This window comes from Mariniflexile sp. HMF6888, from assembly GCF_044335535.1.
GTDB lineage: Bacteria > Bacteroidota > Bacteroidia > Flavobacteriales > Flavobacteriaceae > Mariniflexile.
Genome location: NZ_JBIQVZ010000014.1, coordinates 1 through 52,881, shown reverse-complemented (window position 1 = coordinate 52,881; position 52,881 = coordinate 1). Strand labels below are relative to the sequence as shown.

General features: G+C 32.6%; 35 protein-coding genes and 2 pseudogenes. 6 read left to right on the top strand and 31 right to left on the bottom strand.

Annotated elements, in window-relative coordinates; all coding sequences use genetic code 11:
* Positions 1-238: 238 nt before the first annotated feature.
* The 13 genes and pseudogenes from ACGLWY_RS18115 to ACGLWY_RS18055 all read right to left on the bottom strand — a co-directional run bounded on the left by ACGLWY_RS18115 (position 239) and on the right by ACGLWY_RS18055 (position 16,581).
* On the bottom strand, positions 239-562 hold the full coding sequence (locus ACGLWY_RS18115; protein WP_396621090.1) for a hypothetical protein: 324 nt from the start codon (positions 560-562) through the stop codon (positions 239-241).
* Between the two features lie 208 nt (positions 563-770).
* On the bottom strand, positions 771-1,922 hold the full coding sequence (gene lepB / locus ACGLWY_RS18110) for a signal peptidase I (RefSeq protein ID WP_396621089.1): 1,152 nt from the start codon (positions 1,920-1,922) through the stop codon (positions 771-773).
* Positions 1,923-1,926: 4 nt separating this feature from the next.
* Positions 1,927-3,429: a TolC family protein gene (locus tag ACGLWY_RS18105; protein ID WP_396621088.1), complete on the bottom strand. Its 1,503-nt coding sequence runs from the start codon at positions 3,427-3,429 to the stop codon at positions 1,927-1,929.
* 4 nt (positions 3,430-3,433) lie between these two features.
* A complete protein-coding gene (locus ACGLWY_RS18100) occupies positions 3,434-6,505 on the bottom strand; it encodes an efflux RND transporter permease subunit (RefSeq protein ID WP_396621087.1) in 3,072 nt (1,023 codons plus the stop codon).
* A gap of 6 nt (positions 6,506-6,511) precedes the next feature.
* Complete coding sequence (locus tag ACGLWY_RS18095; protein ID WP_396621086.1) at positions 6,512-9,706, bottom strand: efflux RND transporter permease subunit; 3,195 nt, start codon at positions 9,704-9,706, stop codon at positions 6,512-6,514.
* Positions 9,707-9,714: 8 nt separating this feature from the next.
* The gene (locus tag ACGLWY_RS18090; RefSeq protein ID WP_396621085.1) at positions 9,715-10,779 is read right to left on the bottom strand and encodes an efflux RND transporter periplasmic adaptor subunit; all 1,065 of its coding nucleotides are present in this window, start codon (positions 10,777-10,779) and stop codon (positions 9,715-9,717) included.
* 22 nt (positions 10,780-10,801) lie between these two features.
* Positions 10,802-11,305, bottom strand: a complete 504-nt coding sequence (locus tag ACGLWY_RS18085) for a DUF192 domain-containing protein (protein ID WP_396621084.1) — start codon at positions 11,303-11,305, stop codon at positions 10,802-10,804.
* Positions 11,306-11,434: 129 nt separating this feature from the next.
* Positions 11,435-12,709: a 6-bladed beta-propeller gene (locus ACGLWY_RS18080; protein ID WP_396621083.1), complete on the bottom strand. Its 1,275-nt coding sequence runs from the start codon at positions 12,707-12,709 to the stop codon at positions 11,435-11,437.
* Positions 12,694-13,582: pseudogene (locus tag ACGLWY_RS18075) on the bottom strand (IS1595 family transposase). The gene ACGLWY_RS18080 and the pseudogene ACGLWY_RS18075 overlap by 16 nt, the downstream one beginning before the upstream one ends.
* A gap of 98 nt (positions 13,583-13,680) precedes the next feature.
* Positions 13,681-13,944 (bottom strand): hypothetical protein, encoded by a 264-nt coding sequence (locus ACGLWY_RS18070; RefSeq protein WP_396621082.1) that lies wholly within the window; start codon positions 13,942-13,944, stop codon positions 13,681-13,683.
* Positions 13,945-14,138: 194 nt separating this feature from the next.
* Entirely contained in the window at positions 14,139-16,025 is a 1,887-nt protein-coding gene (locus ACGLWY_RS18065; RefSeq protein WP_396621081.1) for an O-antigen ligase family protein, read from the bottom strand.
* A 191-nt stretch (positions 16,026-16,216) separates the two neighbouring features.
* Complete coding sequence (locus ACGLWY_RS18060) at positions 16,217-16,357, bottom strand: hypothetical protein (RefSeq protein WP_396621080.1); 141 nt, start codon at positions 16,355-16,357, stop codon at positions 16,217-16,219.
* Positions 16,354-16,581 (bottom strand): hypothetical protein, encoded by a 228-nt coding sequence (locus ACGLWY_RS18055; RefSeq protein WP_396621079.1) that lies wholly within the window; start codon positions 16,579-16,581, stop codon positions 16,354-16,356. Before ACGLWY_RS18055 ends, ACGLWY_RS18060 begins: the two co-directional genes overlap by 4 nt.
* Positions 16,582-16,643: 62 nt before the next feature.
* On the opposite strand from ACGLWY_RS18055, the pseudogene ACGLWY_RS18050 reads away from it, so the two are divergent.
* Positions 16,644-17,511 (top strand): annotated as a pseudogene (locus tag ACGLWY_RS18050) (IS1595 family transposase).
* A 171-nt stretch (positions 17,512-17,682) separates the two neighbouring features.
* Here ACGLWY_RS18050 and ACGLWY_RS18045 read toward each other — a convergent pair.
* The 5 genes from ACGLWY_RS18045 to ACGLWY_RS18025 all read right to left on the bottom strand — a co-directional run bounded on the left by ACGLWY_RS18045 (position 17,683) and on the right by ACGLWY_RS18025 (position 26,572).
* Entirely contained in the window at positions 17,683-18,906 is a 1,224-nt protein-coding gene (locus ACGLWY_RS18045; RefSeq protein ID WP_396621078.1) for an ATP-binding cassette domain-containing protein, read from the bottom strand.
* Between the two features lie 151 nt (positions 18,907-19,057).
* The gene (locus ACGLWY_RS18040; protein WP_396621077.1) at positions 19,058-19,918 is read right to left on the bottom strand and encodes a BadF/BadG/BcrA/BcrD ATPase family protein; all 861 of its coding nucleotides are present in this window, start codon (positions 19,916-19,918) and stop codon (positions 19,058-19,060) included.
* An 88-nt stretch (positions 19,919-20,006) separates the two neighbouring features.
* Complete coding sequence (gap, locus tag ACGLWY_RS18035; RefSeq protein ID WP_117178097.1) at positions 20,007-21,008, bottom strand: type I glyceraldehyde-3-phosphate dehydrogenase; 1,002 nt, start codon at positions 21,006-21,008, stop codon at positions 20,007-20,009.
* A gap of 17 nt (positions 21,009-21,025) precedes the next feature.
* Positions 21,026-22,012, bottom strand: a complete 987-nt coding sequence (gene pfkA / locus ACGLWY_RS18030) for a 6-phosphofructokinase (protein WP_396621076.1) — start codon at positions 22,010-22,012, stop codon at positions 21,026-21,028.
* Positions 22,013-22,171: 159 nt separating this feature from the next.
* On the bottom strand, positions 22,172-26,572 hold the full coding sequence (locus ACGLWY_RS18025; RefSeq protein WP_396621075.1) for a translocation/assembly module TamB domain-containing protein: 4,401 nt from the start codon (positions 26,570-26,572) through the stop codon (positions 22,172-22,174).
* A 159-nt stretch (positions 26,573-26,731) separates the two neighbouring features.
* Here ACGLWY_RS18025 and tsaD point away from each other — a divergent pair, with 159 nt between their 5' ends.
* The 5 genes from tsaD (at position 26,732) to ACGLWY_RS18000 (ending at position 31,352) form a co-directional block, all read left to right on the top strand.
* On the top strand, positions 26,732-27,754 hold the full coding sequence (gene tsaD / locus ACGLWY_RS18020; RefSeq protein ID WP_396621074.1) for a tRNA (adenosine(37)-N6)-threonylcarbamoyltransferase complex transferase subunit TsaD: 1,023 nt from the start codon (positions 26,732-26,734) through the stop codon (positions 27,752-27,754).
* A 590-nt stretch (positions 27,755-28,344) separates the two neighbouring features.
* A complete protein-coding gene (locus tag ACGLWY_RS18015; protein WP_396621073.1) occupies positions 28,345-28,983 on the top strand; it encodes a peptidylprolyl isomerase in 639 nt (212 codons plus the stop codon).
* Entirely contained in the window at positions 28,983-29,690 is a 708-nt protein-coding gene (locus ACGLWY_RS18010) for a 16S rRNA (uracil(1498)-N(3))-methyltransferase (RefSeq protein WP_396621072.1), read from the top strand. The genes ACGLWY_RS18015 and ACGLWY_RS18010 overlap by 1 nt, the downstream gene beginning before the upstream one ends.
* A gap of 370 nt (positions 29,691-30,060) precedes the next feature.
* Positions 30,061-30,702, top strand: coding sequence for a DUF4159 domain-containing protein (locus ACGLWY_RS18005; protein ID WP_396621071.1), 642 nt, complete (start codon positions 30,061-30,063; stop codon positions 30,700-30,702).
* A 149-nt stretch (positions 30,703-30,851) separates the two neighbouring features.
* Positions 30,852-31,352 carry a TrmH family RNA methyltransferase gene (locus ACGLWY_RS18000; RefSeq protein WP_396621070.1) on the top strand — a complete coding sequence of 167 codons (501 nt, stop codon included), beginning with the start codon at positions 30,852-30,854 and terminating at the stop codon, positions 31,350-31,352.
* On the opposite strand, the gene ACGLWY_RS17995 is transcribed toward ACGLWY_RS18000, so the two are convergent.
* The 13 genes from ACGLWY_RS17995 to ACGLWY_RS17935 all read right to left on the bottom strand — a co-directional run bounded on the left by ACGLWY_RS17995 (position 31,345) and on the right by ACGLWY_RS17935 (position 52,815).
* The gene (locus tag ACGLWY_RS17995; RefSeq protein ID WP_396621069.1) at positions 31,345-32,772 is read right to left on the bottom strand and encodes a rubredoxin; all 1,428 of its coding nucleotides are present in this window, start codon (positions 32,770-32,772) and stop codon (positions 31,345-31,347) included. The genes ACGLWY_RS18000 and ACGLWY_RS17995 overlap by 8 nt on opposite strands.
* Positions 32,769-36,290 carry a molybdopterin-dependent oxidoreductase gene (locus ACGLWY_RS17990; protein ID WP_396621068.1) on the bottom strand — a complete coding sequence of 1,174 codons (3,522 nt, stop codon included), beginning with the start codon at positions 36,288-36,290 and terminating at the stop codon, positions 32,769-32,771. Before ACGLWY_RS17990 ends, ACGLWY_RS17995 begins: the two co-directional genes overlap by 4 nt.
* A gap of 119 nt (positions 36,291-36,409) precedes the next feature.
* The gene (locus ACGLWY_RS17985; protein WP_396621067.1) at positions 36,410-37,837 is read right to left on the bottom strand and encodes an MFS transporter; all 1,428 of its coding nucleotides are present in this window, start codon (positions 37,835-37,837) and stop codon (positions 36,410-36,412) included.
* Between the two features lie 366 nt (positions 37,838-38,203).
* Positions 38,204-38,866, bottom strand: a complete 663-nt coding sequence (locus tag ACGLWY_RS17980) for a response regulator (RefSeq protein WP_396621066.1) — start codon at positions 38,864-38,866, stop codon at positions 38,204-38,206.
* A 268-nt stretch (positions 38,867-39,134) separates the two neighbouring features.
* Complete coding sequence (locus ACGLWY_RS17975; RefSeq protein ID WP_396621065.1) at positions 39,135-40,952, bottom strand: type IV pili methyl-accepting chemotaxis transducer N-terminal domain-containing protein; 1,818 nt, start codon at positions 40,950-40,952, stop codon at positions 39,135-39,137.
* 15 nt (positions 40,953-40,967) lie between these two features.
* On the bottom strand, positions 40,968-41,552 hold the full coding sequence (locus tag ACGLWY_RS17970) for a DUF4202 domain-containing protein (protein ID WP_396621064.1): 585 nt from the start codon (positions 41,550-41,552) through the stop codon (positions 40,968-40,970).
* Between the two features lie 17 nt (positions 41,553-41,569).
* Positions 41,570-41,947, bottom strand: a complete 378-nt coding sequence (gene nirD / locus ACGLWY_RS17965) for a nitrite reductase small subunit NirD (RefSeq protein WP_396621063.1) — start codon at positions 41,945-41,947, stop codon at positions 41,570-41,572.
* Positions 41,948-42,045: 98 nt separating this feature from the next.
* Positions 42,046-44,562, bottom strand: a complete 2,517-nt coding sequence (gene nirB / locus ACGLWY_RS17960; RefSeq protein ID WP_396621062.1) for a nitrite reductase large subunit NirB — start codon at positions 44,560-44,562, stop codon at positions 42,046-42,048.
* A 311-nt stretch (positions 44,563-44,873) separates the two neighbouring features.
* Complete coding sequence (locus tag ACGLWY_RS17955) at positions 44,874-46,139, bottom strand: glycosyltransferase family 4 protein (protein ID WP_396621061.1); 1,266 nt, start codon at positions 46,137-46,139, stop codon at positions 44,874-44,876.
* A 14-nt stretch (positions 46,140-46,153) separates the two neighbouring features.
* Entirely contained in the window at positions 46,154-47,986 is a 1,833-nt protein-coding gene (locus ACGLWY_RS17950) for an ABC transporter ATP-binding protein (protein ID WP_396621060.1), read from the bottom strand.
* A 49-nt stretch (positions 47,987-48,035) separates the two neighbouring features.
* Positions 48,036-49,112: a glycosyltransferase family 4 protein gene (locus tag ACGLWY_RS17945; RefSeq protein ID WP_396621059.1), complete on the bottom strand. Its 1,077-nt coding sequence runs from the start codon at positions 49,110-49,112 to the stop codon at positions 48,036-48,038.
* A gap of 396 nt (positions 49,113-49,508) precedes the next feature.
* The gene (locus tag ACGLWY_RS17940) at positions 49,509-51,800 is read right to left on the bottom strand and encodes an FdhF/YdeP family oxidoreductase (protein ID WP_396621058.1); all 2,292 of its coding nucleotides are present in this window, start codon (positions 51,798-51,800) and stop codon (positions 49,509-49,511) included.
* 58 nt (positions 51,801-51,858) lie between these two features.
* Entirely contained in the window at positions 51,859-52,815 is a 957-nt protein-coding gene (locus ACGLWY_RS17935) for a YheT family hydrolase (protein ID WP_396621057.1), read from the bottom strand.
* Between the last annotated feature and the right edge of the window lie 66 nt (positions 52,816-52,881).

Sequence of the window (52,881 nt, the reverse complement as noted above, 5' to 3'; positions counted from 1 at the left end):
TTAGGTGAATTAAAAACGAAAAACAGGAAATCAAGGATAGGGTCCTGTCCCTATCGCTAAAAAATGGAGAAAGTGAAATCATAGAAAAGGATCGGTTAAAGCTTCTTGTTACGTATTGTGACGACAGGGCCAAGAAAGACAGGTACAACAGGAAAAAGGCATAAAGCGATTAGAAAAAAACTTAAAAACGGGCAAACTGATCAAGTCGGGCATAAACAACAGAGGGTACAATAAGTTTTTAGAAATGGATGCGAGGTTCAAGTAAAAATAAACCCGGTAAAAATAAAAGAGGATGAAAAATGGGATGGGTCAAAAGGTTCATCGAGTCCAAACACCATAAAAATGTATCTACAAATTCCAATTCTTTATCCCTGTCAAAAGGCAACATAGCCTGCCCACCGTGCGATGCAATTATCTTTTTGCCCTCGGCAACCAAAAAATCAATCTCGGCAGGGTCAGATGAACTGCCAATGCTTTGGAACAAAACATACTTTCCGGAAGATTTATCTACGATTTGAACACTCGTAGAGCCACTTTTATTCTTTTTAAGGCATACAAACATTACAACAAAAATAAAAAATCGGCCCAAAAATACAACGGGACACCCAAAACCGCAAACAAGACTTCAGTGTTTTCAAGGGCTTCAGGGGACAGCTATGAGTAACCACACAAAACAGGAAGATATAAAACAGACGTTAAATATATAACTCAAAATTTCTTTATTAATACTTTTATTTAATTATCCTTTTCTCTATTTATAATATTCCCTTTCAATGAACTACACTAGATATCTTTCCTATAATATTTTCTATTGGGATAAACCCATACATCCTAGAATCATAGGACTGTTTTCTATTATCCCCCATCATAAAGTAATAATCATTTTTAAAGATGTAATTTGAAACCTCTTCATTATTTAAATAAAACTTACCATTATTCTTTTTAAAATTAATTTTCTCATAAAGATTCAAAATATTTTCATAAATCGAATAATTAAAATTATTTAGTTCAATCTCCATATTTTTTTGGGGTATTTTAAAAGGCCCCATATTATCTAAGCTGAAATTTGGAGCATATTTTTTTCCTAATAACCAATCAGTTCTATTCTTATTTTCAATTTCTATTTTTATAGAATCGACTGAATTAAATTTTTTTATTATTGATATGTCAATGTAAGAACTGTTTAAAACAAACTTTCTATCAGAAGGTAATATATTCAATAGTTCAGCTCTCAAACTTAATGAGTCTAACTGATGTAAAAAAAAATCTTTATTATTAACCCAAACAAGCCAATTGTTTTTCACTTCTTTAGGATTATTATACTGAATATTATTTGTATAAATCTCCCCATTTATAATCTCGATTTTATCCCCTGCAAGTCCCACACATCTTTTTACTAATGTTTCTTTAAATACAAAATCGTTTTTCTTCCATGAAAGAGTATTAAATACAACTATATCACCTTGTTTAATATTGGTAGTACCATGAAAGCGTATATTATTGCAATTAATGTTAGACATATCTTTGCTTTTTACCTCTTTAGGTGGAAACCACATATTTATCCATGGTATTTCTGATATTGAAGAAGGTAATCTTGGACCATAAGCTAACTTGTTTAATATTATAACATCTCCTTTTGATAAAGTATCTTTCATGGAGTCACTTGGGATTTTGTATAAATCTAACAGGAAAATTCTGAAGGTAATAGTAGAAGTGAAAATGGCAAATACAATCAAGATAAAACGAAATACTCTTTTAATAACTTCATTAGTAATAGAATTAATAATTCTAAAAAGTGAATAAAAAATTCCTACAAAAAATAAAACCAAAAGAAGTAACCAATATAATTTTAAAGTTACTACAAATATTACAACCCCAATAATCAAAATAAGCAAACCGCATTTTATATTATTTTTTTTCACTTCTCTATCTCAAATTGTTTAAATCTAATTTCTTATCCATTACTATACTCAATTTTTGATTAGTCTTTAAATCTATTAAAGTCAATTTTTGTAATGTATAATAATTATTCCAGTAATCATTTAGGCTATTTAAATAGTCATTTATAGCTCTGTCTTTTGCTGTTCTTGAGGCATTTAATTTAACAATATCAATATTTCCGTACTTAAATCGCTCTAATACTAGCTCATGAGCTTTTATTGCAATATCTTTTGACCTTAATGCCTTTTCTACTAATTCACTTTGTAAATTAAATTCTGCTATTTGGGTCATTATTTTTTGTTTAAAATCCTGAATGGCCTGTTTATTTTCAGCAATTACAATTTTATTCCTATTGGCAACCACTTGAGTTCTTCTGTTTGCAGTACCCCAATCTATGATAGGAATTGTCACCCTTAAACTAAATTGTTTTTGAGTTAAAGGGTTTAGATATGAGTCACTATAATTTTCAGCATTTTTATTCAACCCTATGATTCCTGAGAATGTAGGATTAAATCTCCCTTGCCTTTTAATTCTATCAAATTCTTTTAAAGAATTAAGCTCTTTGAGTTTCATATCCAACATTTCTGAATTATTCTCTTGGGCTTGTTTAAGTGCTAAGGAAAAATCCATTTCGGTTTTTAATATCATTTCAGGTATTACTAATTTATAATCTAGATGCACTTCATTACCTAAAAAAGTATTAAAAGAAAATTGACTGTCCTTTAAGGAATTTATTGCTCTTTTTTGAGCTACTTCAGCATTTAATAAATTAAGTTCTAAATTCAATAATTCTTCTTGATTTATTGTAGCTATTTTAAAGCGTTCTTTTCCAATCTCATACAATTGGTACGCATTTTCATAATTATTATCACTTATTTCATAGTTTAATTGAGCTGATGCTAAATCAAAAAAGAAATTAACCGCTTTGATGTGTATTGATTCCCTAGCTTCAATAAATTCTATTTTTGCTTTTTCATAAACCAAAGGAGCCGTCTTTTTATTCCACTTTAAAGAATTATAGCTAAATAGAGATTGATTAAAACCCAATTGAATAATATTGTTGTTATATGCAATATTTGATATTGCTCCAGAATTCTGTAAACGGTTAATATTGGATCTTAAAAAAACATTTCCACCTGTAGCCGTAATATTTTGGGAAACGGACAATCCTAAATAAGAGTTTAATGTCTCCACAGTACGAAAAACATCTCGGTTAAGATTAGCATCATATCTTTCGACAATAGAACTATTATAAACCAAAGGATTTAAGTCCATATTAAGAATTGGTAAGTTTTCAACTTGAAAGTTTTTAAATTCCAAAATACTCGATTGATATAGATGTTTAGCTTTAAAAGCATCTAGTGAGTTCTTCTCAGACATAGTAATGACATTATTTAAGTCTATCTCGAATTGATCCTTAATTTGACCAAACACCATATAAGAAGTCCCAAAAAGAACTAAAAAAATAAGGGTTTTTAAATTTTTCATAAATTTAACTAGGATTTACATTTTGAATTGGTTCTTTTTTAGAATAGAGATAATAATAACAAAGGGGAATAAAATATAAGCTCACCAAAGTTCCTAAAACCATACCACCTATTACCGTTAAAGCAAATGGTTTTTGTAATTCGCTTCCCAAATCTGAATAAAACAAGAAAGGCACCAACGCAAGTATTGTAGTTAAACTTGTCATTAGTATTGGTTTCAATCTTTGTTTCCCCGCAAGTTTTATAGCATCTATAAGATTATAACCATTTTTCCGTAACTGATTTATTGTCGCTATTTTCAAAATAGAATCATTAATAATTATACCACTCATAACCACAATTCCAATCATAGACATCAAGTTTAACGATTCTCCAAAAACATAAAGTAATATTAAAGCACCTGCAATATCAATTGGTATTTCAAGTAAAACTATAATGGGTTGTGTTAATGATTCAAATTGTGCTGCCAAAATAAAGTATAATAGTAAAATTGAAATGAATAGAACAAATACCAATTCTTTAATTAGCTTACCTCCAGAAAATATGTTACCATCAAATACTACATCTAAGTTTGGTTCTTCATGAACAATTTTTTCTAATTCATTTAGAATATGTTCATTACTAATATTTTTGTCTATACCTAAGTCAATTTCTAACGGGACAAATTGACCATTTTTTCCAGAAAACAATGTTTTATAACCTTGTTCGTTATTTATTGATACTAATGCTTTTACTGGAATATCAAATCCGTTTTTATTTTGAATGGTTAATTCATTTAAAATATCATCTACAGTATTAAACCTATCACTAATTACTATGGGTATATATCGTTGGCTTGATTCTAACAAATCAACTTGCAACACATTAAACTGTGATTTTAATGTGCTAAAAATAGCAGACCTTGTAACATCATACAATAACAATTTTTCAGAATCAAGGCTTATCACAATATGACTTTGCGTTACTATTTTATTGCTGTTTAAATTCAAGGAACTAGAAATAATATTACGTTGAACTTTTTCTATTTTTTTAATTTTGGGAATCTTCTCATCTGTTTTAGAAGTTATTTTAGCAATAATATCAGGTTGATCATCGGAAAAAAGACGATCAAATAGTGTCTTGTAATTGGTTAAAGAAAAACGTGCGTTATTAAAACGCTCCTTAAAAAACAACATGCTTCTTTTTTTTAATATACTAAGATCATTTGATTCATGAACTTTTACGTAAATCCTAGACTCAGAGTGACCCAATCTTTTTTCTCGACTTAATAAAAACTGCTGTTCTCCTATATAAGTATTCGTAGTTTCTACTTGGTCATTAATATATTTCAAAAATTCAAGTACTCTTTTTTTGTTCTCTTTTATAGTAACACTTTCATTCCAATCGATATTGACTATAATTTCCTTTTGCTCAACTTGAGGTAATTTTTCTTTTGTTATTAAGAAAAAAAACAAATAAGAAATTAATATCATGCTAAAAAAAAGAGGGAAAGCATACTTTCTATGTTTAAACACAAAAACGAACCCTTTCTCATAGGTGTTTTCTGTATTTAAAACTTTGATAGGTTTTATCAAACGGGATAGCTTCCCTATTCTATTTTCATTTTTCTTATGAAAAAGTTTATAAAGAACAGGCAATAATGTTATTGCTACTAATAATGAAACCGTAAGACCTATAGTCACAGCAATAGCTTGGTCATAAAATAAAGCACCTGATATTCCACTTAAAAATAGCAATGGAATAAAAACAGCGCACGTGGTAAGTACCGATGATATTAGAGGCCTTATAACCTCATTTGTTCCTTTTATACATGCATTTGCTATGGTTTCTTTTCTATCAACGTATTGAATAATATTATCAATAACAATAATTGAATTGTCTATCATCATACCAATACCCAATATCAAACCCGATAAAGAAATTATATTAATAGATAATCCAACAAGCTTAAAGAATAATAAACTTATAATTAGAGATGTAGGAATGCTAAATCCAATAAGAAAAGGTGATATAATATCTTTTAAGAAAAAAAACATTATTATGAATGCTAGAAAAGCCCCTAAAACTAAACTTTGTTTTAAGTTTGATATTGTATAGTCTAGTATACTGGTTTGGTCTTGTGAAAGTGTTAATTCTATCTCTGGATATTTATTCTTAAAAGACTCAATTAATTTGTTTACCTCAAACTTAAGATCTTCAATACGAGCTTCACTTTGCTTTATTACTGCTAAATTTATAGCTTCCTTGGCATTGCTCAAATATTTCCCTTTTACTTGTCGCGGTCTTAAGCCTATTTCCGCAATATCTTTTAATTGAAATATTTTTTCATTGGATTTCATATAAATATTTTGAACATCCTCAACTGATTTCAACGATGAAGAAAAACGAATATTATAACGATAATTCCCTTCCTGAACCATAATATTGCCATAAGAGACGTTATTACTTTTTAATACTTCTTGAATTTGCTCCTGTGAAATACCTAAACTTTTTATTAAGTCTGAGTCTGGTAATATGTATAATTCTGAATATATCAGTCCAGTAACATCAACCAATGCTACTTCTGGCAACTGCTCTATGCGCCTTTTTAAAACAGCTTCACACAATTCGCCAACTTCTATAAACTTATTAGCATCTCCATTTTCTTTTAGACTAACGTTTATATTAAATACAGGGATATCTGATGCGCTAGCTTTAATAACTCTCGGACGCTCTACCTCTTTGGGTAAATCTCTCATTGCAACATCTATTTTTTCGTTTGCATCTATAAACGAAATGGTATTATCTGTACCATATTTAAATTTTAAATGGATAGTACTACTTCCATCTCTAGTCTCACTATATATATCTTCTAAATTCGAAATTTGCATGAGCTGTCGACGCAACGGTGTAATAATAGTATTCTCCATTTCACGAACAGATGTGTTGGCATGACTTACTTGAACAGTAATTTCAGGAATATCAATATCTGGCATCAACGAAACAGGCAATTTATATGATGCTATAAGACCAAGAACCACGATTGCTATAAAGCTCATGATAACTGCTATTGGTCTCTCAATTAAAAACTTTACCATTCTATGCTAAGAAATTTCAGGATTAAGGGTTGTGTTTTGGATTGATTCATTGATAGAATTCAAGTTAATATCTTTCTTTTTAGATTGCATTCTCCAAAACATAAATATGGGCAAATAAACGATTAACATGGGAATTGAAAATATCAATCCTCCTATAGTACCTGCTGATAATGCAAACCAAAAAGGTTCTTCATGTGATGAAAACAAAAACGGGATTAAACCTAATATGGTGGAAAGTATGGTTAACGAAATAGGACTAATTTTAGTATTATATGCTTTTATATAATTTTCAATTTTTTGTGTTTTATTTTTCCTTTTATTCAAATTGTTATAGTCATTTATAATATAGAGGGATGCATTTACCACTAAGCCACATAATAATAGTAATGAAGCATAACCCCCTTGGTCAAAACGCAATTCAAAAATTGAAAACGTTAAAAACACACCTATAAAAGATAAGGGAATCATTAAAATAACAACCAAGGGTTGCCATAAAGATTCAAGAACAATAGCGCATACAAAATAGATAATTAAAATAACAAGAAATACTAACTCATACTGAGATTTCGTTTTTGGATTCCAAGGCCTTATGTTTTTTTCTGCAGCGTTAAAACCCATTGGTAAGTTTGAATTAAGAGTATCTATAGTTCTTGTTAATATGCTTTCTCCTAACATATAACTACCAATAAAATCATATTCTATGGCAACCTTAAACTCTTGATTAAATTTTTCGACGGCACCTTTAGACGGCTCTTTTCTAAGTCTTCCCAATTCTTTTAATTTGGAAGATTTGGTTAATTCATTATTCACACCCCATATATCTATTTCTATAGATTGTGATGATTTTAGCTTTACAGGAGTATACTCATTATTGTAGAGAATAGAAGTGATATTTTTATCATCAAAGGTTAGTTTACTTAAATTATTAATAGTTTGATGTATGGATGTATTTTGTTTTACTAAGAGTTCATTATTTAAATCCATAACGTACTCATTTCTAACCTTATCACGATACCGTTTACGTCCTGTATTGATAACCACTGTTTGGATTCTTGGATTTACCAACAAATTTTCTTTAGCTTCTTCTGCATACCTTAATATAGTTTCATAATTATATCCTGTAATTTCAAGTATACTGCTACGCATAGCATCATTTGTTTTGTTGCTAAACCCAACCCCAACTCCACTTATAGACATATCACAACCTCCTATATTAGACGAAAAAGCAACCAAGTCATCTTTTAAAAATTCAGGAAAACCTGAATGGTCATAATCAGGCTTAAATAAAATTTCAATTCTTGCATTTTCAATATCATATATATAGGTAAAGTAATTCTCTATTTCATTAAATTGAGACAAATAGTTTTCTATTTTTTTTGCAACTGTATTTGTTTGTGCTATGACGGCCCCATCTGGCATATAAATTCTTACATAAAGACATGATCTTCCTTTATCTTCATCATTAGTTTGTGAAAAATTAACTTCTGTAAACAAACGCATGGTTCCCCCTAATGTTTTATTTATATATGGACGCATGGTTTCATAAGTATCACTTCCAAAAAGGTTATTATACCAACCAATGTAACTTGCATCCCCTTCAATAGAATGAGGTAACCAGAATACGGGTATTCCAAATGCTAGAATAGCTAAGAAAACAAATGCTTTTTTGAAACGTAACCCAAAGAGAATACTAGTTCTATAAACCCTAGAAATCTTACTAACTCTACGTTTTCTCTTAAATAAGAGTCGAAGCTCAATTCTTCCTAGTGGAAATTTATCTAAAAGTGCAGGTATAAAGAAGAAGGCTACAAGTAATGACGCAAACAAATTTATAACAATTACAATGGCAAAATCAACTAGATGGATTTTTAACTTATCATCTAAAAAGAAGATGACAGATAAAGCTCCTATAGTTGTCAATGTAGCTGCTAAAATGGCTAGAAATACTTTTTTATTTTTCTTATACCGTAAGTGATCAAGCATTAAAATACTATTGTCAACTAAAATCCCAAAAGATACTGTTATTCCTGCTAGCGCATAAACACTAATTTCTACATGAAATAAAAAATATAGAATAAAGGCGATACACAAATCAGCAATTAAACTGGCTACAATTATAAATAAATAGCGCCATTTTCGACTAATAATTAACACTAATGCAAGCACCAACCCGATAGATAAAACAATTCTTATGCTAATGGTTTTAATTTCCTTTACTAAATCTTCAGTATTATCTCTAACAAGCATTAAAGAAAATCCTTTAGGAAGCTTCTGTTCTAAAAGCTTAACTTTATCTTGAATAGATTTAACCAATTTTATTTGGTTAACATTTGGTTCTGCATATACAACCATATTGGTTGTGTTAAGCCCGTTAATTCGAGAATAACTCCTACTTTCCTGTTCCTTGTAACTAGCCGTTGTAATATCTCCCAAATAAACAATTCTTTCATTTACTTTTTTTACTGGAATGTTATGCCATTCTAAAGTGTCCTTTTTGTAACCTTTTAGTGTTAAATAAGTTTCATTCGTAACTCCTTTTTTGTCTATAGACAAGCCATATCCTAATTCTTTCTTAACTAAATAACTCCTAATGGCACTCTGTATATCATTTATTGTGATGTTGTTGTTTTCAAGCTTATTTTTATTATACAATAATTCCCATTCATAAGGTGTTCCTCCATATAAAGCAACACTCTCCACTCCCTCTAATGTTGATAATTGAGATTGAAAAAAATCTTCGCCAAACTTCTGTATGTAATACCCACTTCCATTACCTAAAATGGTATAATATAGTATGGGACTTTTTTGAGTATTACTGCCTCTAAAACCACGTTCTGTAACGATAGGCAAAGAAACATTTTCGGGTAAAGTTTTGTGTGATGAACGAATTAATGCATTCAACTCAAACTTAACTAATTTGGTATTTGTATTTTCATCAAGCTTTAAATAAATAACACCTTGACCTTTTGATGATTTAGAAGTAATAGTTTGGACACCTTTTAATGTTGAAGCTAGCCCTTCTATCTTTGACGTTACCTCCTTTTCTATCACCTCTGCCAAGGCGCCATCCCATTCATAAGATATGGTTAATGCATTTGTATTTTCAGATGGCATTAACTGAAAAGAAAGGAAAGGCACGAGACTAATACCTACTATAATAAGTAATACAAATACAATGTTTATAGAAAATGTATTTTTCATGAATACATTTATTCTATAACTTGTACTTTGGTTTGGTGGGCCAAATTTGAATTGCCAGATGTAATAACCATATCACCTGCTTTAATGCCTTCGTTTATTACGATATGGCTACTATTTTCTTGACCTATTTCTACGTAAACCCAATGTGCTTCATTATTTTTTACAACAAATACCACGTGCTTATCTTGGCGCAATAATACTGCCGATTTTGGCAACACTATTTTGTTGGGAATAACATTCTTTATTTTTATCTTAATATTCATGCCTTCAAAAAAAGAAGCTTTGGTATTATCTACCAATGCTTTTATCTTTACCATACCATCACTGTCAATGACAGGGTTTATTTCAATAATTTTGCCCGAATGCGATTGGTCTGGTTCTGAAAATTGGAATACTTCAATAACTTGCCCACGTTTTATTTTTGAAATTTCAGATTCTAGTACAGGAAATACAACTTCCATTTGGTTATCATCAATAAGAGTACAGAGTGTGTTTTTGTAATTGGACGTCAAATTATGTTCGGTAGCTATTAAATTAGCTATAACACCAGAAAATGGTGCTTGTATTTTTGTTTTGCTATAATCATAATTAGCTTCTTTTAAGTCTGCAACAGCTTTACTATAATTGCTTTGTATTTTTACATTGTTTAAAATTTTTTCTGGCACATTTGAAGTATCCTTTATTTTATACCCAAATCCTAATAAAATATCCTGTAGTTCAATAATCGATTTATTTAAACTTATTTTGGAATTTTCTAATTTTCTTAATGCGTTTATTTTATCTAATTCTGCTAGTAATTGTCCCTTCTTTACACGATCGCCATTTTTCACATAAACTTTTGTAAGGCGTTCTGTTACTTCAAATGGTATTTCAGCTTTATTTCTAGCTTGCAATTTCCCGTTACTTAATATTTCTAAATTAAAATCGGTGATTTTTACATCTATTACCTTAACCTCTATGGGGGCATCAGTAAAAGTATTTTTTAATGCTTCGTTAGAATCTGAAACAATGGGTTTATTGTCTTTACAAGCAAAAACCAAGCTTAAAACTAAAAACAGGATGCTTTTTTTCATTTATATTTTTATTGTTAAAAAACTAAATCCTTTTATAGGAAATGGAATCGCCGACTTTAATATTATGCATATAACAAAAACCTGCATTAACTTCCAAGACATACATGGTTTTTTCATATGATGGCAACCCTTTTTCTAAAAGGGGTTTTGTGTTTTTTTGAATTGACACAATATGAAATGTATCATCCACATAGATTATATCCAACGGTATATAAGTGTTTTTCATCCAAAAAAACGTTTTTAAATATCTGCTTAAATAAAAAAACATCCCATCATATTTATCCATTTTATGCCTATACATGAGTCCCAAACTTATTTCAGTTTTTGTTTCTGAAAGTTCTATGATAATCCTCTTTATTTTATGTAGATGACCTTTTGTATAAAAATCTAAACTTCCTTCTTTTTTAAAAGGAATATCGTAAGGAAATAAAACCTCTTGTTTATTTTTATAAAAAAAATAAAATGTCCCTGTTATAATTACCCCAAGTAGTAATACAAAAAACAGTAATGTTATTACTTTTCTCATTCTTGTATTTTAAATAATTTAACAAAAGCAATCAAAAATGAAACTATATATCAATAATTTAATCTTAGAATACAAAAAATAAGTTCATCATTATTAGTTGTCATAAGACATTTTTTGGAATATATTTTTTCAACTTTTTATTCTATTAAATATTAGAATAGGATTATCTCCTTCTTTTGTATTTTTAATAATATCTTGAACTGTAGTGTTAATGAATTTTTCAGAATTAAAATATTCACTGTTTAGGTACATCCTGGGAAAAGCGTAATTTACCAAGTAGTTTTTATAAACACATGCCTTGACACCAAGAAAACCAAAATTTGGAGCATTATAATTTTTTTCAATTAAATTGAGTCTATTAGTTTTCAAATTATATATATGGTCCTCATAACCACCTTCTCTTTTAACACGAAATATGAATTTATTTTCTATCAAAAAAAATCCTGAATTATTTTCGAAAAATTCATATACATTCTCCTCTATCTTTTCACGAAAATCATAGAAATTTATATTGTAGTCTGTTTTATCAGGTATTTCCTTTCCTTTAAATTCAAAGGTTAAAAAAGGCTCAATGTTTCCTTTTTTTACTTGATAAATAGTGTTTGTAAAAGGTTGATTATATAATATAATGGAATCGTTCCTGAATAAATTATATCTAGACCTATACCCTAAACTATTTTGTTCTTTAGATGTCTCTAAAAACTGAGAAGTTATATTACCTTCTTCATCTGATTTGGTAATAGAATACTGCTTAGAATTCAGACCATCAACATTCCGCTGGTTTTCTATATGAGTGTCAAATATGTACTCTTGGGAATCTTCATTACTAATAATAAAATTAAAAGCTTTAATATTAATATTTTTTGAAGCTTTAAATTTTCCATCTAGACCATAGCTCAATAATTTTTTATTAGGTCTATCATAAATGACTATTTCATTTTTTTTATGGTTAATACTAAATGACAATGGTAATATGTATTCTCCAGGTCCCTTACCTATATTTCCGAACTTTTTGATAAAATTACCATTAAAATCAAACTCAAATAATGACTTAGTAACTCCATCTAAAATAAAAACATGATTATTATAAACCTGAATTTTGCTAGGTCTACCAATTAAACATTCCTTACTTGTCTCTAGTTTTACTATAAATGTTGTATCGACTATATCTAAAAACTCTATAGCTCCTTTTTCAATGGTTTTAGAATCTGGAAAAATAACTTTCCTCTCTTTAATTGTATCAATATTATTAATTGATTTATTCTTATTGCAAGATAAAAAAAGCAATAAAAAAACTACAATAGCATATATATATTTCATTTTAACTAATTTTACAATTACTATATACTTATTAAAGTATATCATTTTTTTTATAAATTTTTGACTTATTAATTTAGTTTCCATATTATTTGTTTTTGAGTAATGGGTTTATGATTTGCCATTTTCATAATTGTATTGTGCCAAATCGTTTTCTTTATTAGCGATCTATTGATTCGATAAGCAAACTCATCAAAATATTTTTGAATATGATCTTTGCTCAAGTGGGTTGGGACTCTTCTTACGCAGGTCTTTACTTCGTGGATGATAATGTAAAGCTTCTTGACGTTTTTCTCTTTATCGCTTTTGATTTGTGTAATATCGTATGATTCTTTTAATGACTCATACCCACGCCATTTATCTGTAAACACTTTAGCCGAAATATCAATATGCTCCTCAAATATTGGCGTTAAAGATTTGCAAGCATAATCATCAATAGACTTTATATACACCCGCGTTTTACTTGATGTTTGTTTGTCAATTCTACTGCTATCACTGCTTTTTCCTTTTTGCTATCATAACTCCTTCCCTTTTTACCATCTACTGTAAATTCATCTACATAGACTAAATCCTCTAAAGGGTATTTTTTATTGCTTTCCATGGCTTTGCGTACTTTTTGCATAAAAAATCAAGTCGATGTTTGGCTTATTCCGTAACGTTCGGTCAATTGAACACTTGATAAACTTTTGCTTCTGGTTGTTATTTCAAAAACTATACAAAATGCTTTTGAAGCCCAAACTTAACCTTATGAAACAAAGGTGTTAGCTGTAGCACTTTCTACATGATGACAGTTATAACAATGGCATTTGTAATCCTTTTTATATATCCTTTTTTGCCTTGACATTTTGAACATCTAAAACCATCTTGTCATTCGTATTTGGACAAATAGGCTTTACAAGTATCATCATTTGGTAGTTCTTTTACAAAGTTCAGTATATTTTTGCCTTCAAATTGTTCAATATCTTAATCTTTTGAGTATTAAATTCGAATTTAAATTACTAAGTCAATAAATTTTATTGCAAGTGACGCAATAAAGTGCCACCTGCAATAAATTTAATTTAACAGTCTTCTAAAAAACAATATTCTTTTTCTTCACAAAGATTATATATTGGTGGTTCATCCCAACATGTTGTTTCTATAATACAAACCTCGACCTGACAAATATCTTCAGATAGTGCTTGAGCATTTTCTAAAGAGGCTAATGAAAATGAAATGTCTCCATTTTCACTGGATTCTAGGGATGTGTTAAAAAACAATGCGAAGGCTAATAGTGATCCAGCCACAATTCCTAAAATTTTTTTTGTACTTATGATTTTTTTCATTTTAAATATTATTTATTGAGAAATATCATCTCAGATTTTTAAATTTTTTTTTAGGTCATAAAGGAATACTACCTTTGGAGTATTTAAATTTGCATGCTTCATGCAAAGCAAAATCTAATAAACTAGATTTCCTCTTGGTTATGGTTTATTATGTCATAAGCTACATTTTTTAATTAAACATTTGCGTGATTTATTTAAAACCCAGAGGTTTTAAGTTCGTATTTGATAATTATTTTTTCCATTTCTGCTTTTATTTCATCAATAGCTTTTGATGGAATCTTTATTTCTTTTTTTAGAATTTTATTGGCTACATTCAGGGCTTTTTTGCTTTGACCACTTTCTTCATACAATTTTGCCAGCAAATAGTTAGGATAAAAAAGAGAAGGCATCATATAAGCGGATTTTTTGTAAGACAGTTCTGCTTGTCTATAATATCCTAATGATTTATAGCTATTGCCTAAGGCATTTAGCAATTCATTACTATTTGTGTATTTTTTCGCCTTTTCTAGTATTTGTATAGCTTTAACATGATTTTCATTTAAAGAAAGAGTACGACCATATTCTTCTAAAAATTTACCATTATTATTAAAAAGATGTAACACATTCCCGTATTCATCTACACTAATATTAAACAGTTTATTACTAAAAGAGTAACGTGCTTCTTTCCATATTTTAAAGCCTAATGTTAATTGGTCTGTTTTTGAATAGGTTTTATATATTAAAACAATTCCAGCTAGCAAAAAAATTCCCTTAAAAACAATATGGATATTCTTTTGTTTAAATAGAATTATGCTTTTTTTATCCCTATCAAAAGAAGCTATTAATCCGAAAGACACTACTAATATTAATTTTATAGGAAGTATTTGCGTAGGATAAGAAAAGAAAGCAAATACAGCTATAGCTAGAATAGACCCTTTTGCCAAATACCCTAAATAACTGTAATTATACTTTAGTTTTAAACTAAATATTAAATAGATAATAATTACCAAAAAGACAAGCCCTATAATGCCATTTTCAACTATTAATTGTATAAACTCATTAAAAGCATATACAGATTTTCCTGCTAAAGCTATTTCCTCAGGGTTTTTATTTGCTAAAAAATAATCAGCTTGGTAATTCATGTAATGTGCCTTGAAATTGTCAAAACCAACACCAAAAAGCGGATTATCAGCAACTATATTTTTGCTTATTTTCCAGATTAATAAACGTCCGTTAGCAGATTCTTGTTTTAATTGAAATCCACCAAAAAAAACAGCTATAAATAGTATCACTAATGAAAGTAGCAAAAAATGTTTTTTATATCTGGCAGTATTTTTTAAGAGCCTTGAATATCCTCGGTATTTTATCATTAATAAAAAACCTCCTGAAACTATCATCGCTAATATTGCAGATCTTGAACGTGTAGCAGGAATAACTAATGTGGTTGATATAATCCCCAATAATGATATAACCTCAAATAATCGTTTGTTTATTATACCAAAATATGTATTGAATTTATGAGTCATTACTCCTCTGAAAAGATACATGCCTAGTGACAAGCTCCAAATACATGCTAAGAATCCAGCATAAGGACCTGGGTTAAAAAAACTCCCGGTAATATTAAATTTAGAGTGATTTGAGGGAAAAAGACCAAGTAATTGTAAATTTCCATAAATAGCTTGGATAATTCCTGAAATGATAATAGCTAACAAGAATACATAATAATATTTAACAGGAATATTTCTTAAAATAATATAAGCAAAACTAAGACCTATTAATTCAAAATATCTAATAGAAAAGCCAGAGATATCTTGCACTAGATATCTATTTATTAGAATAAAGACAATAAAAAATACTAACGCATAGTCCAGCTTTGATATTTTGAAGGTTAACTTACTAGTAAACAATATGTGAATTAAGGAAAGAGCAGCTAAAACTATTAAGGAGTAAATAAATAAAATAAATTTACTGGTAATCGTTGAGTCAATAAATAGTTTAATATTTATTTGCGGAATTACTAACAATAGCATATTAAAAAACACAACTATTGAGACATTAGCTGTTAAGGTACATTTTGTTGATTTTGTTAGGCTAGCTATCATTTAGAAGTGTCATATAACAAATGTTTTAATAAAGCAGTTGTTGTATGGCTATTTAAGATTTTTATTTCGTCTAAAATAGGGGTAATTTACTTACCACACACAGACAAAAGCACACTATAAGTAAGCTAAAACCGACATTGTATAGTTTTCAAAAATATCCTTTAATTACTATAATACTGCACCAAATAGGTTTAAATAAAGTCTTTTTCTTTTGCAGCAAGTATTAATTCTCTATCACTATCCGTTTTTATATTAAAAACATCTCGAAGTATGCGTCTTCTTTTTTCAATCCCTGATTTTGTTAATGGTATTAACTCGACTAACTCTTTCATCTTGCCCCATTAGAAATTTCTTTTAATAGTTGAATATCTAATTCATCTAGAACCTTATTATCTATCATATGTCTAGATAATAAATCAAGAATCGTTTGACTGTAGTAAACTTCATTTTTAATAACTTTTTTTATTGCGTATATTATATCATTGAAATTTATATCACTTTTAATTAAAAAACCCTCAGGATTAATTGTTTTAAATATATTCTTTATTGAACTCAATTAAAGTTTTTGGTATAGGCGTTTAAGTCGCCCAATGAAATAAATAAAACTACCTGTGTCAAATGAGTGCAGGGGACAAATTTATAGGCGTGAATTCAATTACATTTAGCAAGCGATTTAAGGAAGATTTAAACTATTATGAATATCTTTCATCAATCAAATGGGAAAAAGAATATGTTTGTATAAAATGCAGTTATGACAAATATTACAATGGTAAAAACCTTTTTCAAGAAGATGTTTGAGGTGCAAATACGATGAAAGTCCAACTGCAAATACAATGTTTGAGAAACTAAAGTTTCCGATTTTAATTGCATTTCACATTGTGTTTAAAATAAGTACAAATAAGAAAGGGATTTCTTCAACGGAGTTAAGCAATGAATTTGAACTACAACAAAAACGTGTTGGGCATTTAAACAAAAGGTGCAGCAGGTAATGAAAAGTAGCCTTAAAAGCCCATTATCGGGATTGTTCACGCAGATGAGTTTGTTATAGGTGGGTCAGAAGAAGGTGAAAAAGGAAGGAGTAAAGGTGTTAAAAAGTTAATAGTTCTTGCTCTGGAAATAGTAGAAGATGGAGTTGGTAGAGCATATACTGAGGTTATTGAAAATTCATCAGCAAAGGAATTGGGTTCCTTTTTAATGAAATATGTTTCTAACGATGCTGAATTAATTACTGACAAATGGAAAGGATATGCACCTTTGAAAATGAATTTACTAAACTCAAACAAGTTGCCTCTGATGAAGGAAAGAATTTTAAAGAATTGCATATTCATATAATGAATATCAAAGTTTGGTTAAGAGGAATTATCATCATTGTAGCAAAGAACATATGCAAGATGACCTGAATGAATATCATTTTAGATACAATAGGAGGGCAAATATGGGGACAATCTTCGATGTGTTAATGAAAAAGATGGTATTTTTCGAATAAATATCAATAAAACCAATAGCTAACGTGGGAGGTCTAAACGCCTATACCTATAAAGCTATTAATTCATGATTGCTACAAACAACAGTACTTGTAGTGTTGTTACTTTCGGAAAACCTTCCCAACTAGCGCGATTACCAGCCTAGCATGGATAAATTTCTAAAAAAACCTAAGTTACTTAATTTGTTTTCCTATAGAACCCATTCCGCTAGGCATTAATTCAAAAATAAAATCGGGGTTTAAACCAACTTCTTTACGATGCGAGACGTACAAAATAGCGGTATCGGTTTCTCTTGCTATTTTATTTATAAGTTCGGTAAATAGTTTTGCATCAAAATCGTCGAGTCCATTTGTGGGCTCATCTAAAATAAGTAAAGGTGGGTGTTTTACCATGGCTCTGGCTATTAATACCAAGCGTTGATGTCCTCTTGATAATTCTAAAAAGTTTTGCTTTCTAATAGCATACATCTGCAAAACATGAAGCCATTGTTCTGTAATTTTCATCTGTTCATTAGTAGGTTCTTTATAAAGTCCAACCGAATCGAAAAAACCTGAAACTATCATGTTTGCTATAGAATCCAAACGTTTAAAACCACGCAACATTTCTGATGAAAAATAACCAATCTTTCTTTTTATATCCCAAACACTTTCACCACTCCCCTTTTTCACTCCAAATAAGGTAATATCTTGTCCATAAGCTTTTGGGTTGTCACCAAAAATCATGCTCAACATGGTACTTTTCCCCGAACCATTAGCGCCCATTAATTGCCAAAACTCGCCTTGTTTAATTTCCCAAGAAATATCAGTAATAATAGGGCGTTCATTGTAAGCTACGGACACCTTATTAAACTTCACTAATGGATTGATATGCTCTGAAATAGGACGATATGGTTGTGGTAATGCTTCAACAAAATTTAATGCTTCGGTTGTTTTTGAAGTTTCAACCTGATTAAATTCTACCAAAACACCATCTTGCAACTTATAGGTTTTGTGTATAAAAGAAAGAATGTCTTCTTTTCTATTTGTAATTTGAACAATAGTTGTTTTACGACTTAACTTGGTAAACGTTTCTTTAATTGCAGCTTGCTTTTCTGCATCTAAATTACCAAAAACATTGTCTGCAATAATATAATTGGGGTTTTGCAAAATAATGTAATCCAGCAAGGCTTTTTTGCGTTCGCCTTCAGATGACTGCAATAAACTGTTTTTTGTTTCGGTAACAACATCAAAATGCCCATGGACAATCTCTTCTTCCATAAACTTATTTAAGGTTATTTCGGAAAAAAGTGCGTGTTTTAAACCTTTTAAATCTACAAGAATGTCGCCAGAAATAATGCGCTCTATAAGCTGAAGCTTATCGTCGTTATTGGATATATATATGGCTAGGTGATTTTTCAAATATTTAAATAGTTGTTTTAGAGTTCTAAACTAACAAATATAATTTAATGATAGTTTACAAAAAGACCTCACAGGTTTTTGAAACCTGTGAGGTCTTATATAATCACTTGAAAAGCTTTTTTACAACTAAATTGATTTGTATAATGCTTACTTATAAGTTTTTAATATGAAAAGCAACCAATCCTTCAATAGGCCTGCGTTCAAAATTACCTACCGTAAAGCCCATTTCCTGTGCGACGGCTTTAATTTCTTCTTGCGCAAAATAGGCTATAGAACCTGCAAAATGCACAGGAACGGTTTTTATTTCTTCTTTGTACTGCATGATCATATTAGTTACAAAACTACGGATGCCTCTTTTTATAAGCTCTACAATGTATTGCGAATCTTTATTTAAAAACATAAACTCTGCAAAGTTTGCTAAATAGGCATTGGGGTTGGGCTGTTTGTAAATATTATATTTAATATAATCGGCTTCTAAATTGTATTTGCTAGCAAAAGACACTTTAATATCTTCTGGCATTTGATTAAAATAGTATTCCCTAATTAATTCTTTACCGTAATAATTTCCTGAGGCATCATCCATTAAAATATATCCTAAAGACTGTACGCGTTGGTGTAATTGCTTACCATCAAAATAGCTACAATTGGATCCTGTACCTAAAATACAAACAACAGCAGCTTCGGTATCGTGGGTAATGGTGCCATAAACAGCAGCCATAGTATCTTCCTCAACCTTTATAACAGCGTTTATAAATACTTCTTTTAAAACATTATAAACGGCTTCTTTACCTCTATCTGTGCCACAACCCGCACCATAAAAGAATACGTGCGTAACCTCTAGTTTGTGTGCTTTTAAATCGGGGTGTTTTTTAATTATTTTTTTTAGCTTATCTTCTTTTAAAATTTCGGGATTAAGACCTTTTGTACGCAACTTTTCTATAAGTTGTTTACCATTACTATCTACAGCAATCCAATCACTTTTTGTAGAGCCACTATCAACAATTAAAATCATGAGCTTTATTTAAATGAAAAAACTCCACAGACTTTGTAGTAACACAATAAATCTGTGGAGTTCATAATTAACATATTATTTTCTTTAATTATACTTTACTGATGTGTTGAGCCAAATCAACTAACTTCGTTGAATAACCAAACTCATTATCATACCAAGATACTAATTTAAAGAAATTATCGTTAAGCGCAATACTTGCATCAGCATCAAAAATACTTGTCATAGATTCTGAAACAAAATCTTGAGACACTACAGCTTCTTCGGTATAACCTAAGATGCCTTTTAATTCGTTTTCTGAAGCTTTTTTCAATGCAGCTTTAACTTCTGCCCAAGAAGCAGCTTTTTCTGTTCTAACAGTTAAATCAACAACAGATACATCTGGAGTTGGAACTCTAAATGCCATACCAGTTAATTTACCATTTAATTCTGGAATTACTTTACCTACGGCTTTTGCAGCACCAGTAGATGAAGGAATGATGTTTGCTAAAGCACTACGACCACCTCTCCAGTCTTTTCTTGAAGGACCATCAACTGTTAGTTGTGTTGCAGTTGTAGCGTGTACTGTTGTCATTAAACCTTCTACGATACCAAAGTTATCGTTAATAACTTTAGCTAAAGGTGCTAAACAGTTTGTAGTACAAGACGCATTAGATACGATGGTATGCTCTGCAGTTATTTTATCGTGGTTTACTCCCATTACAAACATAGGCGCATCCGCCGATGGTGCTGAAATTGCTACTTTTTTAGCGCCAGCAGTAATGTGTTTTTGTGCACCCTCTAAAGTTGTGAAAATACCTGTACAATCTAACACAACTTCTGCTCCAACAGCATCCCATTTTAAATCTTCTGGGTTACGTTCTGCAGTAATTCTAATTTCGTTTCCGTTTACTACTAAGTTTCCGTTTTTTACTTCAACGGTACCGTTAAAACGTCCATGAACTGAATCGTATTTTAATAAGTAAGCTAAATGCTCTACATCTAATAAATCGTTAATTCCAACAATTTCAATATCTGGTCTGTTTGCAGCTACTCTAAAAGCTATTCTACCTATTCTTCCAAACCCGTTAATTCCTAATTTTAATTTTGACATATTCTTGTTTATAAATGTTAAGTGCTCATAATGTCTGAGACACGCAATAATTCTAAATTTATTTTTGATTTCCCTTTTATGGCTTGTTCTAATGGTGTTAGTTCCATTTTACCATTCATTAAACCAACCATATAATTGGTTTTTCCTTCTAATAAAGATTCAACGGCTTTAACCCCCATTCTACTAGCCAAAACACGATCGAAACATGATGGTGCACCACCACGTTGCATGTGCCCAAGCACCGATACACGTACGTCATACCCTTCCATGTTTTCATCTACATAGTCTTTTAATTGAAAAATATTTTTTCCAATTTTATCGCCTTCTGCAACAATTACAATGCTTGATGTTTTACCGGACTTCCTACTTCTGTTTAAAGATTCTACCAATCTTTCCAACCCCAGATCTTCTTCTGGTATTAATATTTCTTCTGCACCTCCAGCAATACCTGCGTTTAAAGCGATGTGTCCTACATCGCGCCCCATAACCTCAATAAAAAACAATCTGTTGTGTGAGCTTGCTGTATCCCTGATTTTATCAATAGCATCTACAACGGTGTTTAAAGCGGTATCGAAACCTAAAGTGTTTGTAGTACCAACAATATCATTATCTATAGTGCCGGGTATTCCAATTACAGGAAAGCCGAACTCATGATTAAATATCATGGCACCTGTAAATGTACCATCACCACCAATGGCTACCAGTCCATCTATTTCTGCTTCAACTAATTTGTTATAAGCTTTTTGCCTACCTTCTATGGTTCTAAACTCTTTGGAGCGTGCCGATTTTAAAAACGTACCGCCTTTATTTATAATACCTTTGACGCTTCGCGCATTCATTTGCTCGAAATCGCCTTCTATTAAGCCTTCGTATCCACGATAAACACCAAGACATTCTATATTATGATAAGCACATGTTCTAACGACAGCACGAATGGCTGCATTCATTCCCGGAGAATCGCCTCCAGAAGTTAAAACTGCTATTTTTTTGATTGGTTTTGACATTAAATTTCAATTTTTCAAAGGTAAAATTACTAAACAAAAACCATATATCTATAGCATTTATTCTATTTTAATGCTACATGTGAAACTATAACGTTTTAGTTGATAAAAAAAATAGTTTAGAACTCTAAACACTACTCCTTTTATATGGAATTGAGGGGTTTATTTATCAGAAGACGACTTTATTTTTACAAATTCCGGAAGCAAATCAGTGTCTTTTTCGACTTCTTCTTCTATCACAATTTCTTCTTCCTTTTTAGCTTTTTTAAAGAAGTTTTGAAGCAGTTCTTTAAAGGTATCAAAATCTACACTATATGAAAGCCCGATACCCTGTGTGTATCCAATAGCTTCACCAAAATTTCTGATACTATTTTCTCTATTAAATACATTGGCGGTTAATGTACCATCTTCATTTAGCAAAAAGTTTATTTCAACATCACCTGCAATAACGGTTTCTGAAGCTCCTGCACCTCCAACAGGTACACCTACTTTACCATTAATAAGTACACGATCACTTATTTGGGTCTGTAGGGTAACACCAAATCGATCATCAGTCTGATAATCTGGTCTGTTTTCACCAGCTTCATAATTCAATCCTATATTAAGTTTGCTATCGCCCGTTGTAAAAATACCATTTATAATACCATTTAGCCGCTCTGCAATAGTACCTGAAAAATTAAGTTCGCTTAAACCTCTTGAAAAACCTCCCGTAGATAACAGATATAGTGCTTGGTTCTGTTTGTCATTATCAGATTCTAATCTGTATTGCAATTCGGATTTTATAGTAGAACTTACAGTAGGGAACTTAAAATCGTAAATGGGTTTTGGGCGTTCCAAATCGCCTGTTAAGCTAATATTCAATTCTACAGGGATACTTCTGTTTATTGGATTATCTAACAATGGTGATGGGTTGGCTTGCGTTCTGTAAATGGCAAGCATATCTATTTGTGCTTTTAGAGGGTCGCCTTCCCAGGCAATGGTACCACCAGGTTGTACTCTAAATTCTTTTTGGATTAAACCACCATAGGCAAAATTATATACGCCTTCAAATACCGAGAAATCTCCCCACATATTAAACTTCCCATTCGTATTAATTTCAACCAAAAGACCTCCGCGTCCGCGTCCTTTTAATGAATGCCCTGAGTTTTTGTCTATTATAATTTCTACTTCAGCGTCTTCGGTAACATCTAAATCAAAATCCAATTCAAGTCCTCTTATTTCATTAAAAACATAATCGACCCCTAATTTTCTTGCTCGTTTTTCTTCTTTAGTAATAAAGTGTATATATGAATTATCTCCAAAAGACTCCGTATCGCTAAGTGGAATTTTAAAAACAGTCCCTGATTTTGTTTCTCCAATTACACTTATTACCAATTGGTCTGTTGGTCCCGAAATACTAGCCCTACCACCTATAAAACCAGTACCGTAATACAAAGCATCTTCAGCTTCCTTAGTATCTAAAACCAATAATCTTGAGGTATTTAAGTTTAAATCCAAGTTCCATTTTGAAAAGTTTGTATGACTTAATGAACCATTTAATTGTCCTTTGGATTTGTGTTTTGTATCGGTTAGTTGGATTCTATTAAAAATAAAACTCTGGTTTTTAAGTGTTACAGAAGATTTATCAGCAAACTGATAATCGACATTAAGATACGGAATGCCAAACCCTGATTTATCTAAAATAAGGTCGCCATTAATATTGGGTCGTTTTAAATCCCCAACAACATTTACTTTTCCGGTAGCTAAGCCTCTAATATTGGTTAAAACATCTTTCAAAAATGGATTTAAAGGCTGTAAATTAAATTCGTCAAGTTCAAAATCTACATCAATGTTTGATTGTTTTCCATTAACATTAATATCTCCAATGGCCCTGAACGATTTATTAACATCGTCTTTTATGGTAACATCTACATTGTAATTGGTTAAGTTTTGGTTGCCCTTTATATTGGCGTTAAAAGAACCGAATTCAATATCATTAACGTTAAGATTATCTATAACGATACTTGAATTTGGTAAATAATTACCATTTTTTTGCAATATGTCTAGCTTGCCATTAACGTTTCCTGCTAACTTTAAATTATCTATTTCTGGAATGATTTTAGCAAGATCGACATTTCTAAAATCGAGTTTTAAGTCTTTTTGTGTAGAATCCTTTATAAAGCCCGAAAACTTAATTTCTTCATTTTTATGATTTATAACTAGCTTGTCGATATTAAATTTTGTGAAGGTGTTATTGAATGAAATTTTATTGAATTTATCTTTCTTTTCATTAATATACCACATGTTGTCTTTTATGGTAACATCGGATTTTTTAAATCCTATTACCGACTCTTTTTCTTTATTAATAGTATGATAAAAACTTAAGTTAAAAATATCATTATTACGTTTTCCTCCCCTAAACTCTGAGCGCATAAACAAGGTATCGTTTACCGTAACATTAATTAAACTGAATTTAGAAACGTTGTAATATTTTGTTTTTAAACTATCGACCTCTAGGTAAGTATTAAAAAGAGGGTTACTATTATCCACTTGAAGCTCAATATTGTTAGCGAAATAATCAAGTAATTTAATTTGAGGTGATTTGAATGTCAATTTAAATTGCCTTTGATCGTTTTCAACACGACCTTTTATATAGGTGTTTTTTCCTAGCTCTATTTCAGGATAAAAAACTTCAACTATTTTATTGTAAATTTTAAAATTGAAGTCGACATTCTGATTGGTTTTAATTTTATGCGGAATGTAATTGGTGTAAATATATCCTAAAGAGTTTTCGAATAACTTTTTAATATCATTCATTACAAAACGCCCTTTAAGTTCGCCTTCTATAACATCTGGGGATTTAATTTCTATAAAACGAACATCATCTTCAAACCTTGAGGTTAAATCTAATTCATCAAAATAATAAGTATCGTTTTGGTTTTTATAAACGGTGTTTTTAAAAGATATTTTTCCGTAGGCATCATCAAGATTACGACTGTTCATATTCATTTTAATATGACTGCTAAACAAAGACAGACTATCTTTTTTTAAAAAATTAAGGGCATTTAAATTGGCATAATCAACCTTCGCTTCAAAATCATATTTTTTAACCTCTTCAGAAAAATCTATAAGTCCTAAAAAGTTTAATCGTAAATTTTTGTCGTTTGCAATTAGGTTTCCGTCGAAAATTCTATTCCTAACATTCCCTACAACTTTTATTCCTGTGTAATTATACTTATTATATTCTATTCCGTAGACATCACCTTTTACTTGTGTGTTCAAATTTTTAGCAGTAAAACCAGATCCTTTTACATCAAAATTCAGCGATGTTTTTCCAACAATAGAATCATTTAAAAAGGCTCCAATATCAAAACTCTCAAAGGCTACCTTTCCGCTATAGGAGGCATTATCAATATCATTTATTTTTAAAATTTCCAAGTTGGAATCTACATATCCTAATTCGGTATCTATTTGAATGTTGGCAATAACAGAAGCTGCCGTTACCTGCGAATTTCCTACAATAGTAAATTTCCCTAACTTATTAAATGAAGAAGGAATAGAGGCTCCTAATATATTGGGTAATAATGCTTTTAATTCATTATAGGTAGAAGATAGATTTCTAAAACTTCCATCCATATAAAAGTTCCCTTCTTCCTTATTAAAAAGATTTTTGAAATATATGTTCCCATCAACTTCTGTATAGCTACCATTATTTAGCTTTAAGTTGGTGGTTTGCAAATTATTTAAGGTTCCTGATAGATCTACACTTAGTTTGACCGATTGGTTCTTTCCAAACTCGTTATAGAATACATTAATTTCATCTAAATAAACATTGGAATCTTTAAAGCTTGCAGTCACCAAAACCTTATCGGTAAAATATTGTAAATCTTCTCTATTATAAGAAAACTTTAAATCGCCTTTTAATACCGAATGTGCTGTTTTGGCATCTAAATTAGCAAATGTCATATCGGTAAGTGTGTAACTGAAATCGGTCATCATGTTTTTCATAACCAATCCTCTACTATCCTTAAACGCTAGGGTGTTTATTCTGGCGCTAACATCGCTACCATTAATTAAAAAGTTAGTCGCATTAATATTTAGATTCGTAAACTCTAATAATTTTGTGGTTTCCCTATTTTCATCAAGCAATCTGAAAATACCGTTATAAATAGACACATCACTAGACGACAATAAAAAGGTGCTTGGGCTTTTTCGTGGATTATCGTCTTCAAATTTATGAACAAAAACATCCAAATTAGTTTCTGCTTCACCTTTATAAGTTTTAATATTAAAAATTAAATCTTGAATATCAACATCTCCAAAAGTTAATTTACCTTTAATTAAATTACTTATACTAATAATTGAGGTGTTTAATTCAGCTATATTTATTAGCGTATCCTGCTTATAATCTTCTATATAAATATTTTTAAGCTCTACATCGCCATTAAGCTGTAAGCTAACTCTATTAATACTTATATTTGTTTTAAACTCGTCATTTAGGCGTTTTGTGGCATATTTACCAAGACTTGTTTGAACAGCAGGAATAGAAAGCACCAACACCAAAATGATGAAAAGCAGCAGCAATATGGCTGCTATTTTATACGCTATTTTAAAAGCTTTTTTGATATTTTTTTAAGTTATTGATTTGTCAGGAATGCATTATCTTTGCAATTACGAATAAAAACCATGCGTTAGACTTTTATTCTTTTCAAAATTAACAATTATTATGCCTAATTTTAATTAATGGCGGAACAAAATATTTATATTCTAGGAATTGAGTCTTCTTGCGATGACACAGCGGCCTCTGTAATACACAACGGACGTATTTTAAGCAATATTATTGCCAACCAAAATATACATAAAGAATATGGTGGCGTAGTACCCGAATTAGCTTCCAGAGCCCACCAACAAAACATTGTTCCTGTAGTAGCTCAGGCATTAAAAAAAGCCCATATCAACAAAGAGCAATTACATGCCATCGCATTTACTAGAGGTCCTGGACTCATGGGGTCGTTATTGGTTGGAACTTCCTTTGCAAAATCGTTGGCTTACGGGTTGGATATTCCGCTTATTGACGTGAACCACATGCAAGGGCATATTTTGGCACATTTTATTGATGAAGACGGATTTAACAAACCTCCTTTTCCGTTTTTAGCGATGACCATTTCGGGTGGACATACCCAAATTGTTAGGGTTGATAACCATTTTGACATGACCGTTATTGGCGAAACTATTGATGATGCCGTTGGTGAAGCCTTTGATAAAAGTGGAAAAATTTTAGGTTTAGGCTATCCTGCAGGCCCAGAAATTGATAAACGTGCCAAATTAGGAAACCCGAAAGCGTTTAAGTTTACCAAACCAAAAGTTGATGGGTTAAATTTTAGCTTTTCGGGGTTGAAAACGGCTATTCTGTATTTTATTCAGAATGAAACCAAAGCCAATCCCCATTTTATTGAAGAAAACCTGAATGATGTTTGTGCCTCTATTCAATATACCATTATTGGGATTTTAATTGATAAATTAAAGCTTGCCTCAAAACAAACAGGTATTAAACATATTGCTATTGGAGGTGGTGTTTCGGCAAATTCGGGCATCCGACAAGCACTAAAGGATGGGGAACAAAAATTTGGTTGGACCACCTATGTGCCTAAATTTGAGTTCACTACCGATAATGCCGCTATGATTGCCATTGTAGGGTATTTGAAATATTTAGAAGGCGATTTTGCTAAACAAAATATAGCGGCTTCGGCTAGATTGAAGATTTAATTTTTAGCTACTAATACGAATATTTTAAAATGAAACATTTAAAACCATGAATTCGTTTAAACTTTTTTGGTTTGTTGCCCTCATCATATTCATTATTGGCTTATATTTTAGAACGAATGATGATCGTATTGTTATAAACATCCATGATACATATTATGTAATTTCAAATCTTCATATTTCTATAATATTTGCAATCATATATTCAATCATTGGTTTTGCTTATTGGATTTTATATAAAACAACTTTAAAGCTTTATTTACGCTTAACTCAAACTCATACCATTATAAGTATTGGGTGTTTTTTAGTATTTATAATAGGCATATGGTATTTTAATAAGATTAAAACAGAAAGTGAATTTCCTCTATTTTATGATTCTCTAGACGAAAACACTTTTACTATATTAGTTTTTACAATTTTCTTTCTATCTCAAATTCTATTAATTCTCAATTTAATTACATCAACTCTAAAACAAATTCTTGCTAAAAAAAGTAAATAAGTTGTAAACAATACATTCTTAAAAACTTATTTTTTTTCCATTTATATGTTCGGGCAATAATTTTAAATTTGGAACTAAATTTAAAACCCAAATTATGACAAAAAACCTACTTTTTGCAGCAACCATTAGTATTTCTGCTTTTTTAAATGCCCAAAATTCAACCGAAAAAGAATTAGAATTTATTGAAACACCCGAGCAAATAACCAACTATCTGGAATTAAAAAATTTCAAAGAAAATAAATTGATTACTTTTAATGAAGAAAAGCACAAAACCATATTTGCTAAAGAACTTTTTGGGCTTTCTAGAGGTGACATAAAAACCGTAAAAACAAATTTTGAGAAAACCATTTATAAAGTGGTTGAAAAAACAAAAACTACTAATTACCGTGTTGCTTATATTTATCTAGATGGTACAAAATACAGTTTAACCGATTTGAATACTTTAAGAACCAAAATAATTAACGAATATAAAAATGGAGCGCCTTTCGATTTTTTAGCAAAACGCTATTCTATGGATGAAAATGCTAATAAAGGTGGTGATTTAGGGTGGTTCGTACAAGGCGATATGTACCCCGATTTTGAAAACGAAATCATCAATGGAAATCATAGTTTGAACGCTATATTTACGATTGATATTCCTTCAAAAAACTGGTATTACGTGGTGCTAAAAACACATGAACCAAAAGAAATTTCAGAAATTAAAGTCTTAAAAATTGTTGAAGCCATAAATTAATGCAACTTTTCTATAACCCAAACATCACTGAAAGCACAACGCAATTTTCTTTTGAAAAAGAAGAAAGCAGGCACATTGTAAAAGTGCTTCGGAAAAATATGGGCGACACCTTACATATTACAAATGGCAACGGTTGGTTATTTACTGCCGAAATTGCCATTCCTAATATTAATAAATGTGTTGTAACGGTTATCTCAAAATCCCAACAACCGAAACGGGATTACAGCTTGCATTTAGCCGTTGCACCAACCAAAATGAACGACCGCTACGAATGGTTTTTAGAAAAAGCCACCGAAATTGGCATTGACACCATCACCCCTATTATCTGCGACCACAGTGAACGTAAAATAATTAAACCCGAACGGTTTGAAAAAATTTTGCAATCAGCTATGAAACAATCGTTGAGTTGTTATATGCCAAAACTAAATGAGTCCATCAATTTCAAAGACTTTATTAAGCAAGGTTTTAATGGTGATTTATTTATAGCGCATTGTGAAGAAACCGATAGAAAATCGCTAAAGCAACAACTTAAACCCAAACAAAACATCACGATTTTAATTGGTCCCGAAGGCGATTTTAGCAGCAAAGAAATTGAATTGGCCATAAAAAACAAGTTTATTCCCGTAACTTTGGGAGACACCAGATTGCGAACCGAAACCGCAGCTATAGTGGCGTGTCATTCAGTAGCTTTTGTAAATTCAATATAATGAATCTCCGTTATTAATACAGTTTTTAACAAAAAAAGGGCTTATCAACAGTTAAATTGTTAAAGACTAGTTAACAATCTTTATTTTAATAATAACATTTTTTTCATTATGACTCATATCTTTGTAATACGCAAAAGACCTAAAAGTACCTGATTCATTTTGTAATTGAGCTAACAGAAACTAATAGGCCTTATCTAAACAGAACCACTTCTTTTGTATTGAAGTGGTTTTTTATTTTATCAAAAGTATGAATGAAAAAGATATTTTAAAAAAAATATTTGTTTTAGTTTTAAACATATATGGTTATTAACATCAGTTATTATTCTTTAAAGCTAAAATTAGCTATTTTTGAAGCATGACTAAATAAACTATGAAATTAGTAATATCTTTAATCTTTTGTCTTTTGTCTTTTGTCTCCTTTTCACAAGAAATAGCAGTGGCAAAATACAAAGGTGGCGGTGATTGGTATGCCAACCCGACTGCTTTACCCAACTTAATTGCATTTTGCAATACGAACATCAACACAAAAATAAACCCCAAACCTCAAGATGTAGAAGTGGGAAGCTCGGATATTTTTCAGTTTCCTTTTTTACACATGACAGGACATGGGAATGTGTTTTTTAGTGAAACTGATGCCGAAAACCTCCGTAACTATCTAATTTCCGGAGGCTTTTTACATATTGATGATAATTACGGAATGCAACCCTATATTACCAAAGAACTCAAAAAAGTATTTCCAGATAAGGAATTAATAGAGCTTCCTTCAAACCACGAAATTTTTAATACTGCTTATAAATTTCCAAACGGATTGCCTAAAATACATGAACATGATGGTAAGCGTCCGCAGGCTTTTGGTATGTATGTTGAAGACCGATTGGTGTTATTATTCACTTTTGAAAGCGACTTGGGCGATGGTTGGGAAAACCCCGAGGTGCATAACGATCCCGCCGATGTAAGAGAAAAAGCCTTGAAAATGGGCGCCAATATTGTTAAATATGCGTTTGAACATTAAGAGTTGATTTAAGAATTGTGATTTATGATTCTCGCAAAGCCGCTAAGCCGCAAAGAAAACTCTGATTACTGAAAACTGATACTGATTACTGATACTGAATACTGAATACTGCTACTGAACACTGATTACTGAACACTGTCAACTAAAGAATGCAACTTACCCATTACAATACCCATTTTAAAAAGCGTAAATTTCCAATAATACTGGTTTGCGATAACGTTAGCAATGCACCAAACATTGGCAGTTTATTTAGAATTGCCGATGCTTTTGGAGTTGAAAAACTTATACTTTGTGGTGCTGATATTTCTTTAGGGCGAAAGATAACAAAAACATCTAGAGCTACCGAAAAAGTGGTGGATTATGAAATTCATGAATCGGCTGCAAAAGTGGTTGAAGGTTTAAAGGCAACAAACTATCAAATGATATCGCTCGAAATCACATCTACAAGTAAACCGCTTCATACATTAAAATTTTCAACAGAAAAACCCATTGCCCTAATTATTGGTGATGAAAATTTTGGGGTTTCAGAAGCTATTCTAAATATTTCAGATCTTGTTGTTCATATTGATATGTTCGGACTGAACAGCAGTATGAATGTGGTTCAGGCTACAAATATTGCTTTATACGAAATAACAAAACAGCTTATTTAACCAAAACTTTCTTCTCAAAACTGCTTTTTGGTGCTTCACAAAGTGAACATTCGTATGTTTCCGGAAGGCTTTCAAAAGAAGTGTTTGGAGGGATGTTTTGAGTAATATCGCCGTAAACCTCATCATAAACCGTTAAGCAATCTTTGCATTGATACACTTCTTCTTCAATACGTTCTTTCTTTACATCTTTTATAGATACTTCTTCGCGTTCAGTTCCTAATTGATCAAAATACAACTGACTCAATTCCATTAACAATCCTGGTAATTCCACTTTATCAATATCTTGCACATGCATGATGTAGTCGCGTGTATTGGGGTCGAAATTTTTAGCGTATAATAAATTGTAGGTATCGCGAATTGTAAAACCATTTAACGCTTCGGGTTGCTTATTCTTTTCGATAACAACCGACGTAAAATAATAGGCATTACTAGCATAATTAGTAAGTCCGAATGTTAAACCATAGGTACTTATATCATTCTGGTCGAAATTTGTAACCAAGTATTTTTTTAGGCTTAAAGCGTCTTTATCATTAACCGGTAAATGCCAATTTAGTTCGAGCATGGAGTGACGTACATTGATACCGAATTTACCCAAAAATTTCTCCCATTGTAATTTAGCTTGTGCCGGAATACCCTTAACAATAAAGGATTTCCAAGGGGTTATGGATATTTTTCCTATTTTGTTTTCGGCACATAGATCGCACATGGCTTTTAAGAAAGAGAGATCGTATAGGTTGTTACGCCAATACAACCCTAACCAATATTTATCTCCAATTCTATTCATACCCTCATAGTAAGGAAACGGATAAAAAGGCACTTCTAATGGATGATCTACGGTTCTGTTATTGGTGTCTATTGCATCGCTAACCAACTCGAAAATGGTTTCAATAGTCTCCGGCTCTTCCTGCAGCATATTTTCAATGGCCAACTCCACCTTATCCAAATCCCAACTATAAATAAGTGCTGGGTACATCACTGTTTTTTTCCATTCTGGAAGTCTGATATACAAATACCAATAGTCTTCATGCTCGGAAGCTATAAAATTGATATGCCCGGTGAACAACGGCACTAAACGCTGTTTGGGATCCGTTATATTGACACGTAATTTTAATTCGTGTTTAAATTGCTCTAACACATATAAATACCTATCACTAGTAAGCCATGATGTACTTGGAAAAATATCTGACGACACATAAGACGACACGATATTTTCAATACGTTCGTGATTTGGCGCTACAATTTGAAGTTTATTGAAAGCCTTTAATTTTTCTTTATCTATAGGTTCGGGAAAAATAATATCCTGTCTGGAGCCAAACGAAATAGCACTTAAGCCCAAACTTTCGGCAGCTTCACAAATATACTTTAACTCACCTGGAGATAGTACACCGCCATTTACTATCAATCTATACGATTCGCTCATGCTAATATCTTTGTGTTGTTAAGAATTTCCCTAACCTCTGTTTTACAACTTCCACAGCCTAAACCTGCGCCTGTTTTATTACAAAGTTCAGTAAAGTTTGTACAGCCACCTTTTATGGTTTCTTCAATGTTACCCGCGCCTACCTGACTGCAAGAGCACACTAACTTACCTAAAACTGGCACGGTGTTGGAAGCCCCTCGTAATAAGGTGTTGCGCTTATCGGACATTTCGATTTTGCTTTCAATCATGGTTTTAAATTCGGCAAACTCATTTTTATCACCCATTAAAACCGCTCCAATTAACAAATCGTCTTTTACGATACACTTTTTATAGTAGCGTTTCGATATATCTGTGAAAATGACTTCTTCGTACGAATCGTCATTTTCAGGGACTTCTATATTACCAATACTACACAGGTTTAGGTCATTGAATTTTAAAATATTCATTAAAACCGAACCGTTATAGGCACAACTAACATCGCCAGCAATAAAGTTTGCTAAAATGTTGGCTTGCTCTTCGGCTGCCGATGTGATTCCGAATAACTGATTGTTAAATTCGGCAATTTCGCCAATCGCAAAAATATCTGGGTGAGACGATTGTAAATGCTGATTTACCTTCACACCACGACTGCAAACAATGCCATTTTCCCTAGCAATTTCAATATTTGGAATGGTACCAATAGCATATACAATGGCATTGGCCGTTATAAACTTACCACTCTTAAGTGTAATGTTCAATTCACCTGTATCTTCATCATCAAACACCGTACTAACCTCGTTATCAAAATATATTTGAATGCCACGTTCTTGTACGTCTAAAGCTAATAATTTACTGGAAACCTTGTCTAATTGACGTTCCATTAACCTTGATGCGCGCTGAATGATGGTCATTTTTACGTTTTTGTGCTTCATGGCTGCTGCCAACTCCAAGCCTAATAAACCACCCCCAACAATAACCACATGTTGCTCTTCCGGAGGTAAACCTGTAGCATCTAAATAGGCTTTAAAACTATCGGCATCACTTTTATTACGCATGGTAAAACGCCCTGGCAAATCTATTTGAACATCTTTAGGAATGAACGCACGACTACCTGTTGCCAAAATAAGCTTATTGAATGTATGTTGGTCGCCGTTGGTGTCTGTAACTATTTTATTATCGGAATCAATATCCTTAATAGACGTTTCTGGATACACCTTAATATTCAACTTGCTTAACTCTTTCTGTTTTATTTTAAGAAGTTGTTCCCAAGTTAATTCTTCAGTGACATATTCAGGAAGCAGTACCCTATTATAGAATAAATTAGGTTCTTTTGAAAACACATGGATTTCATCAACTTCATTATACTCTCTATAATTTTGAACAAACCTAAATGCCGCAGCTCCTGCCCCAACAATTATTATTTTTTCAACAGGTTTTTTATATTTTGAAACCGATACACGCGTGAATTTAAAGTCAGGTTCTTTTGATGTAGGATCGATGTGCGTATTGGTTAAATTGTTGGCTCTGTTCAAATCACTTTGCAACTGTTTTCCCCAGTGCATTGGTAAAAACACACAGCCTTTTACAATACTATCGGTAACTTTTGCCCGCACACGAACGGTACCGTTTTCACTTTTAATTTCGGTAATATCGCCATCTTTAATTTTATATAAATAGGCATCAACAGGATTAATCTCTAAAACAGGTGTTGGGTAATGGGTTTTTAAACGCGATACTTTTCCTGTTTTGGTCATGGTATGCCATTGGTCACGCACCCTACCTGTTGTTAAAACTAACGGATAGATTTCGTTGGGCTGTAGCGATGTGTTTTCAATACTAGCAGCTACGTTAAAAATAGCTTTTTGCGATGGTGTATAGAATTTTTTGTCTTGAAAAAGCCTAGGCGTTCCAACATGTCTGTATTCCGGTACTGGCCATTGGAACGTGCCTTCGTTCTTTAATCTATCATAATTTAGAAAGGACACGTCTATTTTTGTGCCTTTAGTCATCGAACTATATTCGTCGTAAATTTCTTCAGCACTATTAAAATTAAATCCACGGAACCCCATTCTCTGTGCAAAATCACAGAAAATTTCAACATCGGGTCTGGCTTCTCCCGGAGCATTGATTTCTTTTGGCAAATAAGAAATACGACGCTCGGAATTCGTCATGGTACCTTCTTTTTCCAACCAACCGGCAGCAGGAAGCACTAAATCGGCATAAGAAACCGTATCAGATTTATGTGAAATATCTTGAACCACTACAAACTTGGCGTTTTTCATGGCACGTTCAATACGATGCGTGTTTGGCAAACTTACCAATGGATTGGTACAAGCGATCCAAATAGCTTTTAATTTTCCAGATTCTAAAGCATCAAACATTTCAGTTGCTGTTAGACCTGGCTTTGGTGAAATTTTGTCAACGCCCCAAAACTGGGCGACTTCCCTACGGTGTTCTTCATTCATCAAATCTTTGTGCACTGCCAAAAGATTTGCCATACCGCCTACTTCACGACCACCCATGGCATTTGGTTGACCTGTTAATGAAAACGGTCCTGAACCCGGTTTACCAACTTGCCCTGTTATAAGCGATAAGTTTAATAAGGCGGTATTTTTATCGGTACCTACCACACTTTGGTTAAGCCCCATGGCCCACATACTTATAAAGCCTTTTGAAAGTCCGATAATATCGGCAGCTTTTCTAATATCGGTTTCTGGAACACCACATATTTTGGATGCATCTTTAATAGACGTTGAAAATATTTGCTCTTTATAGGCTGTAAATCCTTCGGTATGGTTTTTTATAAAATCGTCATCAATTAAACCTCGCTTAAACAAACATCTTGCGATGGCATTGTAAAGGATGACATCGGTTCCAGGGATTAATTGAAGGTGTAAATCGGCAAAGTTTGCTGAATCCGTTTTACGAGGATCAACAACAATAATTTTAACATCGGGATTTTTCTCTTTATGCTGCTCAATGCGTCTGAAAAGTATGGGATGGCACCAAGCAGGGTTTGCGCCTGTAATTAAGAAACAATCCGCCAACTCAATATCTTCATACGATACGGGAACACTATCTTCTCCAAAGGTTTTTTTATATCCTACAACTGCAGAACTCATACATAACCGTGAGTTGGTATCGATATTATTGGTTCCTAAAAAGCCTTTTGTTAGTTTATTGGCTATATAATATTCTTCGGTTAAACTTTGTCCGGACACATAAAACGCTACGCTATCAGGACCATGTTTTTTTATAATAGATTTGAATACGCTTGCTGCTCTATCTAAAGCATCATCCCAACTGACACGCTCGCGAGGGTGCGAACGACTCCAGCGCATTTCTGGATATAGAATTCTATCGGAAGTATCGTTAACTACGTAATGCAAATTCATGCCTTTAGAACAAAGCATGCCTCTGTTTACAGGGTGGTCTTTATCGCCTTCAACAAAAACCCTATCGTTATTGTCTTTTTTAACAATAATACCACAACCAACCCCACAATACGAACACGTTGTTTTTACTTCCTTTTTTAACATTTACACTAGCGTTTTAATACGAATTAAGACAATTTAATAACACCAAACAAGCTACCAACCTATTATTACAAATACAATAAAAAGGGTATTTGATTTTTAAAGATATGCAAAATATGAAACTAATAATCTGCTTTTACGGGAATCAATTCACCAGCAGTTTCATTTAAATCTATGTCGGCTACTTTTTCTTCTTTAGTAGAAAAACGAATAGTCAGTGCTAGGACTCCTGATAAAATAACTATAAAACCAATTATAAAGTACCCACTAGAAACAGCACTTGAAGCAGCAGCAGATTGTGCCGATTTCACAAATTCATCTCCCAAACCTTGGTTTGCAACAATAGCTGCTTTTTCAGCTACTGCCGATTTGGATTTCAATAATAATGCAGCTAAAAAAGCCCCCACATTTCCACCTGCACCTACAATACCTGAAACAGAACCTATGGCTTTTTTATTAATGAACGGTACTACCGAAAACGTGGCACCTTCTGCCATTTGAACTGTTAAACTAAACAATATTAAGAATATAATACCTACGACAATACTTGTGGTTATTGAAAAAGTTACCAGCATAATTCCTTCTAACGACAGTATAACCGAAAGAAACAGTACACGACCTCTTAAACCTTTAAGTTTACCAAATTTATCACCAAAAAATCCTCCTAGTGTACGTGCAAAAATATTCATTAGAGCAAAAGACAACACAAAATTCCCTGCGGTAACACGCTCTAATTGAAACGTATTTTGAAGATAATCATCCATAGTACCATATACTGTAAGCTCTATACCAAAACATGCCGCATACACAATAAAAAGTATCCAAGTCCTGTAATCTTTAATCACAGTTAAAAACCCAACCTGATCTTTTTTAGTAGTCACCATTTTACCCGAAGCCCTTAAATCCTTAAAGTTACCTTCAGGAGTATCTTGTGTAAAAAAGTAATATACCAAGCCCATTAAAAAACAAACCACACCCGCAATAACCATTGAATATCTCCAAGCATCTGCATCGGCAACTCCAAAACTCACTACCGCAGCAGCTATTAATGGCATCCCTAAACGGTTGGCACCACCACCTAAATTACCCCATCCTGCAGATGTTGCATTGGCAGTTCCCACCACATTTGAGGCAAACATTAAAGATGTATGTACTTGCGTAATAACAAATGAAGCACCAATAAAACCTATAAACAATCTACAAATTAAAAATTGAAGAGGCGTTTGCACCAAACCACATGCAATAACAGGAATGGCCCCTAAAACCAAAAGAGCTGTATAACATAAACGTGGTCCATATTTATCACATAACTTCCCGATAAGTAATCGAGCAAATACGGTACCTGTAACTGCTAAAATAATAGAGTTCCATTTTTGTGTTGGTGTTAAACCCAAATCTTTTACCACATCTGGCATAAAAGGAACGATACCAAACCATGCAAAAAAGCACATAAAGAACGATATGGACGCTATCCAAAATGTGCGTGTTGGAATCGATTTAAAATTGAGTAGATTTAATTTTGTAGCCTTAAGTGATTCTGAATGTTTCATGATAATTACTTTTATACGTACAAAAATAAGTATAAATACTTAATTTGTAAAATATAAATTAAGTATTATATAATAAATGTAGTATTGGTAATTATTAAAATGGCTTTTTGTGAATCTATTAAAAAATAAAAGAATAAAATAAAAGATTATCTATAATTGGCAATGAAACGAAACTTCAAACACTTCAAGTAACTATAAAATCAACAAATGAATGGGTGATTTCTAAGAAAAACATATAAATACCATTATAAAGATGTCTTCATTTTATAGCAACAACTTAGAATGGTCATATAAAAATACATAGAATACGTTCTAAAGACTATAAAAACTCAGCTTATGTTTTAATAAAAAGTTTAAACGAATTCTTTAAACCAAATCAAATTCCCTAGCCTTATTACTTAGTTCCATAAGGTTTTTAACATCTAATTTTTTCATTAAATTAAAACGATGTACTTCGGCAGTACGCTTACTTATTTGAAGTTCTTCAGCAATGTCTTTATTGTTTTTTAGTTGTAGAACAAGATTTAAAATCTGTTTTTCTCTTTTAGTAAGGTTGAATGGATCCTCTATTGATTTTTCTTCCACAGTAGTAGTGGTAGTGTTTCCATTCACAAAATTATTCATTATAATCGCCGAAATATCTCCTGTAAAGTACTTACCACCAGAAGCAACTTTGTGCAACGCTTTTAAAAACTCTTCTTTACTTGCACCTTTTAGCAAATAACCATCGGCACCTGCCTGAATGGCTTTAACGACGTATTCTTCTGAATCATGCATGGAAAGCACCAACGTTCTAACATCAGAATATCTTTTATTAATTTCCTTAACAACCTCAATACCATTAAGTTCTGGCATACGAATATCTACTATTAACAAATGAGGTTTGTTCTTTTTTATAACCTCAAGAGCTTCCAAGCCGTTAGAAGCTTCATCAATAACATGGATGCCTTCTTGGTCTTCTAAAAGCGCCTTAATACCGTCTCTTACTAGGACGTGGTCGTCTGCTAAAACTACATTTATAATGTTCATCGGCTTATATTTATAAGTACAAAATTATAAAAAATTTACGTAACAATACTTAGAGACCGTTTAAGTTTTATCCTTTGGCTCTTTTATGTGCCTTTTTCCGCCATACTTCAGCTATTTTTCGGTCCATAGCTATGGCTATGAATCTCTCCCTCGCGGCAGCCTGGCTCCTTCGCTAAAAAGGTCTCCCCAGACCTTTTTTATACGCTCGGCCCTGTCTGACAAAAAAATACCCTATAAAACATTCCAAAAACAAAATTTAAACAGTCTCTTAATCTGTTATAGGTATATTCAATGTTACTCGTGTTCCCTTCCCTATTTCTGAATTTAGAAATAAACGGCCATCTATATATTTAATACGTTCCCGCATAAAGGTCATCCCCATGCCACCATCACCATTTTTAACATTTTTAACCTTGTTAGGGTCAAAACCTTTACCGTTATCATCTACAACAATACTTAGTATGTTTTCGCTATGCGATAAAGACACTAAAATATGGGTAGAATCGGCATATTTAATAGCATTATTAATGGCTTCTTGTACAATACGATAAATATTAATCTCCACCAACGAGTCTAAACGCTGATTGAAATCTGTTTTATTGAATAGTACAATATGTTTTGCAGTAAGTTTCCCTAATTCCTGAGTTAATTTAGTAATTGCCGGTACAATACCATGATCGGACAATTCCGGTGGTGTTAAATTGAATGTGGCAGTCCTAACTCCTTTTATAATGTTTGATGTAAGTTCTTTAAGGTGTTCAATTTTAGAAGCCGTCTTATTTATATCCTTAATATCAATGCTTTCTAAATTATATTTTAAACCCGTAAGCATTTGTCCAATACCATCATGTACATCTTTAGCTATGCGGTTTTGCTCTTTTTCTTGGTTCTCTATGATTTTACTTGAAATCACCTTTTGCTGGTTCATTTTCTCCTCAAAACTTTCCTTTGTCAGGCGTGCTATTTCAATTTGAGCAGCTTTACGTGCGGTTATTTCGGATGCAATAATTAGGAGTTCCGATTTGTCATCGGTTGGATTGAAAGGAATAATGGCCATTTCTAACCAAACATCATGGTTATCACAAGTGGTTGCTTTAACTTCTCCTTGCCAGCCTGTTTTTTTATGCTTAGCTATTAAATTTTCTATTTCTAATTGTTCGGTTTCATTTATTGAAAGTATCTCAGAAAAGTTAGCGGAACTACTAAATTTAGTAAACTTAAAAAGACGCGAAAACTTCTTTCCCATATGCACCAAAGCGCCATTAGGCGTAATTCTGGCAAACAAAAGGGTTTCGTCCATAGCATGACTTAATGCCCGCAATTCTTTAATGGATTTTTCTTTGGACACACTCAATTCGTCTGCATCAAAAGCCATTTTTTTAGCTTTCCTTTCAGCAATTAATAATTCGGCCAAGGTTGATTTTACCGATTTTGCTGTTGGCCAGAAAATAAATAGAAATTCTCCTAATAATATCAATAGCGTAAGCACCATTAACAGCATCTCTAATTTACGCAACCAACTCACTTTTGCATCGGCTTCTAAATCGTACTGATTAACAATTTGATCCATTACCAAAAGAAAATGGCCTTCGTTTTCCTTTACCTTTTCAATATCATCTATAAATACCGATAGCGGTAACGGTGGTATGTTTTCAATTTTTTCAATAATAGATTTTGATGCCTTACTAATAGTATTAAACCTTGGATTTAAAACTTTAAATTTCTCTTTAATTATAACACTGTTGTTACCGGGCAATCCCAAACTATCATTACCTTGTTGAAGCGCGTGGTGCGATTGTTCCCAAAGTTTTAATGTTTGCTTTATTTTTTCTTTAAGAAGTATGCGTTCCTCAGAGGTGTTTTCGGTAGAAAGTGAAACGATTTCTTTTGTTAATTTCTGACTTAACATACGCTGCCTACCCGCCACATTTATAACCGAAGAATCGCTTTGTTGGTCGTTAAGATGTTTACGCACCAGTATTTGGCTCAAAATCACAGAAAGTGCAATAGTACTTAATGCGATAATGTACAAACGGCTTAATCTATCAAAAGTGCGTTGATCTAATGAATTACCGTTTTTTGTCATTGTTATGTATCGTATTTAAGAAATAGCCTGTTTTATTAACGCCAAACTTTTATCTGAATATTTAATTTTCAACGCTTCTTCATGTCCTTCTTCAGACATTTTAACCCATGTTTTTTGAAGAATATCAATCACCTTTTCATCTTCATGTTTGGCAGCAAATTCTTCAAAATAATAATCTAGAAACACCAAACAAATAACATCTTCAATGGCTTGGCTTTCTTCATTCTTTTTAATGAGCTTTTTATTAATTAAAAAAGACACACGCTCAATAAATTCGTCTTCGTAACCGACTTCCCTTAAAATATCCGCTGTGATATCAGCATGCATTTTTTTAAGTGTTTCACGCCACTTTAAATAGCCCACTCGATCCATTGGATATTCATCCCTAGCTATTTTCCAACGGCAAATATGTTGTGCTCTGGCTGCAATTTGAAGTGCTCTTGAGGCATCGGGTTTAAACTGCAACAACTTTTGGGACATGCGTTGCGCGTACAACAATTCTTTTGGAAAATCCAAACCATGGCTATGGTAAGTGTTAATGTCTTCGGAATTTTTTTTATCAATTAATGCAATGGCAATTTCAAATCTTGTTGGCTTCATTTTTTTGTGTATATATGTTAATCTGAAAAGCCAATATACACATTTCCGCTTTCAATTTTAACAGGATATACCGCAATTTTTAAATCGTCACCTCCTAAATTAGTACCATCTTCTAATGAAAAATTCTTTTTATGCATAGGGCAAGCCACTTTAGCAACACCATCTTTATCACCTATCATTCCTAAAGACAATACCATTTCCATTTTATGTGGACATAGGTTTTGGCAGGCATACCACTTATCTTTTCTGGTAAAGTTATACACCGCTATTTGTTTGGTTTTGTACTTTATACAGGCACCACTGTTCTCTGGAAAATCACTTACCGTACCAACTTCAAACCACGTTTTAACCTCTGCTTCCGTAACCGATTTATATTGTTCAAGTATGTTTTGCATTTTTAAATTTGTTTGTTGTTAAGTTGTTTGTTGTTAAGCTGTTTGTTGTTAAGTTGCAAAACAACTCCACGACATACAACTTTACAACTCTCTATATTTTACCAAGCCTTTGGCATTTTTTGGTCGCGCATTGGCACAAATACCAAGTTATCATCTGTATCATCTGAATTTACGAAATGTTTGAAACGTTTTGTCATATTCGGGTCTTCAATGGCTTGTTTCCACTCACACTCATATTTATTTACAAGTCCTTCCATTTCTAATTCCAATTCTTCAGCAATTCCTAATGAATCTTCGATAACCACTTTCTTTAAGTATTCAATACCACCGTCTAATTTTTCCAACCATGGTGCTGTTCTTACTAAAGGACCTGCTGTACGTATGTAGAACATTAAGAATCTATCTAAGTACTTTATAGCCGTGGCATCATCTAATTGTTCAGCAAAGAGAATCGCATGTTTAGGTGTGGCACCACCATTACCGCATACATATAAATTCCAACCACCGTCTACTGCTATTAATCCAAAATCTTTACCTCTGGCTTCGGCACATTCCCTAATACAACCCGAAACACCACCTTTTAATTTATGTGGCGAACGCAAGCCTTTATAACGGTTTTCAATTTCAATGGCAAAGGTCACGCTTTCATGCATACCGTAACGGCACCAGGTGGAACCTACACAACTTTTTACGGTTCTTAACGATTTTCCGTAAGCATGTCCACTTTCAAAACCGGCATCAATTAATTCCTTCCAAATAAGTGGTAATTCGTGTAATTGGGCACCAAATAAATCGATACGTTGACCACCAGTAATCTTTGTATATAAATCGTATTTTTTAGCAACTTCACCAATAACAATCAATTTATCGGGTGTAATTTCACCACCTGCAATTCTTGGTACTACCGAATAGGTTCCATTACGTTGTATGTTTGCCAAAAACCGATCATTTGTGTCTTGAATAGCCACTTGCTTGTTTGGAGTTTCCATAGTAATGGTCGCAAAAATGGATGCCAATGCTGGCTTACAAACCTCGCAACCATCGCCTTCTCCAAATAGGTTAAGCGCTTCATCGTAATCTTTAACTTTGTTAACTTTTACTAAATCGTATAATTCCTGACGGTTAAAGCTAAAGTGCTCGCAAAGCGTTTCTTTAACTTCTTTCCCTAAAGATTTAAGGGTTTCATTCACCAAATCCACGACCATAGGCTTACAACCTCCACAACCTGTTGTTGCTTTGGTTTTGGCTATTACATCACCTAAATTTTGGCAATCGCCTTCGGTTATAGAACAACATATAGCGCCTTTTGTAACGCTTTCGCAAGAACAAACCTGAGCCGCATCTGGAATATCCATCACACTGCCAAATGAAGAACCTCCTTCTCCTCGACTACCAATAATTAACTCTTCGGCGTCTTCTGGAATTGGCAGTCCGTTTAAATAAATTTGGTGGAACATGTTATAATCAGATGCATCACCTACCAAAATACCTCCTAAAAGTTTTTTTCCGTCATGACTGACATTGATACGCTTATATAAATTTTTGGTTTTATTTTCATAAATAATAGAATATCCCTTTTCTACAGGCATAAAAGGTTCGCCGTAACTTGCCACATCTACACCAATCAATTTAAGTTTGGTAGACATATCGATGTCACTTTCCATTAAAACTTCGGTATTTCCTATAATTTGATTGACGGCAACCCCAGCCATATCATACCCTGGAGCTACCAAACCGTATATCATTTGGTTATACAAAGCAACCTCACCAATGGCATAAATTTCTGGGTCGGATGTTTGCATTCTATCGTTAACAACAATACCGCCACGCGTTCCCATTTCTAAAAAACAGGTTTTAGCCAACTCATCACGAGGTCTAATTCCTGCTGAAATAACAAGCATTTCAACATCTATTTTATCATACTCGCCAAATTCCATACCTGCAATACTTTTATCTCCCAGTATTTTGTTGGTGGCTTTAGACAAATGCACATGAATTCCTAACGATTCTATTTTTTCCTGCAATACTTTGCTAGCGCGTGTATCTAACTGGCGCGGCATTAATTTAGACGCAAACTCTACCACATGTGGCTCAAAGCCCATATCCATAACCGCCTTAGCCGCCTCTAAACCTAATAATCCACCACCTAATACAGCCGCTTTTATGGTATCATTTCTATCTTTTTTTAGTTTGGCTGCGTATGAAAGCATTGCTTCCAAATCTTCAATAGTCCTGTAAACAAAAACTCCTTTTTTCTCAACACCAGGAATATTTGGCACAAAAGGCGCTGAACCTGTTGCCAATACTAAGTAATCATATTTATAGTTTAAATCTTTTGAAGTCGTTACTTTTTTAGAATCACGATGAATATCTGTTACGCGTTCGTCTGTAATTAATTCAATATTATGTTCTTCGTACCATTCTCTAGGTGCCATTTCAAGAGCCTTCGCATCTTTATTTTGAAAAAACTCACTTAAATGAACACGATCGTATGCTGGTCTAGGTTCTTCACCAAAAACAGTTAATTGAAATTTTTTGTCTTTTGCGAGGGCTACAAATTTTTCACAAAATTTATATCCAACCATACCATTACCTACAACAATAATTTTTTTCATAATTACGTAATTTAAAATACAAATATAAGTATTATTACTTAATTTTATTTACGTAGTTTTAAAAATTCATACGAATTCTTTATTATTGCCGATTTCTCAAATAGAAATAGTTTTCATTGATATATAAATAAAATTGAATAGCTAATAATATGAACACTTTACTGGCAATTAATCCAAAAACCTTTCTATTTATTGATATCTTATACAAATATTAAGGTAGTAAGAGTTATACATTATAGGGATTGAAATCTTTTTTTTCTATTTCTTAATCCCTATAATGAATCAATGCTTTTAAAGATACCTACCACAAATTATTTTTTACCTTTAAGCCTCCTGACTCTATTTTTTAAAATTAAGATAAAACGTATAATGACATTTTTTTTCATTCTACGAACCTCTCTTTGAAGTTGTGCTATTTCAGATTTAGCAACTTGTAATTGGTTCAATAAATAGGCATTACGTCTATCATGGATAGACAACTCATTCAGATTTAAATAAAGGCTATCAAGGCGATCTTTCATAATGGATCCTATGGAATAAAACGATAATTTATCTTTAACAAATAGTTTCGCGTTCATAGCTTTTTCATGTCTCAGCGCCTTGTTTTCGTAAACTTCCCTAAATTTTTTAATGGCATCCTGCATCATTGGATTGGCCCATAAAGTCTTTGAGCAAAAGTTAACATCGGGATTATCTATAAAACCAAGTTCATAATCGACTAAAAAGCTATTGTTTTCATTCATAAATTCAGTATTACCAGAATAATTGGTTGCTATCGTTGGCTTACCTAAATACATGGCCTCGGCTAGAGTTAGCCCAAATCCTTCCGAATGGTGCATCGAAACATAGCAATTGCAGTCATTTATTAAGTGATTGACACTGTTTTTATCAAGATCTGCATTAATAATCTTTATGTTTTTTCTATCAGAAACTAATTGGTGTAGATACCGCTCGGATGATTTAAATGTTTCGGCTCCAACTGTTTTAATGATCAATTCCACATCTTCGTTATCACCAAAAGCTTTTGAAAAGGCTTCAATTAGAAAAAACGGATTTTTTCTTGTAATGGAGCTGTGATAATTGAATATAAATAGAAAGCTGAATTTATCCCTGTCAAAAAAATCTATAGCGCCTTGATTTTGAACAGGTTTCAACTTGACTTCTATCGGGTGCGGAACCGTTATAATGGGACCATTATATACGTTTTGAAACAGGTCTTTACAATAGGTAGAGGCTGTCCATATCTCATTAAAAAGATTGACATTCTTCTTTAGTCTTGAAGGGATGTATTCGGATTCCCATATTAAGAAAAGAATGGTATATGTACCATTAAAAAAACGAGGTTCTATGACACTAAAAAACGTATCAAGATCATTCAATGATATTTGCACTAAATTTATGGCGTATTTAAAGCTATATTCATAACTGGTTTTACGCTTAACTTTTTCATAATTAATGATATTAAGGGGTATATTGAGTTTTTCCGCTGCTTTAATATTTAATCTTACAGCTTCTCCTAAGCCGGACATGGCATCTGTATATCCAACAACGTTAAATCCTAGGTCATGGGGTTTCATTTTTTTTGGGGGCTTTAATTTACTTCCAATGATTGAAGTGATACTAATTTATTATAGGTTCCGTTCATTTTCAATAACGATTCGTGTGTTCCTTGTTCTACAATTTCGCCTTTTTTCAATACAACAATATGGTCTGCCTTTTGTATGGTAGAAAGCCTATGGGCAATCACTATGGACGTGCGGTTTTCCATCATGTTCTCGAGGGCATCCTGAACTAGTTTTTCAGATTCGGTATCTAAGGCAGATGTGGCTTCATCAAGAATCATTATTGGAGGGTTTTTCATCACGGCTCTTGCTATAGCAATGCGCTGCCTTTGTCCCCCTGAAAGCAGATTGCCTCCATCTCCTACATTGTTTTGGTACTTATTGGGGAACTCCGTAATAAAATGATGTGCATTAGCTACTTTTGCTGCCTTGATGATTTTGTCTTCACTGGTATTATCAATTCCTAAAGATATGTTGTTAGCTATGGTATCATTAAACAAAATAGAATCTTGAGCGACAATCCCCATTTGTTCCCTTAAGGATTTTGTTGTAACCTCTTTAATATCAACACCATCAAAAGTAATACTACCTTCATTTACATCATAAAAGCGGGTCACTAAGTTAGCCAGCGTCGACTTGCCGCTTCCAGACTCTCCTACGAGTGCTACCATTTTCCCTTTCGGAACGGTCAGGTTAAAATGCTTCAACACATAATCATCTTTATATTTAAAAGAAACATTATGAAACTTTATTTCGCTGTTAAATCTGGTAATAACTTTGGCGTTCGGTATGTCTTTTAAAGGGTTTTCGGCATCCAAGATAAATGCTATTCTTTCATAAGCTGCATTTCCTCCTTGCAACGCATGATTGGCCTTGGTTATAGCTTTGGCTGGCGTTAAGATTTGATAAGCCAACCCCATATAAGCCATGAACGCCCCGCCGCTTAATGACTGATCTACAAGTACCAACATCCCACCATAAACGAGCAAAACCGAAATAACAAAAATCCCCAAAAACTCACTCATCGGAGCCGACAAACTCATCTTTTTTCCAACAGAATTATTGAGCGCATTAATATTTTCTGTAAAATCATTAAACTTTTTAGAAAAATAGCTTTCAGACGTAAAATTTTTAATGATTCTTATACCTCCTAATGTTTCCTCTATATTGGATAAAAGAGCGCCTTCCAAGGCAAAAATATCTCCAGATTGGCTTTTGATGCTTTTTCCTATTTTTGAAATGAAAAATCCCGAAACGGGAATAAATAGCAGTACAAACACGGTTAATTTCCAGCTTATTGCAAACATTCCAATAAGTGTAAAAAAGATAGTTAAAGGTTCTCTAACCATCATTAAAATACTCATAAAAGAGACCTTTATGGTATTTATATCCGACGTCATTCTTGCTATGAGGTCGCCCTTACGTTCGTTAGAAAAGAACCCCACATGTAATGTTATCACTTTATCATAAACATCTCGCCTTAAATCTTTTAAAATCCCGTTATTTAAATAGGTCATATATAAAATAGACAGGTAACTAAATAAGTTTTTTAATAAAAAGGTGCTTAATACCAAGCCCACAATGGTTATTAATGTTAATAAGGACCCTTTAGAATCCCTAGTTGTAGTAATAAAATAATTAAGATAATTTTCAATATAGTTTAGGTCAAGGTCTTTAATCCCATTAAATTCAGGTTTTACCCTTAATTTTTCCCCTTCTTCAAAAAGCACTTTAACCATTGGCAATAAAGAAAGCATGGATAGTGAAGAAAAAAGAGCATATAGGATATTAAAAACAATGCTTAGAATTTGAAATTTTTTATAAGGTATAAGATATTTAAGGAATCTTTTAAAATTCTTCATTTATGAAATGGTCATTTATAAGGAAATTACTAGGCTAAAAAGGAATGGTTTACAAAATACTTTTATAAACTTCTATATACTGCTTGGCCGCATTTTTCCATGTAAATTGTTGTGAGCGATTGATATATTCGGAGGTAAATATGTCCTTATTATTTTCAAACTTGGTCATCCCTTCTACAAAAACACTAGCCATATATTGGGCTTCAAAATTTTCCCAATAGAAAGACTTGGTACCTCCTATTTCCGGCAACGAACTATTGATAGACAAAAATACGGGCTTACCAAATGTCATGGCCTCTAAAACAGGCAATCCAAAACCTTCCCTTAAGGAAGGAAAGGCAAATGCAAGACAATTTTTATAATAAAATATTTTATCCGACTCCGTAATGTTACCTAGTAAAAAGACCCTTTTTTCCAGCTTATATTTCTGAATCATCCCTTTGATGATTTCAGCATACTTCGTTTTCATCTCACCCGCTATCACCAAATCAACATCCGGCAAAAACAGTAACATATCAATGAGCGTATGGAAATTCTTTTTCTCCACCAATTTACCAATCGAAAAGATAAAAGGTTTGTTAGGAATAAAATTAGTAAACGTGCTTTCTTTTGCTAACGTAGCATGATTGTTAAAGGTATTTCCATTATATATTACATATTCAGGAATGTCAGGAATTTTGAAGTACTCATGGGTGCTTTTTTTAGCAAACTCAGAAACATATACCAAAGCACGGCTCCTTGCTATCTTACTTTTTAATTGATTGATTCTAAAATCCAAACGCTTCCCGTACTCTTCATTTAAACAATTAACATCATGCACCGTCAATAAATAAGGAATGTCTTTTGAAAAAGGTTCCACTTTTGTGTTTTGATTGACCGAATGCCACAAACTAAATTTTTCCTTAATTCTAAATAACGGGTATCTTGTAATAGGCCTATAAGTTTTATACGATAACTTTTTACCCAATCTTTTTTTCGCCAAATCATTATTACAATTAAGGACCACTTCGTGTTCGTTGAGAAACTCATTTTCTTCGCTTAATGCTTTTGCCAAGTTAAAATTGAATTGCCCAAAACCTGTATGTAAATTTCTAATATTATGTGTTTCTAAAAAAATGCTTCTCATAGAACGGGATTTCTTTTATTATTTCGTTTATTCTTTATGATGCTATTTAGCAAATGAAAATATCACTGAACGCTTCATAAGAATTGACTCTTATGAAGCGTTCAGTCATTTAGATGTGAAAACCACAAATTGGTTGCTTCAAATAATTCTTAATAAATGTTAAATAGTTTTTTAGCCATTTATGATTATTTATAAAACTCACTATTATACTTTACCAGAAAGAATTCCTATTATAATAGCTGTAAAAAAGTGATAGAAATTAAGATACTGCAAAAGAAAGAATTACGCTTATTTAGCAATTTTATTGTTTTATTTTGATCAACAATAAAGCGTAAATAGTTGGTTTTTCATCCATCGTGATGTAAAAGCAGGGGAACTATGGCAAGCGCTCAGGGATTATATCTCTATGGTAATAATAACACTTTTTGAAGCCGGTGTTTTTGCCGTATGTGCAAAGCTATCTAAAGGCACCAACACATTGGTTTCTGGAAAATACGTAGCACAACAATGTTTAGGAATTTCGTAACCTATTACTTTAAAATTATGAGCCTCCCGAACGACACCATTAAATTCCGATTTTAGATTAACTACCTGTTGCTCTTTTAAACCTCTGGTCGCCATATCGTCACGGTTCATAAAAATAATACGTCGCTCGTTATAAATACCTCTGTACCTATCGTTTAATCCGTAAATAGTCGTATTGAATTGATCGTGACTGCGAATGGTCATCATAACCAACTCATCGTCCTTAAGTTTCCATTTTGGTAACTTGTTCAGTGAGAAATTAGCTTTTCCTGTTTTGGTTTTGAAGTTTCTATGACGTGCTCCGTTAGGTAAATAGAATCCTGAGGGTTGTTTCAGCTTGCTGTTATAATCGTCAAATCCATCTACAACCTCTTGAATATCATAGCGTACCAAATCATAATCGTCTTTGTACTGAAGCCAATTTATTTTGGTTCGGTTCTTTAAAGTAGCATGTGCTATGCCACAAACTACTGCAACTTCGCTTATTATTTTTTTTGAACAAGGCTCTAAAACACCTTTAGTTGAAGACACGATACCCATAGAATTTTCAACACTTTGAACTTGAATACCCGTTTTTTGATAATCTTTTTCCGAGCGTCCCAAACAAGGTAAAATCAAAGCTTCTTTACCGGTTACTAAATGCGACCGATTTAATTTTGTACTCACATGAACCGTTAAATCGCAATTAGCTAAAGCCTGGGCAGCATATAAGGTATCTGGTACTGCCGAAATAAAGTTGCCACCCATTCCAAAAAACACCTTTGCTTTTTTCTCGTACATCGCTTTTATGGCATCAATAACAGAATAGCCGTGTTTAGGACTTGGTTTGAAACCATATTTAGCTTCAATTTTATCTAAAAAAGCCTGTGGAGCCGATTCCCAAATACCAACCGTTCTATCGCCTTGCACATTGGAATGCCCACGCACTGGACACGTGCCAGCGCCTTCTTTACCTATGCTTCCTTTTAATAACAAGAGATTGACCAACTCACGAATATTATCTACCGCATTTTGGTGTTGCGTTAAACCCATGGCCCAACAAATAATGATCTTATTGTTGTTTAAGATTAATTGGAATGCATCATCAAAGATTTCTTTTGAAACACCAGACGCTTGCAAACAATCTTCAAAATTATAAGTCTTTAAATCTGAAACAAACGCTTCGTAACCATGTGTAAACTCCTTTATAAAGCCTTTATCAACCACACCACCATCAATCGCTTCTTTTTCAAGTAATTTTATAAGAAGGGCTTTTATAAAAGCGACATCGCCGTTTATAGTAATAGGTACAAATACATCGGCTATTTTAGTGCCACCCGTTAATAACTTATAAGGATTCTGCGGATTAGTGAATTTCACCAATCCAGCTTCTGGCAGCGGATTAATAGCCATTATTTTACCACCGTTTTTTTTACACTTTTCCAAAGCGGTCAACATCCTTGGATGATTGGTGGCAGGGTTCTGCCCTATCACTATCACCAATTCCGCTTTATACAAATCGTCTAAAGTCACAGAGCCTTTGCCAATTCCTAAAGTTTCGGAAAGGGCACTCCCACTCGCTTCATGGCACATGTTAGAGCAATCGGGTAAATTGGATGTACCAAACTCACGTACAAATAATTGATATAAAAAAGCGGCTTCATTGGTGGTTCTTCCAGAGGTGTAAAACACAGCGTCATCTGGTGAGCCCAAAGCGTTTAAATGTGTTCCAACTTTTTTAAAAGCATCGTCCCAAGAAATGGGCTTATAATGCGCAGCTCCTGCTGCCAAAAACAGGGGTTCGGACAAACGTCCTGATTTACCGATTTCAAAATCTGACCAACTAGCCAATTCATCAACAGAATGGTTTGCAAAAAATTCGGCCCCAATGGTCTTGTTTTGCGCTTCTTCAGCCATCGCCTTCATACCATTTTCGCAATATTCACCTAAAAAAGAACGTGCATCGTCTGGATCTGGCCACGCACAACCCGGACAATCGAATCCTCCTTTTTGATTTAGTTTAAGTGAAATTTTTAAGGCATCGGCAGGATTCATGTATTTTACTGCATGACCAACAGCTGCTTTTATAGCAGGTATACCTACACTATTTTTTGGAGGCGTTTTTGTCTTTAAATTTGAAAAACTTTCGGGTGTTTTGGCCTTATCTTTCGGGGATGAACTCATTGAATTCGTTTGAACTTTTCATAATTAAAATCAAAAATATCCTTAAATATATGGCTATTTAATGATTTTTGACAAACTCTAAAGCGCGTTTTTCATTGTAATAAACATTTCCCTTATCAATAAATCCAACATGACCGCCAAAATTTGGCATTTCTAAATATAAATTGGGGTTTTGTTTGGCCTCTTTTACAGGATAACATTCGGGTGATAGAAAGGAATCATTAAGGGCGTTTATTATGAGTGTAGGCACTTTTATATTAGGAAGAAATTGCAAACTGCTACATTGTTCATAATAATCCAAAGCGTCTTTAAAACCATGCGCTTTGGATGTATAAATAGTATCAAAATCAAACAACGTTTTTATAGAATCAATGTCTTCAGTACTTAACTCTTTAGTGAAGTTTTTTTGCTTGATTTTTAATCGGTTTACCAAGTGTCTTTTAAACCTATCGTGAAACAAAATGTTTTTAAAAGTATGTAGTTCTTTGGCTGAACCATATAAATAACAAGGTACAGAAATGGCTATGGCCGATTTTACTTCCTGTGGAACAACCTCACGCTCTCCTAAATATTTCAAAATGATGTTGGCACCTAAACTGATGCCTTTCAAATAAATTTCAGAGTAATTTTTATTTAAAATAGTATCATTTATTACCGTTTCTAAATCTTGGGTTGCTCCCGAATGGTAGCTATAATACTTTAAATTGTCTTCACCACTACAGCCTCTAAAATTCACACAAACAGCATCTATACCATGGTCATTAAACAGTTTTGCTGTACCAGTTACATAAGGGCGTTGGGCATGCCCTTCCAATCCGTGAAGTAAAATAATGAGTTTATTGCTTTTTTCTTTTGAAAAACTCCAATCCAAATCCAGAAAATCACCATCGTTTAAAGTGATCCGTTCGCGTTCTTGTTTCAAAGAAACTTTACGAACTAACCCCGAATATACAGTTGAAACAAAACCTTTTTTAAAAAAGAATGGTGGCTTGTATGTGGATTCTATTATTGGCATTTTGGGTGTTGGTTAATGGTTGATGGTTTGTGGGTGTTGGGTTCTGGGTTCTGGGTTCTGGGTGGG

What these genes read in the sequence shown, in the direction of transcription:
- ACGLWY_RS17945 (WP_396621059.1), bottom strand. Translation starts at nt 49,112, where the DNA reads ATGAGAAGCATTTTTTTAGAAACACATAATATTAGAAATTTACATACA.
- nirD (WP_396621063.1), bottom strand. Translation starts at nt 41,947, where the DNA reads ATGCAAAACATACTTGAACAATATAAATCGGTTACGGAAGCAGAGGTT.
- gap (WP_117178097.1), bottom strand. Translation starts at nt 21,008, where the DNA reads ATGTCAAAATTAAAATTAGGAATTAACGGGTTTGGAAGAATAGGTAGA.
- ACGLWY_RS17975 (WP_396621065.1), bottom strand. Translation starts at nt 40,952, where the DNA reads ATGACAAAAAACGGTAATTCATTAGATCAACGCACTTTTGATAGATTA.
- ACGLWY_RS18005 (WP_396621071.1), top strand. Translation starts at nt 30,061, where the DNA reads ATGAAATTAGTAATATCTTTAATCTTTTGTCTTTTGTCTTTTGTCTCC.
- ACGLWY_RS18080 (WP_396621083.1), bottom strand. Translation starts at nt 12,709, where the DNA reads ATGGAAACTAAATTAATAAGTCAAAAATTTATAAAAAAAATGATATAC.
- ACGLWY_RS17950 (WP_396621060.1), bottom strand. Translation starts at nt 47,986, where the DNA reads ATGAAGAATTTTAAAAGATTCCTTAAATATCTTATACCTTATAAAAAA.
- nirB (WP_396621062.1), bottom strand. Translation starts at nt 44,562, where the DNA reads ATGAAAAAAATTATTGTTGTAGGTAATGGTATGGTTGGATATAAATTT.
- ACGLWY_RS18010 (WP_396621072.1), top strand. Translation starts at nt 28,983, where the DNA reads ATGCAACTTTTCTATAACCCAAACATCACTGAAAGCACAACGCAATTT.
- ACGLWY_RS18115 (WP_396621090.1), bottom strand. Translation starts at nt 562, where the DNA reads ATGTTTGTATGCCTTAAAAAGAATAAAAGTGGCTCTACGAGTGTTCAA.
- ACGLWY_RS18100 (WP_396621087.1), bottom strand. Translation starts at nt 6,505, where the DNA reads ATGGTAAAGTTTTTAATTGAGAGACCAATAGCAGTTATCATGAGCTTT.
- ACGLWY_RS17980 (WP_396621066.1), bottom strand. Translation starts at nt 38,866, where the DNA reads ATGAACATTATAAATGTAGTTTTAGCAGACGACCACGTCCTAGTAAGA.
- ACGLWY_RS18105 (WP_396621088.1), bottom strand. Translation starts at nt 3,429, where the DNA reads ATGAAAAATTTAAAAACCCTTATTTTTTTAGTTCTTTTTGGGACTTCT.
- ACGLWY_RS18090 (WP_396621085.1), bottom strand. Translation starts at nt 10,779, where the DNA reads ATGAAAAAAAGCATCCTGTTTTTAGTTTTAAGCTTGGTTTTTGCTTGT.
- ACGLWY_RS17940 (WP_396621058.1), bottom strand. Translation starts at nt 51,800, where the DNA reads ATGAGTTCATCCCCGAAAGATAAGGCCAAAACACCCGAAAGTTTTTCA.
- ACGLWY_RS18000 (WP_396621070.1), top strand. Translation starts at nt 30,852, where the DNA reads ATGCAACTTACCCATTACAATACCCATTTTAAAAAGCGTAAATTTCCA.
- ACGLWY_RS17935 (WP_396621057.1), bottom strand. Translation starts at nt 52,815, where the DNA reads ATGCCAATAATAGAATCCACATACAAGCCACCATTCTTTTTTAAAAAA.
- tsaD (WP_396621074.1), top strand. Translation starts at nt 26,732, where the DNA reads ATGGCGGAACAAAATATTTATATTCTAGGAATTGAGTCTTCTTGCGAT.
- ACGLWY_RS17995 (WP_396621069.1), bottom strand. Translation starts at nt 32,772, where the DNA reads ATGAGCGAATCGTATAGATTGATAGTAAATGGCGGTGTACTATCTCCA.
- ACGLWY_RS17955 (WP_396621061.1), bottom strand. Translation starts at nt 46,139, where the DNA reads ATGAAACCCCATGACCTAGGATTTAACGTTGTTGGATATACAGATGCC.
- ACGLWY_RS18015 (WP_396621073.1), top strand. Translation starts at nt 28,345, where the DNA reads ATGACAAAAAACCTACTTTTTGCAGCAACCATTAGTATTTCTGCTTTT.
- ACGLWY_RS18070 (WP_396621082.1), bottom strand. Translation starts at nt 13,944, where the DNA reads ATGAAAAAAATCATAAGTACAAAAAAAATTTTAGGAATTGTGGCTGGA.
- ACGLWY_RS18085 (WP_396621084.1), bottom strand. Translation starts at nt 11,305, where the DNA reads ATGAGAAAAGTAATAACATTACTGTTTTTTGTATTACTACTTGGGGTA.
- ACGLWY_RS18095 (WP_396621086.1), bottom strand. Translation starts at nt 9,706, where the DNA reads ATGAAAAATACATTTTCTATAAACATTGTATTTGTATTACTTATTATA.
- ACGLWY_RS17985 (WP_396621067.1), bottom strand. Translation starts at nt 37,837, where the DNA reads ATGAAACATTCAGAATCACTTAAGGCTACAAAATTAAATCTACTCAAT.
- ACGLWY_RS18060 (WP_396621080.1), bottom strand. Translation starts at nt 16,357, where the DNA reads ATGAAAGAGTTAGTCGAGTTAATACCATTAACAAAATCAGGGATTGAA.
- ACGLWY_RS17970 (WP_396621064.1), bottom strand. Translation starts at nt 41,552, where the DNA reads ATGAAGCCAACAAGATTTGAAATTGCCATTGCATTAATTGATAAAAAA.
- ACGLWY_RS17990 (WP_396621068.1), bottom strand. Translation starts at nt 36,290, where the DNA reads ATGTTAAAAAAGGAAGTAAAAACAACGTGTTCGTATTGTGGGGTTGGT.
- pfkA (WP_396621076.1), bottom strand. Translation starts at nt 22,012, where the DNA reads ATGTCAAAACCAATCAAAAAAATAGCAGTTTTAACTTCTGGAGGCGAT.
- ACGLWY_RS18065 (WP_396621081.1), bottom strand. Translation starts at nt 16,025, where the DNA reads ATGATAGCTAGCCTAACAAAATCAACAAAATGTACCTTAACAGCTAAT.
- ACGLWY_RS18040 (WP_396621077.1), bottom strand. Translation starts at nt 19,918, where the DNA reads ATGATTTTAATTGTTGATAGTGGCTCTACAAAAAGTGATTGGATTGCT.